Annotated in this window: 52 protein-coding genes (1 of these 52 only partly in view); 24 read left to right on the top strand and 28 right to left on the bottom strand. The window is 71.0% G+C overall.

Annotated elements, in window-relative coordinates; all coding sequences use genetic code 11:
- The 8 genes from MMSR116_RS22115 to MMSR116_RS22080 form a co-directional block, all read left to right on the top strand.
- On the top strand, positions 1 to 740 hold the 3' portion of the coding sequence (locus tag MMSR116_RS22115) for a branched-chain amino acid ABC transporter permease (RefSeq protein ID WP_010686327.1). 136 nt of this gene lie to the left of the window's left edge; only the last 740 of its 876 coding nucleotides appear in the window; the start codon falls outside the window, past its left edge; it ends in the stop codon at positions 738 to 740.
- 205 nt (positions 741 to 945) lie between these two features.
- Positions 946 to 1,866, top strand: a complete 921-nt coding sequence (locus MMSR116_RS22110) for a branched-chain amino acid ABC transporter permease (protein WP_010686328.1) — start codon at positions 946 to 948, stop codon at positions 1,864 to 1,866.
- Positions 1,863 to 3,368: an ATP-binding cassette domain-containing protein gene (locus MMSR116_RS22105; protein WP_010686329.1), complete on the top strand. Its 1,506-nt coding sequence runs from the start codon at positions 1,863 to 1,865 to the stop codon at positions 3,366 to 3,368. Before MMSR116_RS22110 ends, MMSR116_RS22105 begins: the two co-directional genes overlap by 4 nt.
- Positions 3,369 to 3,556: 188 nt before the next feature.
- On the top strand, positions 3,557 to 4,792 hold the full coding sequence (locus MMSR116_RS22100; RefSeq protein WP_010686330.1) for an acyl-CoA dehydrogenase family protein: 1,236 nt from the start codon (positions 3,557 to 3,559) through the stop codon (positions 4,790 to 4,792).
- Entirely contained in the window at positions 4,789 to 5,847 is a 1,059-nt protein-coding gene (locus tag MMSR116_RS22095) for a phosphotransferase family protein (protein ID WP_010686331.1), read from the top strand. Before MMSR116_RS22100 ends, MMSR116_RS22095 begins: the two co-directional genes overlap by 4 nt.
- A gap of 2 nt (positions 5,848 to 5,849) precedes the next feature.
- Entirely contained in the window at positions 5,850 to 6,644 is a 795-nt protein-coding gene (locus tag MMSR116_RS22090) for an SDR family NAD(P)-dependent oxidoreductase (RefSeq protein ID WP_010686332.1), read from the top strand.
- A 100-nt stretch (positions 6,645 to 6,744) separates the two neighbouring features.
- Positions 6,745 to 7,515, top strand: a complete 771-nt coding sequence (locus tag MMSR116_RS22085) for an SDR family NAD(P)-dependent oxidoreductase (RefSeq protein WP_010686333.1) — start codon at positions 6,745 to 6,747, stop codon at positions 7,513 to 7,515.
- Complete coding sequence (locus MMSR116_RS22080) at positions 7,512 to 9,284, top strand: class I adenylate-forming enzyme family protein (RefSeq protein WP_010686334.1); 1,773 nt, start codon at positions 7,512 to 7,514, stop codon at positions 9,282 to 9,284. Before MMSR116_RS22085 ends, MMSR116_RS22080 begins: the two co-directional genes overlap by 4 nt.
- Here MMSR116_RS22080 and MMSR116_RS22075 read toward each other — a convergent pair.
- Entirely contained in the window at positions 9,251 to 9,838 is a 588-nt protein-coding gene (locus MMSR116_RS22075) for a hypothetical protein (RefSeq protein ID WP_010686335.1), read from the bottom strand. The genes MMSR116_RS22080 and MMSR116_RS22075 overlap by 34 nt on opposite strands.
- Positions 9,839 to 10,132: 294 nt before the next feature.
- Here MMSR116_RS22075 and MMSR116_RS22070 point away from each other — a divergent pair, with 294 nt between their 5' ends.
- The 3 genes from MMSR116_RS22070 to MMSR116_RS22060 all read left to right on the top strand — a co-directional run bounded on the left by MMSR116_RS22070 (position 10,133) and on the right by MMSR116_RS22060 (position 12,993).
- Positions 10,133 to 10,378 carry a ferredoxin gene (locus MMSR116_RS22070; protein WP_010686336.1) on the top strand — a complete coding sequence of 82 codons (246 nt, stop codon included), beginning with the start codon at positions 10,133 to 10,135 and terminating at the stop codon, positions 10,376 to 10,378.
- On the top strand, positions 10,378 to 11,649 hold the full coding sequence (locus MMSR116_RS22065; protein ID WP_010686337.1) for an NAD(P)/FAD-dependent oxidoreductase: 1,272 nt from the start codon (positions 10,378 to 10,380) through the stop codon (positions 11,647 to 11,649). The genes MMSR116_RS22070 and MMSR116_RS22065 overlap by 1 nt, the downstream gene beginning before the upstream one ends.
- A 90-nt stretch (positions 11,650 to 11,739) precedes the next feature.
- Positions 11,740 to 12,993 (top strand): cytochrome P450, encoded by a 1,254-nt coding sequence (locus MMSR116_RS22060; protein ID WP_010686338.1) that lies wholly within the window; start codon positions 11,740 to 11,742, stop codon positions 12,991 to 12,993.
- Positions 12,994 to 13,156: 163 nt separating this feature from the next.
- Here MMSR116_RS22060 and MMSR116_RS22055 read toward each other — a convergent pair whose 3' ends face one another.
- The 5 genes from MMSR116_RS22055 to bchO all read right to left on the bottom strand — a co-directional run bounded on the left by MMSR116_RS22055 (position 13,157) and on the right by bchO (position 18,639).
- Entirely contained in the window at positions 13,157 to 14,896 is a 1,740-nt protein-coding gene (locus MMSR116_RS22055) for a methyl-accepting chemotaxis protein (RefSeq protein ID WP_010686339.1), read from the bottom strand.
- Between the two features lie 269 nt (positions 14,897 to 15,165).
- Entirely contained in the window at positions 15,166 to 15,762 is a 597-nt protein-coding gene (locus tag MMSR116_RS22050) for a DUF1989 domain-containing protein (RefSeq protein WP_039894415.1), read from the bottom strand.
- Positions 15,763 to 15,782: 20 nt separating this feature from the next.
- Positions 15,783 to 16,535: a guanitoxin biosynthesis heme-dependent pre-guanitoxin N-hydroxylase GntA gene (gntA, locus tag MMSR116_RS22045; RefSeq protein WP_039894416.1), complete on the bottom strand. Its 753-nt coding sequence runs from the start codon at positions 16,533 to 16,535 to the stop codon at positions 15,783 to 15,785.
- 298 nt (positions 16,536 to 16,833) lie between these two features.
- Positions 16,834 to 17,619, bottom strand: coding sequence for a gamma-glutamyl-gamma-aminobutyrate hydrolase family protein (locus MMSR116_RS22040; protein WP_039894371.1), 786 nt, complete (start codon positions 17,617 to 17,619; stop codon positions 16,834 to 16,836).
- 120 nt (positions 17,620 to 17,739) lie between these two features.
- Positions 17,740 to 18,639: an alpha/beta fold hydrolase BchO gene (gene bchO, locus MMSR116_RS22035; RefSeq protein ID WP_010686343.1), complete on the bottom strand. Its 900-nt coding sequence runs from the start codon at positions 18,637 to 18,639 to the stop codon at positions 17,740 to 17,742.
- Positions 18,640 to 18,849: 210 nt separating this feature from the next.
- Between bchO and MMSR116_RS31440 the strand changes: the two genes are divergently transcribed.
- Entirely contained in the window at positions 18,850 to 18,996 is a 147-nt protein-coding gene (locus tag MMSR116_RS31440; protein WP_010686344.1) for a hypothetical protein, read from the top strand.
- 19 nt (positions 18,997 to 19,015) lie between these two features.
- On the opposite strand, the gene MMSR116_RS22030 is transcribed toward MMSR116_RS31440, so the two are convergent.
- The 16 genes from MMSR116_RS22030 to bchF form a co-directional block, all read right to left on the bottom strand.
- Positions 19,016 to 20,719, bottom strand: a complete 1,704-nt coding sequence (locus tag MMSR116_RS22030) for a magnesium chelatase subunit D (RefSeq protein WP_010686345.1) — start codon at positions 20,717 to 20,719, stop codon at positions 19,016 to 19,018.
- Positions 20,716 to 21,726: a magnesium chelatase ATPase subunit I gene (gene bchI, locus MMSR116_RS22025; protein ID WP_039894372.1), complete on the bottom strand. Its 1,011-nt coding sequence runs from the start codon at positions 21,724 to 21,726 to the stop codon at positions 20,716 to 20,718. The genes MMSR116_RS22030 and bchI overlap by 4 nt, the downstream gene beginning before the upstream one ends.
- Before the next feature lie 183 nt (positions 21,727 to 21,909).
- A complete protein-coding gene (gene hemA / locus MMSR116_RS22020) occupies positions 21,910 to 23,127 on the bottom strand; it encodes a 5-aminolevulinate synthase (RefSeq protein ID WP_010686347.1) in 1,218 nt (405 codons plus the stop codon).
- A 112-nt stretch (positions 23,128 to 23,239) separates the two neighbouring features.
- Positions 23,240 to 24,034, bottom strand: a complete 795-nt coding sequence (gene puhE / locus MMSR116_RS22015) for a putative photosynthetic complex assembly protein PuhE (RefSeq protein WP_010686348.1) — start codon at positions 24,032 to 24,034, stop codon at positions 23,240 to 23,242.
- Between the two features lies 1 nt (position 24,035).
- Entirely contained in the window at positions 24,036 to 25,124 is a 1,089-nt protein-coding gene (gene acsF, locus MMSR116_RS22010) for a magnesium-protoporphyrin IX monomethyl ester (oxidative) cyclase (protein WP_010686349.1), read from the bottom strand.
- Positions 25,121 to 25,417 carry a hypothetical protein gene (locus MMSR116_RS22005; protein ID WP_010686350.1) on the bottom strand — a complete coding sequence of 99 codons (297 nt, stop codon included), beginning with the start codon at positions 25,415 to 25,417 and terminating at the stop codon, positions 25,121 to 25,123. The genes acsF and MMSR116_RS22005 overlap by 4 nt, the downstream gene beginning before the upstream one ends.
- Complete coding sequence (gene puhC, locus MMSR116_RS22000; protein WP_010686351.1) at positions 25,417 to 25,902, bottom strand: photosynthetic complex assembly protein PuhC; 486 nt, start codon at positions 25,900 to 25,902, stop codon at positions 25,417 to 25,419. The genes MMSR116_RS22005 and puhC overlap by 1 nt, the downstream gene beginning before the upstream one ends.
- Positions 25,903 to 25,913: 11 nt before the next feature.
- Entirely contained in the window at positions 25,914 to 26,564 is a 651-nt protein-coding gene (gene puhB / locus MMSR116_RS21995; protein ID WP_010686352.1) for a photosynthetic complex putative assembly protein PuhB, read from the bottom strand.
- A complete protein-coding gene (puhA, locus tag MMSR116_RS21990) occupies positions 26,561 to 27,340 on the bottom strand; it encodes a photosynthetic reaction center subunit H (protein ID WP_010686353.1) in 780 nt (259 codons plus the stop codon). Before puhA ends, puhB begins: the two co-directional genes overlap by 4 nt.
- Before the next feature lie 18 nt (positions 27,341 to 27,358).
- On the bottom strand, positions 27,359 to 28,786 hold the full coding sequence (locus MMSR116_RS21985; RefSeq protein ID WP_010686354.1) for a BCD family MFS transporter: 1,428 nt from the start codon (positions 28,784 to 28,786) through the stop codon (positions 27,359 to 27,361).
- Positions 28,783 to 29,655: a magnesium protoporphyrin IX methyltransferase gene (bchM, locus tag MMSR116_RS21980; protein ID WP_010686355.1), complete on the bottom strand. Its 873-nt coding sequence runs from the start codon at positions 29,653 to 29,655 to the stop codon at positions 28,783 to 28,785. The genes MMSR116_RS21985 and bchM overlap by 4 nt, the downstream gene beginning before the upstream one ends.
- The gene (gene bchL / locus MMSR116_RS21975; RefSeq protein ID WP_010686356.1) at positions 29,655 to 30,548 is read right to left on the bottom strand and encodes a ferredoxin:protochlorophyllide reductase (ATP-dependent) iron-sulfur ATP-binding protein; all 894 of its coding nucleotides are present in this window, start codon (positions 30,546 to 30,548) and stop codon (positions 29,655 to 29,657) included. Before bchL ends, bchM begins: the two co-directional genes overlap by 1 nt.
- A complete protein-coding gene (locus MMSR116_RS21970; protein WP_010686357.1) occupies positions 30,545 to 34,249 on the bottom strand; it encodes a magnesium chelatase subunit H in 3,705 nt (1,234 codons plus the stop codon). Before MMSR116_RS21970 ends, bchL begins: the two co-directional genes overlap by 4 nt.
- Positions 34,224 to 35,816, bottom strand: a complete 1,593-nt coding sequence (bchB, locus tag MMSR116_RS21965; protein WP_010686358.1) for a ferredoxin:protochlorophyllide reductase (ATP-dependent) subunit B — start codon at positions 35,814 to 35,816, stop codon at positions 34,224 to 34,226. The genes MMSR116_RS21970 and bchB overlap by 26 nt, the downstream gene beginning before the upstream one ends.
- Positions 35,817 to 35,820: 4 nt before the next feature.
- Positions 35,821 to 37,095, bottom strand: coding sequence for a ferredoxin:protochlorophyllide reductase (ATP-dependent) subunit N (locus MMSR116_RS21960; RefSeq protein WP_010686359.1), 1,275 nt, complete (start codon positions 37,093 to 37,095; stop codon positions 35,821 to 35,823).
- Positions 37,092 to 37,598: a 2-vinyl bacteriochlorophyllide hydratase gene (bchF, locus tag MMSR116_RS21955; RefSeq protein ID WP_010686360.1), complete on the bottom strand. Its 507-nt coding sequence runs from the start codon at positions 37,596 to 37,598 to the stop codon at positions 37,092 to 37,094. The genes MMSR116_RS21960 and bchF overlap by 4 nt, the downstream gene beginning before the upstream one ends.
- 316 nt (positions 37,599 to 37,914) lie before the next feature.
- On the opposite strand from bchF, the gene MMSR116_RS21950 reads away from it, so the two are divergent.
- The 11 genes from MMSR116_RS21950 (at position 37,915) to MMSR116_RS21900 (ending at position 49,057) form a co-directional block, all read left to right on the top strand.
- A complete protein-coding gene (locus tag MMSR116_RS21950; RefSeq protein WP_010686361.1) occupies positions 37,915 to 38,808 on the top strand; it encodes a cobalamin B12-binding domain-containing protein in 894 nt (297 codons plus the stop codon).
- A gap of 29 nt (positions 38,809 to 38,837) precedes the next feature.
- Positions 38,838 to 40,283, top strand: coding sequence for a transcriptional regulator PpsR (gene ppsR / locus MMSR116_RS21945; protein WP_010686362.1), 1,446 nt, complete (start codon positions 38,838 to 38,840; stop codon positions 40,281 to 40,283).
- 491 nt (positions 40,284 to 40,774) lie between these two features.
- On the top strand, positions 40,775 to 41,659 hold the full coding sequence (gene chlG / locus MMSR116_RS21940) for a chlorophyll synthase ChlG (RefSeq protein ID WP_010686363.1): 885 nt from the start codon (positions 40,775 to 40,777) through the stop codon (positions 41,657 to 41,659).
- The gene (locus tag MMSR116_RS21935; RefSeq protein ID WP_010686364.1) at positions 41,659 to 42,990 is read left to right on the top strand and encodes a BCD family MFS transporter; all 1,332 of its coding nucleotides are present in this window, start codon (positions 41,659 to 41,661) and stop codon (positions 42,988 to 42,990) included. The genes chlG and MMSR116_RS21935 overlap by 1 nt, the downstream gene beginning before the upstream one ends.
- Positions 42,991 to 42,994: 4 nt before the next feature.
- Entirely contained in the window at positions 42,995 to 44,221 is a 1,227-nt protein-coding gene (locus tag MMSR116_RS21930; RefSeq protein WP_010686365.1) for a geranylgeranyl diphosphate reductase, read from the top strand.
- Positions 44,218 to 44,715 (top strand): TspO/MBR family protein, encoded by a 498-nt coding sequence (locus MMSR116_RS21925; RefSeq protein WP_010686366.1) that lies wholly within the window; start codon positions 44,218 to 44,220, stop codon positions 44,713 to 44,715. The genes MMSR116_RS21930 and MMSR116_RS21925 overlap by 4 nt, the downstream gene beginning before the upstream one ends.
- Positions 44,715 to 45,047 (top strand): hypothetical protein, encoded by a 333-nt coding sequence (locus tag MMSR116_RS21920; protein WP_010686367.1) that lies wholly within the window; start codon positions 44,715 to 44,717, stop codon positions 45,045 to 45,047. The genes MMSR116_RS21925 and MMSR116_RS21920 overlap by 1 nt, the downstream gene beginning before the upstream one ends.
- A gap of 34 nt (positions 45,048 to 45,081) precedes the next feature.
- Positions 45,082 to 46,686, top strand: coding sequence for a cytochrome c (locus MMSR116_RS21915; RefSeq protein WP_010686368.1), 1,605 nt, complete (start codon positions 45,082 to 45,084; stop codon positions 46,684 to 46,686).
- Positions 46,687 to 46,815: 129 nt separating this feature from the next.
- On the top strand, positions 46,816 to 46,989 hold the full coding sequence (locus MMSR116_RS21910) for a YqaE/Pmp3 family membrane protein (protein WP_010686369.1): 174 nt from the start codon (positions 46,816 to 46,818) through the stop codon (positions 46,987 to 46,989).
- A gap of 142 nt (positions 46,990 to 47,131) precedes the next feature.
- Positions 47,132 to 48,262, top strand: coding sequence for an L-talarate/galactarate dehydratase (locus MMSR116_RS21905; RefSeq protein WP_010686370.1), 1,131 nt, complete (start codon positions 47,132 to 47,134; stop codon positions 48,260 to 48,262).
- A gap of 321 nt (positions 48,263 to 48,583) precedes the next feature.
- A complete protein-coding gene (locus MMSR116_RS21900; protein WP_158169099.1) occupies positions 48,584 to 49,057 on the top strand; it encodes a hypothetical protein in 474 nt (157 codons plus the stop codon).
- A 172-nt stretch (positions 49,058 to 49,229) separates the two neighbouring features.
- Here the strand turns inward: MMSR116_RS21900 and MMSR116_RS21895 are convergent, their stop codons facing one another.
- The 5 genes from MMSR116_RS21895 to MMSR116_RS21875 form a co-directional block, all read right to left on the bottom strand.
- Complete coding sequence (locus MMSR116_RS21895) at positions 49,230 to 50,714, bottom strand: L,D-transpeptidase family protein (RefSeq protein WP_010686372.1); 1,485 nt, start codon at positions 50,712 to 50,714, stop codon at positions 49,230 to 49,232.
- Between the two features lie 153 nt (positions 50,715 to 50,867).
- Positions 50,868 to 51,044, bottom strand: coding sequence for a hypothetical protein (locus MMSR116_RS21890; protein WP_010686373.1), 177 nt, complete (start codon positions 51,042 to 51,044; stop codon positions 50,868 to 50,870).
- A 17-nt stretch (positions 51,045 to 51,061) separates the two neighbouring features.
- The gene (locus MMSR116_RS21885; RefSeq protein WP_010686374.1) at positions 51,062 to 51,526 is read right to left on the bottom strand and encodes a GNAT family N-acetyltransferase; all 465 of its coding nucleotides are present in this window, start codon (positions 51,524 to 51,526) and stop codon (positions 51,062 to 51,064) included.
- Between the two features lie 260 nt (positions 51,527 to 51,786).
- The gene (locus tag MMSR116_RS21880; RefSeq protein WP_010686375.1) at positions 51,787 to 52,518 is read right to left on the bottom strand and encodes a DUF1796 family putative cysteine peptidase; all 732 of its coding nucleotides are present in this window, start codon (positions 52,516 to 52,518) and stop codon (positions 51,787 to 51,789) included.
- Positions 52,515 to 53,477 carry an acetyl-CoA carboxylase carboxyltransferase subunit alpha gene (locus tag MMSR116_RS21875; RefSeq protein ID WP_010686376.1) on the bottom strand — a complete coding sequence of 321 codons (963 nt, stop codon included), beginning with the start codon at positions 53,475 to 53,477 and terminating at the stop codon, positions 52,515 to 52,517. Before MMSR116_RS21875 ends, MMSR116_RS21880 begins: the two co-directional genes overlap by 4 nt.
- 603 nt (positions 53,478 to 54,080) lie before the next feature.
- Here MMSR116_RS21875 and MMSR116_RS32290 point away from each other — a divergent pair.
- On the top strand, positions 54,081 to 54,341 hold the full coding sequence (locus MMSR116_RS32290; protein WP_010686377.1) for an autotransporter domain-containing protein: 261 nt from the start codon (positions 54,081 to 54,083) through the stop codon (positions 54,339 to 54,341).
- 136 nt (positions 54,342 to 54,477) lie between these two features.
- Here MMSR116_RS32290 and MMSR116_RS21865 read toward each other — a convergent pair whose 3' ends face one another.
- Positions 54,478 to 55,851, bottom strand: a complete 1,374-nt coding sequence (locus MMSR116_RS21865; protein WP_010686378.1) for a PleD family two-component system response regulator — start codon at positions 55,849 to 55,851, stop codon at positions 54,478 to 54,480.
- Between the last annotated feature and the right edge of the window lie 124 nt (positions 55,852 to 55,975).

The raw sequence follows: 55,975 nt of genomic DNA, 5'->3' as shown, positions 1-55,975 counted from the left end.
CGGTGGCCGCCTGGGCGGCCTCGGCGCTGTTCGGGCTCGGCTCCTACGCGGGCGCGGCGATCGGCGTCCTGTGCGGGCTCGCCGGCGCCCTCGTCACCTACTTCGCGGTGGTCGCGCCGATCGAGCGCAGCCGCGCCATTCCGCGGGAAGAGAAAGAGATCTTCGTGCTCACCGGGACGCTGCTCTGGGGGATCATGATCCAGGAGCTGGTGGCCTACTTCTTCACCGACAACCCGAAGACCGTGCTGCCGATCGTGGAGGGCGTGGTCGAGATCGCCGGCGTGCGCACGCCGAAGAACGAGTGGTTCACCGCGGTGATCTGCTGGGTGGTGATCGGCCTGCTCTGGCTGTTCGTGAACCGGGCGCGGGCCGGCAAGGTCCTGCTCGCCGCCTCCATGAACCCGCGCGGCGTGACGCTCCTCGGCCACGACATGGGCAAGATCTACGTGGCGGTCTGGGCGATCTACGGCCTGCTCGCCGGCATCGCCGGGGTGCTGCTCGGGATGTTTCTGGGGGTATCCTCGTATTCGGTGGGGCCCCTCACCGCGAGCGCCTTCTCGATCGTGGTGCTGGGCGGCTTGGGCAGCGTCACCGGCTCGCTGATCGCCGCCTACGTGGTGGGGTATCTGGAGACCGCCACCGCCTACCTGATCTCCCCGGCCTACCGGGTGATCCCGGCGCTGCTGCTGCTGGTCGCCGTCATGTACCTGCGCCCGCAGGGCCTGCTGGGGCGGCGGTGATGGTTGTCTTTACACTTCGGGTCTCCAACCCACGCCCTCATCCTGAGGTGCGGCGAAGCCGCCTCGAAGGAGACCTCCAGCCGGCCGCGCGATCCCTGGAGGCCTCCTTCGAGGCCGCTGGCGCGGTACCTCAGGATGAGGGGGGTGGACGGGAGGGAACTCCTCGCGGAACGACTCGGATCGCTGCCGTGTGCGAGGCAACCCCATGAAGCTCCTCACAACCCCCGGCTTCTGGATCGCGATCCTCGCCGTCCTGGCCGCCGCGACACTCCCCTGGTGGGTCTCCGGCTACATCCTCGGCCTCATGACCATCGCCTATTATTTCGGCGTGTTCTCCATGGCCTGGGACCTGCTCTTCGGCTTCGCCGGCGAGGTGAATTTCGGACCGACCTTCCTGATCGGGCTCGGGGCCTACGGTGCCGGCATCCTCAACAACCGCTACGAGTTGCCGATCCCCTACTGCCTCGCAATCGGGACCGTGCTCGCCGTGGTCGGCGGCCTCGCCCTGGCGCTGCCGGCGCTGAAGGTGCGCGGGCCCTATTTCGGACTGATCACCCTGGTGGCGGTGCTGCTCCTGCAGAACATGATCGTGGTCTTCTCCGGCCTCACCGGCGGCGAGATCGGCCTGACCGTGCCCGACGTCATCTCCATCGACGCCGACACCAATTACTGGCTGGCGCTGGGCTTCATGGCTGTCTCCGGCCTGATCCTCACGGCCATCGCGCGCTCGCCCGCCGGGCTGATCCTCCAGGCCGCCGGCCAGGATCCGGTGGTGACCGGGGCGCTCGGCTTCAACGTCGCCAAGCACAAGCTCGCGGCCTTCGCGATCAGCGCCGCCTTCTCGGGCCTCGCGGGCGGGCTGGTGGTCTTCTACATGGGCACCGCCTCGGTCGGCACGCTGATCAACACGTCGGTGGGAGTGCAGGTGATCATCGCGGCGGTGCTCGGCGGAAGGCGCACCATCGTGGGCGCGGCGCTGGGCGCCGTGTTCCTGATCGCGGCGGGGGAGCTGCTGCGTCCCCTCGGCGGCCTCTCGACCTTCGTGGTCTCGGCGGTGGCGCTCCTCGTGATCCTGTTCGTGCCGTCGGGGCTGCTCGGCCTCGGATCGCTCCGGAGAGCCCGATGACCGTCGCCGTCGCGCCCCCGCCGACCGTGTCGCCCGTCCTGGCCGAGCCCTGCCTCACAGTGCGCGGCCTGACCAAGCGCTACGGCGGCCTCGTCGCCGTCAAGGAGATCGACCTCGACCTCCGCCCCGGCGAGATCCTCGGCCTGATCGGCCCGAACGGCTCGGGCAAGTCGACCGTGATGAAGCTGATCATGGGCCTGGAGCGGCCGAGCGCCGGCTCGATCCGCCTCGACGGCACGGAGATCGGCGGGATGCCGGCCCACCGGGTGGCGCGCTCCGGGATCGGCCTCGTGTTCCAGCATGCGCGGCCGCTCCAGCGGCAGACCGTGCTGGAGAATATCAGCCTCGCGCTCCTGCCCGACAGCCTGATCCGGCTGGCGGCCGACCCGCACGTGGCGCGCCGCGCGAGGGAGATCGCCGAGCGCGTCGGCCTCGGGGCCGTCGTCGACCGGCGGCCCGGCACCCTGCCCTTCGCGGATCTGCGCCGGCTGGAGCTCGCCAAGGCCATCGCCCGCGACCCCCGGGTCGTGCTGGTCGACGAGCCCTTCGCGGGCCTGACCGGGGGCGAGGTCGCGGCCTTCTCGGAGCTGATCCGCGGCTTCCGCGACGAGGGCAAGGCCGTGCTCCTCGTCGACCACAACGTGAAGAGCGTCTCGGCCCTCGTGGACCGGGTGTTCGCCATGTATCTCGGCGAGCGCATCGCGGAGGGCTCGGCCGAGTCCGTGATGGCCGACCCGACCGTGCGCCGGGTCTATCTCGGCGGCAGTATCGAGACGACGGCCCGGCCCGAGGCGGCGTTCAAGCCCGACTCGCTGCTCACCGTCGAGGGCGTCGACGTGCTCTACGGCAAGGCGCAGGCCCTGCGCTCCGCCTCGATCCACGTCCACGAGGGCGAGTTCGTCTCGGTGGTGGGCCTGAACGGCGCCGGCAAGACCACCCTGTTCAACGCCATCTCGGGCCTCGTTCCGCATGCCGGCACGATCCGGTTCGACGGCCAGGATCTCGCGCGGATGAAGCCCGCCGCCATCGCGCGCGCCGGCATCGTGCAGGTGCCAGAGACCCGCGAGCTGTTCGGCGATCTCAGCGTGCGCGAGAACCTCGATCTCGGCGGCCAGCACTTCCCGAAGGCCGAGAGCGCCAAGCAGCGCGACTGGCTCTACGAGCTGTTCCCGATCCTCAAGGACCGCGAGGGCCAGAGCGCCCGCACCCTCTCGGGCGGCGAGCAGCAGATGCTGACCATCGCCCGGGCGCTGATGATGCGCCCGCGCCTGCTGATCCTTGACGAGCCGACGCTCGGCCTCGCGCCGGTGATCCTGGAGCTGCTGTCGAAGGCGCTGGAGAAGCTGCGGCAGACCACGCCGATCACGGTCCTGCTCGGCGAGCAGAACGTCACCTTCGCGCTGCCGCACGCCGACCGGGTCTACGTGCTGGAACAGGCCCGGATCGTCTGGGAAGGGCCGCCGCAGCGCTTCGCCAGCGAGATGGGATCGGCCTATCTGTGAGGGGCGCTTCCCCTCCCCTGGCGATCCCGGGCTTGCCCGGGATCGCTCGAGCTTGCGGGGAGGGCCAGGGGTGGGGGTGGTCCAGAAAGCACCGCAACGCCTCATTCTGCGCCACCCCAACCTCCAACTCCTCCCCGCATGGGGGAGGAGAGAAGCCCGCAGCGACGGATGTGAGCGGAGCGGACAAAGTGGACTTCACCCTCTCCCAGTCCCAGACGCACTGGCTGACCCGCGTCCGCGGCTTCATCGCCGACGCGATCCTGCCGGCCGCCGCCGCGGTCGCGGCCGAGCGCGCGGCGAGCCGTGAAGCCTCCCCCACCATGGAGCGCCTGAAGGAGAAGGCCCGGGCCGAGGGCCTGTGGAACCTGTTCCTGCCGCCCTCCCCCGAGCACGACACCGACGATTTTCACGGCGCCGGCCTGACCAACCTCGATTACGCGCTGTGCGCCGAGGAGATGGGCCGGGTCGGGATCGCCTCGGAGGCGTTCAACTGCGCGGCGCCCGACACCGGCAACATGGAGGTGCTGCACCGCTACGGGACCGCGGCCCAGAAGGACGCGTGGCTGAGGCCCCTGATGGCGGGTGAGATCCGCTCGGCCTTCCTGATGACCGAGCCGGAGGTCGCCTCCTCGGACGCCACCAACATCAGCACGTCGATCCGCCGCGACGGCGACCACTACGTCGTCGACGGCCGCAAATGGTGGTCGACCGGCGTCGGCGACCCGCGCTGCAAGATCGCGATCCTGATGGGCAAGACCGACCCGGAGGCCCCGCGTCACCGCCAGCAATCGCAGATCCTCGTTCCCATGGACACGCCCGGGGTTCGCGTCGAGCGGCTGCTCCCGGTCTTCGGCTACGAGGACGCGCCCAAGGGCCACGGCGAGGTCGTGCTGGAGAACGTCCGCGTCCCGGCCGGGAACCTGATCCTCGGCGAGGGGCGCGGCTTCGAGATCGCGCAGGGGCGTCTGGGACCGGGCCGCATCCACCATTGCATGCGCACCATCGGTGCGGCCGAGGTGGCGCTGGAGGCCATGGCGCGCCGCCTCGTGTCCCGGGTCGCTTTCGGCAAACGGATCAGCGACCAGTCGGTCTGGGAGCAGAGGGTCGCCGAGGCGCGGATCGACATCGAGATGACCCGCCTTCTCTGCCTGAAGGCCGCCGACATGATGGACAAGGTCGGCAACAAGGGCGCCAAGCTCGAGATCGCCATGATCAAGGTCGCGGCGCCCCGGGTCGCCCTCAAGGTGATCGACGACGCCATCCAGGCCCATGGCGGGGCCGGCGTCTCGGAGGATTTCGGGCTGGCGAAAATGTACGCCCATATCCGCACCCTGCGGCTCGCCGACGGGCCCGACGAGGTCCACAACCGCTCGATCGCCCGGCTGGAATTCGGGCGCTACACCAATGCCCGCGAGGGCGCATGAGCGACGCCGATGTCTTTTCCGGCGTGAAGCCGGTCGAGCCGCGCCACCGGATCGACGAGACGAAGCTCGCCGCCTGGATGGAAGGCCACGTCCGCGGCTTTGCCGGCCCGCTCACCGTGCAGCAGTTCCGCGGCGGCCAGTCGAACCCGACCTACCGGCTCGACACGCCCGCCCAGGCCTATGTGCTGCGGCGAAAGCCCTTCGGCCAGCTCCTGCCCTCCGCGCACGCGGTGGAGCGCGAATTCCGGGTGATCGGCGCCCTCTACGGCGAGGGTTTCCCGGTGCCGCGGCCCTTCGCGCTGTGCGAGGACTCCGAGATCATCGGCGCGGCCTTCTACGTGATGGAGGCGGTCGACGGCGCCGTGCACTGGGACGGCGCCCTGCCGGGTCTCGATCCCCACGCCCGCCACCGGCATTATGCCGGCATGATCGCCACGCTGGCGCGCCTCCACGCGATCGACCCGGAGGCGGCGGGGCTCTCCGATTATGGCCGGCCCGGCAACTATTTCGCCCGGCAGGTCGACCGCTGGACCCGCCAGTACCGCGCCGCCGAGGACGGGCGGCTGGAGGATGTGGAGCGCCTGATCGCGTGGCTGCCCCGGACGGTGCCGGAGCAGCAGGGCGCCTGCGTGGTCCACGGTGATTACCGCCTCGACAACCTGATCTTCTCCCGCGACGGCGGCGTCAGCGCCGTCCTCGACTGGGAGTTGTCGACCCTCGGAGACCCGCTGGCCGATTTCAGCTACCTGCTGATGCAGTGGGAACTGCCCGCCGACGGGCGCAGCGGGCTCGGTGGCCTCGACCTGTCGGCTCTGGGCATCCCCACGAGGGACGAGGCGGTGGCGCTGTATTGCCGGGCGGCCGATCGGAAAAACCTGCCCGCTCTCGACTGGTACTTCGCCTACAACCTGTTCCGGCTGGTCGGCATCCTCCAAGGCGTGGCCGCCCGCGCCAAGGCCGGCAATGCCGCGAGCGAGCACGCCGCCGCCATGGCGGCGCGCGTGCCGAAGCTCGCCGCCGCGGCCTGGGGCTTCGCCGAGCGGGCGGGGGCCTGAGCATGGAGTGCGTCGGCCGCGTCGTCGCCGTCACGGGGGCCGCCCGGGGCATCGGCCGGGCGCTCGCGGTCGCGGCCAAGGCAAGGGGCGCGACGGTCGTGGCCCTCGACCGCGACGGCGCCGGGGCGGAGGCCGTGGCGGCGGAACTCGGCGGGCGGGCCTTCGCGCTCGACGTGGGCGACGCGGCGGCAGTCGCCGCGATCCTGGCGCGCATCGAGGCTGAGATCGGCCCGATCGCGCTCTATTGCTCCAACGCCGGCATCCTGGAGCGCGACCCCGATCCGGATCTCGCCACCTCCGCCGACCCGGAGAGCTGGGCGCGCGCCTGGGCGGTGAACGTGATGGGCCACGTCCATGCGGCGCGGGTGCTGGTCCCGCTCTGGTGCGCCCGGGGCGGGGGCGCGTTTCTCGGCACGGTCTCGGCGGCGGGGCTGCTCAGCCAGATCGGCAGCGCCACCTACTCGGCGACCAAGCACGCGGCGCTCGCCTTCCTGGAGCATCTCGCCATCGCCCATGAGGCGGACGGGATCCGGGTCGCGGCCCTGTGCCCGCAGGGCGTCGACACCGCCATGCTGGGGGCCGCCAGCGCCGCGTCGCGCGACGGTGTGCTGGCGCCGGACGTCGTGGCCGAGGTCGCCTTCGACGGACTGGCGGGGGGGCGCTTCCTGATCCTGCCGCATCCGCAGGTGGCGGAATACGCCCGCCGCCGGGCCGAGGATCCCGAGCGCTGGCTCGCCGGCATGGCGCGGCTGCGCCGGTCGATGCGGGCGGAGCAGGGGGCGGCCGATGATCTGTGACCCGCCCCCTCCCAGCCCGTCTTATCGGCCTCGCCTGCCGCGCCCCGGGACGGCGGGGCTGGTGCGGGATCCGCGCTTCTCCGGTGAGAAGGTCTAGCCCATGTCCCTGTTCGACCTGACCGGCAAGGTCGCCCTCATCACCGGCTCCTCCCGGGGCATCGGGCGGGCGATCGCCGTGCGAATGGCCGAGCATGGCGCCCGGGTGGTGATCTCCTCGCGCAAGCGCGAGGCCTGCGACGCGGTCGTCGCCGAGATCGAGGCCGCGCACGGCGCGGGTCGGGCGGTGGCGATTCCCGCCAGCATCTCGGTCAAGGAGGAGCTGGAACACCTCGTCGCCGAGACCGAGAGCCGGCTCGGCCCGGTCGACGTGCTGGTCTGCAACGCCGCCAGCAACCCCTATTACGGGCCGCTGGCCGGCATCTCCGACGCGCAATTCCGAAAGATCCTCGAGAACAACGTCCTGTCGAACCACTGGCTGATCCAGATGGTCGCCCCCGGCATGGTGGCGCGGCGGGACGGCGCGATCGTCATTGTCTCCTCCATCGGGGCGCTGAAGGGTTCGCCGGTGATCGGCGCCTACAACGTCTCGAAGGCCGCCGACCTCCAACTCGCCCGCAACTACGCGGTGGAGTACGGCCCCGCCAACGTGCGGGTGAACTGCCTCTGCCCGGGGCTGATCCGCACCGACTTCGCCCGGGCTCTGTGGGAGGATCCCGCGATGCTGGCCGCCACCACGGACGCTGCGCCCCTGCGCCGGATCGGCGAGCCCGACGAAATCGCCGGCGCGGCGGTGTTCCTGGCCTCGGCGGCGGGCCAATTCGTGACCGGGCAGGCGCTCGTCGTCGACGGCGGCGTGACCATCGCCCGATGAGCCCCGATCCCCGCATTCCCGCCGGCTGGCCGGCCCTCCCCTTCCGCGAGGCCGAGGCGCGGCTCACCGCCTCAGGGGCGCCCTTCGCCGTCGGCACGGTGCCGATCCGGGGCGTGCCGACCCGGATCTGGGAGAAGGCCCCGCCGACGCTCGGCGACCTGTTCCGGATCGCCCGGGGCCATGGGAACAAGACCTTCGTGGTCTACCAGGACGAGCGCGTGACCTTCACGGGCTTCGCCCGCGCCGCCACCGCCGTGGCGCGGGCTCTTGTCGAGGCCGGCATACGCAAGGGCGACCGGGTCGCCATCGCACAGCGCAACCTGCCCGAATGGCCGGTGAGCTATTTCGGCGCGCTGCTCGCCGGGGCGATCGCGACGCCGCTCAACGCGTGGTGGACCGGGCCCGAACTGGCCTACGGCCTTCAGCATTCGGGGGCGCGGGTGCTGATCGCCGACGGCGAGCGCTTTGCCCGGCTCGCCCCTCACCTGCCCGAATGCTTGGCCCTGGAGCGGGTCCTCACCACCCGGATGGCGCCGGATTCGCGGGCGACGCCGCTGGCCGACATCATCGGGCCGGTCCGGGACTGGGGCGGCCTGTCCGACCTGCCCCTGCCGGATGTCGCCCTCGACCCGGAGGACGACGCGACCCTGTTCTACACCTCGGGCACGACCGGCAAGCCCAAGGGAGCGGTCGGCACGCACCGGGCGGCCGCCACTACGGTGATGGCCTACCCCTACTCGGCGGCGCGCAGCGCCCTGCGCCGGGGCGAGGCGCCGCCGAAGCCCGACCCGACCGCGCCGCAGCGGGCCGCGCTGCTCGTGATCCCGCTGTTCCACGTCACCGGCTGCCACGCGAGCTTGGGGGCCGCCCTCTACGGCGGCCACCGGCTGGTGATGATGCACCGCTGGGACGCGGGCGCGGCCCTCGATCTGATCGAGCGGGAGGGCTGCACCAGCGCGGGTGGCGTCCCGACCATCGCGTGGCAGCTCGCCACCGCGGCCCGGGAGGCCGGCCGCCCCCTGCCCACCCTCGAGGGCGTCACCTACGGCGGCGCGCCGGCCGCCGGCGACCTCGTCCGGGCGCTGGGCGAGGCCCTGCCGCGGGTCGTCCCGGGCACCGGCTGGGGGATGACCGAGACCTCGGCGACCTTCACCCATCACCAGGGCGAAGATTACCTCGCCCACCCGGACTCCTGCGGACCGCCCCTGCCGGTCTGCGAGGTGCGGATCGTCGACTCCCTCGGGGACGCGCTGCCGCCGGGCCAGGTCGGCGAGCTCTGCGTGAAGGGTCCGAACGTGGTCCGCGGCTATTGGGACGACCCCAAGGCCACCGCGGAGGTTCTCTCCGAGGGCTGGCTGCGCACCGGCGACCTCGCCCGCGCCGACGAGGAGGGCTTCTTGACCATCGTCGACCGGATCAAGGACATGCTGATCCGCGGCGGCGAGAACATCTACTGTTGCGAGGTCGAGAACGCCCTCTTCGCGCACCCGGACGTGGTCGACGCTGTGGTTCTGCCGGTGCCCCATCCGACGCTGGGCGAGGAGCCCGGCGCGATCGTGACCCTGGCGGAGGGCGCGGGCACCAGCGCGGCCGAGATCCGCGCCTTCGCGGCGGAGCGGCTCGCGGCGTTCAAGGTGCCGGTGCGGATCGTGATCTGGGACGGACTCCTGCCGCGTAATCCGGCCGGGAAGATCCTGCGCACGCCCCTGCGCGCGGTGTTCGCGGAGACGTCAGATCAGAACGGCTCGCCCTCGTCGTCCGGGCGGTAGACCCGTAGCGTCCGCCCGTCGGGGAACTGGACCGTCCGGCGGCGCACCACGAGGTAGCCGGCCGCCTGCGCGCTGCTCAGGCGATCCAGGCGCTCGTCGCCGTAGCCCGGTGCATAGCCGTAGCCCGGCCCGTAGCCGTAGGCCCGGTACCGCGCGTAACCCTCCACGGGTGCGACCGGGGACGGCGCGTCGGCGACGATCTGCGGGCTGTTGCGGAGCGGCCGAGCCGGCGCCGCCGCGAGGCGGGCGCGGCGTGGCGCGCTGGCGAGTCGCTTGGCGGCCGGTGACGGGCGGCGCGCCGCGCTCCGCTCCGGCGCGCGGCGCGCGGCAACGGCCTTCCGAACCGCGGGCGCCGGACGGGTATCGGAGGCGGCGGGAGTCGACGCAGTCGGCGTTGATGCGGCCTTCCGATCCGCGGCCGGAGCCTTCTCGGCAGCCGGCTTGTGCGCGGGAGGATCCGTCCAGGTGGTACCGGGTGCCGGTTCGGCGGATGCGCCGCCGAGCCCGAGGGCCAGGATGAGGGCGACGAGGCTCGTTCGCACACCGTACGGCATGGCGCCCTCCTGGGATCGCGGCGTTTCGGACAGGTCCGCGGGGCGAAGGGACAATAGATCGAACCGCCCCGGAGGGGAATTCCGCCGCTTCTTTTCCCCGCGAAAGAGCGAGACACGTTTAATACCGGTGTCGCCCCGCCCCTCTTCATCAGCGCGCCAACCCGCGGCGCGCGGAAGCCCCGACGAATCCTGGCCAAAAGGTCAGACCGAAGCCTGCGCCCTTCGGATGCCTCCCCGCCGGCCGGGCGGATCCGCCGCCCCGGAACTCGCGGCCCCCCGGACGGTTGCCTCGCCATGTCCATCCCTGCCGATGCGTCCTCCGGCTCCCCGCCCGGCCTGCGGGTGAGCGTCGATCTCAACCTGTGCCAAGCCTACGCCCAGTGCTGCTACGCGGCGCCGCGGCACTTCCGCATCGAGGGACACGAGGCCCTCTTCTACGACCCCGCGCCTGCCGCACAGGATCGCGACGACATCGAGCGGGCGCGCGTGGCCTGCCCGGTTCAGGCGATCCGGGTCGAGGATCCGGGGCGGGGCGCCTGATGGCGCAGACGTCCGGGCGCGTCCTGATCGTGGGCGCCGGCCTCGCAGCGCTCCGCGGCGCGGAGGCGCTGCGGGAGACGGGCTTCTCCGGCACGCTGACGATCGTCGGCGACGAGCCCTACCACCCGTACGACCGGCCGCCGCTCTCGAAGCACGTCCTCACCGGCGCGACACCTGCGGACGCCACCACCCTGCCGGGCAGCCACGGGCTCGATGCCGACTGGCAACTCGGCAGCGCAGCCGTACGCCTCGACCGGGCAGCCCACGCCGTTCACCTCGCGGACGGGCGCAGCCTTCCCTACGATCGCCTGCTCATCGCCACCGGCACCCGCGCCCGTCCGTGGCCAAATCCACATGAAGGACGCCTCGCCGGCGTCTTCACCCTGCGCGGGCGCGACGACGCCAGGGCCCTGCGGCAAGCCCTGGCGGCGGGCCCGCGGCGCGTGCTGGTGATCGGCGGCGGCTTCATCGGCTGCGAGGTCGCAAGCCTGTGCCGGCAACTCGGTCTGCCGGTTACCCTGGTCGAGCCCGGCCCCACGCCCCTGGCCCGCGTCCTCGGCCGCACCGTCGGAGGGTTCATCGGGGCGATCCACGAGGGACACGGGGTGGAGCTGCGCTGCGGCAGCGAGGTCGAGTGGCTGGAGGACGAGGGCGGCCGGCTGGTGCGCGCCCACCTCGTCGATGGCGGACGGATCGACGCCGATCTCGCCGTCATCGCGCTCGGCGCCGTGCGCAACACCGAGTGGCTCGACGGGTCCGGCCTGTCGGCGGATCCGGGCGGCGTCGATTGCGACGCGGACGGCCGCGTCCTCGACACGGAGGGACGGCCCGACCCGCACATCACCGCGGCAGGGGATGTCGCCCGGTTCCCCCATCCGCTCTACGAGGGCCGGCGCGTGGCGCTGGAGCACTGGAGCCACGCGGTGGCGCAGGGCGTCCATGCGGGCCGTCTGCTCGCCGGGACGCCTTCCAATGGGCCCTACGGGGCCCTGCCGACGTTCTGGTCGACGCAGGGCGATCTGGTCGTGAAATCCGCCGGCCTCACCGAGGGCGCCGATACGGTGGCGATCACTCAGGGCGATCCGGCCGCCGGCCGCTTCGTCGCCCTCTACGGCCGGGCCGGGCGGTGCATCGCGGCGGTGTCGGTGGATTCTGCCCGCTGGCTGCCGGCCTATGCCGAACTGGTCGCCGCCGGCGCGCCGTTCCCGCCCCGCGGCACCGCCACGGACCGGCCGAAGGGCATCGAGATCTTCGAACCCGGTTTCCCTTAGCGCCGGGCCCGGCTCTCAGTTCTTGTTGCGATGCGCCCTCTTGCACCGAACCGACATCTACATCGGCGGAGAGCGCTTTAAGGAGACCGCATGCCCGACGCCACGCTCCTCGACCAGGTCAAGGATTTCGCCAATCGGGCGAACCCCTACCCGGTCTATGCCAAGCTGCGGGAAGACCCGGTCTCACGCCAGGACGACGGCACCGACGAAGGAACCTGGGTGGCTGCAACCCACGGCACCATCGCGAGCCTGCTGCAGGATCCGCGGGTCAGCTCCGACACCCTACCTCCGGCCGACCGTCCGCGCACCGGCAACCCGCTCACCGACCTGATCGTCAAGCCGCTCAAGGACTGGATGATGGACCGTCATCGGGTCTTCATCTTCCGCGACCCGCCGGACCACGACGCCCTGCGTTCGGCCGTGATGCACCAGTTCAGCCGCGAGCGCGTCCAGGCGATGCGGACCCGCTCCGACCGGCTCGTCGCCGATCTGCTCAACGAGAAATGCGGCGCCCGGGAGATCGACGCCGTCGACGACCTCGCCTACCCGCTTCCCGTCACCGTGATCTGCGAGCTGTTCGGCGTCCCGCGGGAGGACGAGCCGAAATTCCACGGCTGGGCGACGCAACTCGCCACGGCCCTCGAGCCCGACAGCCTCTCCGATCCCGAGACCCGCGCGAAGAACAGCCGGACCTTCGACGCGATCGGTGGCTACATGGGCGACCTGATCCGGGAGAAGCGCAAGCACCCGCAGGACGACATGCTCTCGGGGCTCGCCAACCACGCCACCCCGGCGGGGGTGAAGATGGGCGATTACGACCTGATCGCCACCTCGATCCTCATGCTGGTGGCCGGTCACGAGACCACCGTGAACCTGATCACCAACGGCCTTCTCACCCTGCTGCGGCACCCGGGCGAACTGGAGCGCCTGCGCGGGGACCCGCTCCGCGCGCCGCGGCTGATCGAGGAATTGCTGCGTTACGAGCCGCCGGTGCAGTTCCGGACCCGCCGGACGCTGTCGCCCATCGACATCGCGGGGGTCACGATCCCCGAGGGCGCCGACCTCGTGCTGCTGCTGGCAGCCGGCAACCGCGACGAGGCGGTCTTTCCGGACCCGGACCGGTTCGATCCGGACCGCACGGGGATCCGCCATCTCGGCTTCGGCGGCAGCCTGCACTATTGCGTCGGGGCGCCGCTCGCCCGGTTCGAGGCCGAGGCGGCGCTCACCGCCCTGGCCGCGCGACTGAAGGCGCCGCGCCTCATCGAGGATCCGCCGCCCTACCGGCAGGGCGCAGCCTTGCGCGGGCCGGAGCACCTTCGGGTGGCGATCGACGGAATCGCCTAACGAAACGTCGCCCTGGCTTCTGACGCGTGGAAGCCGCCGCCCGGCCGGCCCGGTGGTGCCAGGGGACGGCCTTCGGCCGCCGCCGCGTTTCGGTTTCGGTGGCGCGGATCGTCGATCCCGCAATTCGGGCCGTCCGCCACTCCGGATTGGGCGTCGCTTCGGCTCAGGCGGCCTTCACCGCCGCCAGGAAGGTCGTCACCTCCTGGCCGAGGCTCGTGGAGCACCGCGCCAATTCCTGGGCCGCGCTCAGGACCTGGCCCGAGGCCGCACCGGTCTCGCCGGCGGCCGCCCGCACGTCGGCGATGTCGGTGCTGACCGCCCGCGTCCCCTCGGCCGCCTGCGTGACGTTCCGGACGATCTCGCTCGTCGCCGCGCCCTGCTCCTCCATGGCGGCGGCCACGCCCAGCGCGACCGTGCGCATCTCGTCGATCGTGCCCCCGATCGCCCGCATGGACTCGACGGCGTTGCGTGTCTCGCTCTGGATCGCCGCGATCTGGCCGGCGATCGTCTCCGTGGCCTTGGCGGTCTGCGCCGCCAGCGCCTTCACCTCGCCCGCCACCACGGCAAAACCCTTGCCGGCCTCGCCCGCCCGGGCGGCCTCGATGGTCGCGTTGAGGGCGAGCAGGTTGGTCTGGCCGGCGATCCCGGCGATCAGGCCCATCACCTCGCTGATCTGATCCGTCCCCCTGGACAGGACCTGCATGAGTTCGTTCGTCCGGGCGACATCCGTGCTCGCCCGGTCGGCCATCATGGAGGATTGTGCCACGCGGGCCGCGATCTCGTGGATCGAGGCCGCCATCTCCTCGCTCGCCGCCGCGACGGTCTGGACGTTGCCCGAGGTCTGCTGCGAGACGGCGGCCACGCGCCCGGACTGCTCGGTGGTGCGCGCGGCCGTGCGGGTCATCTCCCGGGCGGTGGCCTCCATCTCGACGGAGGCCGACGACAGACCCTGCGTGAGCGTGCTCACCTGCGCGTCGAAGCGGGCGGTGATCTCGTCGAGCACCCGGGCGCGGCGCATCTTCGCGGCGTTCTCCGCGACCGCGGCCGCCTCGGCGTCGCGCTTGGCGATCAGCGCCTCCTTGAAGACCTGGACCGCGCGGGCCATGGCGCCGACCTCGTCGCCGCGCGCCCGGTCCGGGACGGCGGCCGACAGGTCGCCGCCGACGAGGCCGCGCATGGCCGCGGTGAGGCGCACGATCGGGCGCGACAGGCTGTTGCCGATGAGCGCGAGCAGGGCCAGGACCGGGAGCGCGAGGCCCGCGGCCCAGAGGGCGTTGGTCAGCGCGCGGGCGCGCACCGCCGCGTGCACGTCGTCGAGGTAGAGGCCCGTGGCCACGATCCAGCCCCACGGCTTGAAGAGCTGGACGCTGGCGATCTTCTCCACCGGCACCGTCCCGCCCGGGCGCGGCTTCAGGTACTCGACGAAGCCGGACCCGTCGCGCTTGGCGGTCTCGACCATCTCGGCGAAGTAGCGCTTGCCGCCCGGGACGTCGGTCTGGTCCTGCACCTGCTTGCCGACATTCTTGGCGTTGAAGGCGTTGGCGACGAGCCGGCCCTCGGTATCGAGGACGAAGAAGTAATCCTCCTGGCCGAACCGGAGGGCGGTGATCGCCGACAGGGCGGCCTTCTGCGCCTCGGGCAGCGGCATCTGGCCCGCGGTCGCGAGCGCCTCGTAGTGCGCCAGCAGGCTGTGGGTGACCTCCGTCAGGCGCTTCGTCATCAGTGCGCGGTCCTCGAGCGCCGACTCGCGGGTGTCGAAGAAGCTCAGGGCGCTCAGGGCGCCCACGGCCAGCACCACCAGGGCCATCACGGCGGCGAGCTTGTGGGACAGCTTCACGTGCGCGAGTTCGCGCCACGGCGCGCGGAGTCCGGCGGGCGGGCGGTGGTCTGATGTGGGGGTCATCCGGGTACCGAATGCGAGATGGCGTGGGCTGCCGACAGGGCGGCAGCGGATCGGGCATCGGTCGGTCTGCGTGTACGTCCCGCGCCGACCGCGCTGTGCCGTGCCAGTGTCCCGTTATAAGGTTAGTAAATGACAAACATTCGTCGATTGATCGCGTCGCGAGCCGAGTGATCTACTCTCGGCGTCCGATCGATCGGGCGATGGCAGGCCTTATTCTCCTAAGCTGACTATGCGAGATGGGCGATGTAGCGGAGAAGTATCTGTGCCAGTTAGTCGTCGACCCGGAAGTCGATCGGCTTGAAGCTGCCGTTGTTGGATTGCAACGCCGAGCACGCGGTCAGACCGATGATCAGGTCGGCCTCGGCCACGAACACGATCCGGTCGCCGGCCCGGCTGAGGGGCGGCTCGACCGTGAGTGCCCCGGTTCTGCCATCAATCGGCACGTTCATGAAGCAGTTGAACGCCACCGGGATCGCGTCCGGCGCGATGCCGTAGGGAGCGAGGGCCGCAGCGAGGTTGCCGAAGCAGCCACGATGCGGGTCGGTGTCGCCGTAGATGATCCGGAACGTGTCGGCCGAGCAGGGCGTCAGCAGGAAGTCGTGCCGCCCGACCGTGTCCTCGACGATGCGCAGGAGCACGTTCGACCGGTTCGAGTAGAGCGGGTCGCCGGTGGTGAGATAGATCTTGCTCGCGTAGTCGAGGGTCCGCCCGGAGGAGATCACCTCGCCGGTGTCGTGGCGATTATAGGCCACGAGGTCGGCGACCTGCTCGCCGCGCGGATCGATCACCGTCAGGCGCTGCCCCCTGTCGAGAGTGAAGGCGACGCCGGAGCGCGGTTCGATGCGCTGCACGTCCGCTCGGTTCATGGCGGGCTTCATCGATCGTCTCAGGCTCCGTGTCCCGGCAGGGTGTGATCAAGGAGAGAGGCCGGCGGATGCCACGTGTCGGCTTCGGGTACGGGCGCCGGGCGGCCCTGCATGGGGCAGCGCCAGTCAGCGCCGACCACGCGGCCGCTGTACTGCCGCGCCTCCGAAGCCTCGCCGTGACGCGCCAGCATCGGGTTCACGCTGCCCGCGAGGGCCTGGTCGCGCTCCAGGATCGAGGCGCGCAGCTTCTCGTAGCGGCCCTCCGCGCGCAACCGCTCGAACTGCGCGTGCAGGTTGAAGACCAGGACCGGCGAGGAGAAGCGCCGCGCCGGCCGGCTCGCGTTCGGGTGCAGCCCGACCACGAAGAAGGCTTCACCGCCGAAGCTTAAGGAGAAGTGCGGGTTGTCGGGATCGTCCGCCACGCGCGCGTCGTGCGGCTGGCCGAGCCAGGCATCCTTGTCGGTCAGGGATTGCGCCCGCGCCCAGAGATTTTCCTCGAAGGCCTCTTCCGAGAGGTCGCCGGGCCCCTCGAAGACGACCGCGAAGCTCTGGAACAGGTCGGGCTGCGCCCGGTACTGCGCCACGAAGGCGAGCAGCGCCGGGTAGATGCGCATGTCGTCCCAGCCCGAGGTGATGTCCCTCGCGACGACGATCCGCATACGGCCGCGTGACAGTGCGGACTTGGCGCCCACGCAGGGAAACGGCGGGTTCCGGATGAAGTCGCGGAAGGCCTCGGCACGGGGGTGCTCTCGGTCGTCGCGGGGAAACTGCATGCGGTCGGTGCCCGTGTTCTGCGCAGGGGTGCCCGGGAAGAGGGCAGCCGCCATGCGGGACTCCGGGAACCTCATGGGGCAGATGCCGTTCCGACCTGCGACAGGTCGTCCGGGGAGAACGTGGCTCCACCGGCGCGCACGCAAGATATCCGGCCATTCCGGAAGCGCTTTATCTGTCGATAAGTCGACAAAAAACATATGTTAAGCCACAAAAAACTGGATCCGGCTGGCGGAAAGTCGCGTCTGTGCTGTCGCATCAGGAGCCTGAAGTTCAGCCTTGACCCGCCAAGAGCGCGGATCAGCCGCGGCTGGCGGACCGCGCCCCGTGGTGCGCTGCCGCGGCGCTCCCGAATGCCTCGAACAGGGCACGGTTGATCGGGTTCGTGGCCGGATCGTGCTCCGCGTGCCACTGCACGCCCAGCGCGAAGCCCGCGGCATCGCGGACGCGGATCGCCTCGATCGTCTCGTCCTCGGCGACCCCCTCGATCACGATCCGCGCGCCCGGCTCCAGGATGCCCTGGCCGTGCAGGGAGTTCACCCGGATCGTCTCGCGTCCCAGCAGGCGGGCGAAGGCGCCGCCGGGCGTCAGGCGGACCGCGTGGCGGTCGGCGAAGATCACCTCAAGGTCCGGATGGATCTCGCCGTTCTCCAGGCGCGGCATGCGGTGGTTGAGTCGCCCGGGCAGGGTGCGGATCTCCGGGTGCAAGCTGCCGCCGAAGGCGACGTTCATCTCCTGGAAGCCCCGGCAGATGCCGAACAGCGGCACGCCCCGCGCCACGCACGCCTCGACCAGCGGCAGCGCCACCGCGTCGCGATCCTCGTCGTAGGGCTCGTGCGCCGCGCAGGGCTCGGCGTTGAACCGGGTCGGGTGAACGTTGGCGCGGCCGCCGGTGAGCAGGATGCCGTCCACGGTGTCGAGAAGATCGCCGAGATCGGTCGCTGCCGGGGTGGCGGCGAACATCAGCGGCAGGGCACCGGCCACGTGCGCCACGGCGCGCATGTTGTTCTCGCCGACAATCTGCGCCGGAAACCGGTTGTCGATCAGACGCGCGTTCCCGATGACGCCGATTACGGGTCTCGTCATCGTCTCGACTGCTCCCAGGTCCGGTTCCGCCGCAGGCTCTAAAGCCCAGGCAAACCGGGCGCCAGTCCCGATGGGACATGCGACGCCCTCTGACATGCGCTGGCTCCGGCCGGCCCGGGATCACAGGATGCCGACCGCCCGCGCCTCCTTGAGCAGCTCGTCCGCCACGCGCTCCGGCGCCTCCTCGTGCGCGAGGTGGCCGAGACCGCGGATCAGCGCGACCCGGGCGTCGGGCAGGCGGTCGCGCACCGTGAAGGCAGTGTCCGGCAGGATCGCCCGATCGTCGCCGCCGACGATCAGCAGGGTGCGGGTCGCGAGCCCCGGCAAGGCACCGTAGAGCCCGGCGAGGTCCCAGTTCGCCATCATGCCGAGCGTCCCGCGGACGTGGCCCGCCCGGGCGAAGAGCCGCCGGTAGAGCTCGACCCCCTGCGGGTCGAGGCGGGAGCCGGTCCCCTCGATGAGCCGCTTCGCGGCCGACCGGTCCGCCGTCCAAGCGAAGACCTTCGGGGTGAAGGGATTGAGGAACAGGAGCCGCGCCATGCTGGGGAACAGCAGGTTGGCCGCACCCGGCAGCGGCGCGAGCGCTCCGTTGAAGGCCGCCAGCAGCTGGGGCGCGATGGCTCCGTCGAGGCACATGCGCGCCAGCACGGCCGCGCCCGCCGAGTGACCGGCCGCCAAGACCGGCGGGCGGCCCAGCGCTTCCACGAGACCCGCCACGGCGCGGGCCATGCCGGGCAGCGACAGGTCACGGTCGGGGAGCGGGTCTGTGAAGCCGTGGCCGGGAAGATCCGGGGCGATAACGAAAAAGTCCCGGGCCAGCAGCGGCGCCAGGGCGCGCCAGGAATGGGTCGCCGCCCCGGTGCCGTGGAGCAGCAGCAGCGTTGGCGCCTCCGGGCGGCCGAATTCCTGGACGTGCCATTGCAGGCCCGACGCCTCGACGAAGCGGCTCGCGTCCCGATGCGGCCAGTCCCGGCCCTCACGCGCCCAATCGGGCCGGTCGGGGTCGAACGGATTCAACACGCCAGTGTCTCCCGCAGTGCATCATAATGGACCCGTCCGGGCCATGAGACGGTGCTATCGTGCAGCCACGGAAGTATTTCGTAACTCTCAACAATCCCATGCGGAGACCGCATGCCACCGCTGAGCGCGGACCGATTGCTGCGATGCGGCAGAATGAGCATATCTCGACCGCACAAGAACAAGACGCATCGCCCAACTTTGGAGCAGGCCATGATCCTCTTCACCTCCTCGACCCAGAACATCGCCGCCCCGGCTGACGGCAACTGGAGCTTCGGTTCCGTCCTCCGCGACATGCTGAACGCTTGGCTCTCGCACCACCAGCGCCTCGCCGATCTGGGGATCAGCGGCGACCTCTGAGGTCGTTCCGTCGCGGCCCTCAGAGCGCCGCCCGGACCGCCGCGCTGAGCTGACCCGCATCGGCGCGCGGTAATCTCAGGTAGCGGGCCCCCATCGCGTCCGCCACCGTCCGGGCCTCTTCGCCCCGGTTTCCGGTGTCGATCACCAGGGACGAAAGTCCGGCTGCGCGCAACGTGCGGGCTGCCTGCAGCGCTTCCGTTCCAGCCTGGCCGCGCCCGCCCTCGCCCGACCGCCCGACATTGGCGCGGCCGTCCGTGAGCAGCACGATCGCCGGCCGGCTGCCGCCCCGGCGCACGCCGAGCGCCACCGCCACCGCAGCATCGATCCCCGCCGCGAGGGGCGTCCCACCGCCGCCGGGCAGCCCCGCGAGGCCGCGCTTGGCCCGGGTCAGCGAGCGCGTCGGTGGCAGGATCAGCTCCGCGCCGACTCCGCGGAACGCCACCAGAGCCACCCGATCGCGCCTGACATAGGCCTCGGCGAGCAGCAACTCGACGGCGCCCTTCGCTTCGGCCAGCCGCTCCAGGGCCGCCGAACCCGACGCATCGACGCAGAACACCGTCGTGGTCTCGGTCCGCTGCCGCAGGATCCGGACGCGCAGGTCGTCCCGCCGCACCACGATGCGGCGCGCCTCCTCCTCGCGCCGTCGCACGGCCTGCCAGGGCGCCGCCGCCCGCAAGGTCGCGAGCAGGTCCAGGCGCTCCCGCCGCGGATCGCCCCGCCGGCTGCCGACCGGGCGCCCGGTGCGGGCCGCCGCCATCTGGCCAACCCGGCCGGCCTTCGCCCCCGCGAGGCGCGCCTGGCCGGACAGCAACTGGTCGAGGAGGTCCGGCGGGATCGCCGCGCGTACTGCCTCCAGAACCACCTCGTCGGGCACTTGGGCGGCAGCCGGATCCGTCAACTCGGCGGGAGGCTCCTCGGGTGGCTCGGCGGGCGGTCCGTCCCCGGTATCGGGCACGCCGTCCTCCGGGGCGGGCAGGCGTGTAGCCCGGGGCGCCAGGACGAGGCGTCCGGCCGCGACGATCTCGGCCCGCCCGATCGATCTCTCGCCCGCGAGGAGCCGTGCCACGCGGGCCGCCAGGATCGGCCCGCGCAGCGACGCGATGCCGAAGGCCTCGGCCAGGGCGCAGAGGCGGCCGGCCGGATCGGGCTCAGCAGGACCGTCAGCGCGTTCCGGCTCCGGGGATCGGGCCGACATCCCCGCGCGGCCGAGCCCGCCCAGGTCGAGCCGGAAGGCGAGACGGTCGGCCAGGGCCTCGGCAATCGCCTCGTCGGCCTCGCCCTCGTCGAGCAGGATCAGGCCGAAGCGGGCCGGGCGGTCCGAGACGACGCCGGTGTCCAGGGCAGCCGCGAGGCGGGAGGCGGTGCCGGCGGGCAGGCGCTCCGCCATCGGTACCACGACGATCCCGCCATTGGCTTCCGAAAGAAGACCGGCCCGCGGGACCGGACGACCGGCCGCCAGGGTCGCGGCGAGGTCGAGGCCCCCGAGAAGGGCGTCGTCGCCGATGCCGGGGGGCAGCCGCCGCCAGGGCGTTCCGGGCGGCATGGCCGCCCGCAGGATGTCGAGCCAGCCCTCGCGGACCGGCCCGGGGGCGGCGCGCAGCACCGCGCCGCCGCAGGCGGGCGGGTCGGCGGCGATCAGGCGGGCCGCGAGACAGGCATCCTCCCACCGGCCGGGCGCGCTGCCTCCCTCTCCTGCGAGAGGGAGGCGCGGTGTGCCCGTCACGCAAACACCTCGGCAAGTGCCCGTTCGACCCGCGCCGTGGAGCCGGATTCGTCCAGCGGGTTCCGGCGCAGCCTGTGCCGCAGGGAGGCCGGCGCGATGCGGCGGAGCTGGTCGTCGGTAACCGCCTCCGCGCCGTCGAGGGCCGCCAGGGCGCGGGCGGTTCGCATCAGGGTCAGCTCGCCGCGCAGGCCGTCCGTGCCGAGGGCGAGACAGAGCCGCGCCGCGCGTTCCAGGGCCGCGTCCGGCACGCGCACGGACGACAGGCGTTCCCGGGCCAGCAGGATCCGCTTCTGGACCTTCCGATCCTCCGAGGCCTGGGCGGCGCAGAAGGCCGCAGGGTCCCGCTCGTAGGCGTCGCGGGCGCGCACCACCGCGATCCGGGTGGGGATGTCCTTCGGGGTCGTGACCTCGCAGGCGAGGCCGAACCGGTCGAGGAGCTGCGGGCGCAACTCCCCCTCCTCCGGATTGCCCGACCCGACCAGCACGAATCGCGCCGGATGACGGAGGGACAGTCCCTCACGCTCCACCGTGTTGACGCCGGAAGCTGCCACGTCGAGCAGGAGATCCACGAGGTGGTCCTCGAGGAGGTTCACCTCGTCGATATACAGGAAACCGCGGTTGGCCCGGGCCAGCAGCCCGGGCTCGAAGGCCTTCACGCCGGCGCCGAGCGCCCGCTCCAGGTCCAGGGTGCCGACCACCCGGTCCTCGGTGGCGCCCAGCGGCAGGTCGACGACCGGCACGGGCCTTTTATGACTCTTGCGCGGGGCGCCCGCCGCGCAGTGCGGGCAGGATTCGGCGGGGCTGTCGGGATCGCAGTTGTAGGGGCAGCCGATGACAGCCCGCATCGGCGGCAGCAGGGCGGCGAGCGCCCGGATCGCCGTTGACTTGCCGGTGCCGCGGTCGCCGAAGACCAGCACGCCGCCGACGGCCGGATCCACCGCCGCGATCAGCAGCGCCTGGCGCATCTCGTCCTGGCCGACAATGGCCGAGAAGGGGAAGGTGGGCACGCAATGACTCGATGCTGCGGGGGCATCCAACCCACCCCCTCATCCTGAGGTGCCGCAGCGCAGCGGAGGCCCCGAAGGAGTCCTCCAGAAGACGTGCGATGGCTGGAGGCCTCCTTCGAGGCCCGCTGACGCGGGCACCTCAGGATGAGGGCGCGGGTGGAAGAAGGGAACCCCCGCGTGCGCTTACTCCGCCGCCTTCTGCCGCAGCCCGATCCGTCCCCAGATCGTCGAGAGTGCCTCGACCAGGTGGGCGATGTCGGCATCCGTGTGCAGCGGTGACGGGGTGATCCGCAGGCGCTCGGTGCCGCGGGCGACCGTCGGGTAGTTGATCGGCTGCACGTAGATGCCGAACTCGTCGAGCAGGGTGTCGGAGATCGCCTTGCACAGCACCGGGTCGCAGACCATCACCGGCACGATGTGGCTGTCGTTCGGCATGGTCGGGATGTCGGCGGCCTCCAGGGCCTCGCGGACCTTCGCGACGCGCTCCTGATGCCGGGCACGCTCGGCGCCGCTCGCCTTCAGGTGGCGGATCGACGCCGCCGCGCCGGCCGCCACCGCGGGGGGCAGCGAGGTGGTGAAGATGAAGCCCGAGGCGAAGCTGCGCACGAAGTCGCAGAGCTTTTCGGACGCCGTGATGTAGCCGCCGTGCACGGCGAAGGCCTTGCCGAGCGTGCCCTCGATCACGTCGAGCCGGTGGGCGACGCCGTCCCGCTCCGAGATGCCGCCGCCGCGGGCGCCGTAGAGGCCGACCGCGTGAACCTCGTCGAGGTAGGTGAGCGCCCCGTGGGCCTCGGCCACGTCGCAGATCTCGGCGATCGGCGCGATGTCGCCGTCCATCGAGTAGACCGACTCGAAGGCCACCAGCTTCGGCCGCGACGGATCGATCAGGCCGAGCTTCCGGTTCAGATCCTCGGGATCGTTGTGGCGGAAGATGTGGCGCTCGGCGCGGGAGAACCGGATGCCCTCGATCATCGAGGCGTGGTTCTCGGAATCGGAGAAGACCGCGCAGTTCGGCAGGCGCGACGCCAGAGTCCCCAGTGCCGCCCAGTTCGACACGTAGCCGGAGGTGAATAGCAGCGCCGCTTCCTTGCCGTGGAGGTCGGCGAGCTCCTGCTCCAGCAGCACGTGGTAGTGGTTGGTGCCCGAGATGTTGCGGGTGCCGCCGGCGCCGGCACCGCAGCGGTCGATGGCCTCGTGCATCGCCCCGGTGACCGTGGGGTGCTGGCCCATGCCGAGATAGTCGTTGGAGCACCAGACCGTCACGGGCCGCGTCCCGCCCGCATGGTGGTGCGTGGCGTGCGGGAATTTGCCCGCGTGGCGCTCGAGGTCGGTGAAGACCCGGTAGCGGCCCTCCCGGTGAAGTCCGGCGATCTCAGCCCCGAAGAACTTTTCGTAGTCCATGTCGCCTCTCCCCGAATTCCCGCTGCGGGTTGATCCCGCCTGTGACACCGGACTTCGCACAAGACCAGTTCCAAACTGGTGGACGTGCATCGCCCGGCTGTGATCCCTCGCCCTACACCCGATCCGGCTTTCTGGCCGCCTCCCCGGGCGCCCGCGCCGGCAGGCTCCAGCGCCACAGCTCCGCCGAGGGCAGCGGAAGCATCAGGAACCAGTGCTCCAGGGTGGCGAGCGCCGTGAGGGTCGCCAGCACCGTGAAGCCGATCAGCTCGTGCTCCAGCAGGTCGGCGCCGAGCGCCGCGCGCCCGAGCAGCGCCGCCGCGATGGTCCCGAGGCTCACCGAAACCGGGAACAACAGGTTCATCGGCTTGCGCGACAGGTAGCAGGCCAGATAGCCGAGATGGTCCGGCAGGAACTCGGCGTGGAGATTGCGCACCCCCAGGAACAGGTTGAGCCGGGCCGAGAGGTTCATCACCACCAGAGTGCCGTAGGTCCACAGGGCGAAGCGGTTGGGGCTGCCCCAGACGAGCGCGAGGATGGCCAAGCCGCCGACCACGATGGCGAATTCGTGCCACAGGCTGGTGGCGAGCGCCGCGAGAAACCGGTCGACCCCCCGCACCCCCGGCGCGCAGGCGACCGGCCGGGGCCCCGACAGGAAGCCCATGTAGTAGCTCATCTCCTGCCAGCCCCAGACGATCAGCGCCGCCGTGAAGGCCGTGTAGGCCCCCGTCGCGCTCGTGTCGGCGGCGCTGGAGCGGATCGCCACCAGGGCGACGGCGAGCAGCAGCGTCGCCCCGGCCATGCTCCACGGATGCGTCCGCCGCGGGGCGTGGTCGAGCAGCAGGATCAGCCCGGTGGAGAACCACCAGAGCAGCACCGCGTAGAGCACCGGGGCGGCGTAGGTCCCCATGCTACCAGACCGGCTGGAGGCGGATGTCGGCCGGCAGGGCGTTGGCCTTGACGGGCAGCAGGTACAGCCGCGCGAAGGTCACGGCCGCCCGGGCGGCGTGGACACCCTGCAGGACCTTGCCGATGAGCCCACCCTTCGCCTTCGCGTCGGCGATCGCCCGCGAGCAGGCGAGCAGCCGGTCGAGCCCCGCCTTGAACTTCGGGTTGTCGATATCGAGCTCCAGCGGGAAGGTCTGGCGGGAGATCTCCGAGGTGATCCGGAAGACCTTGAAGTCGTAGTCGCTGGGGTCGACCCCGAGCGCGGCGTGGAAGGCCGGGCGGTGATGGTCGCGCACGTACATCGTCGCGAAGACCGCCAGCAGGAAGAACCGGATCCAGTAGCGGTTCACGCCGCTCGTCAGCTTCGGGTTCGCCCGCATCAGCAGCGCGAAGGCCTCGCCGTGGCGGAACTCGTCGTTGCACCACAGCTCGAACCACTTGAAGATCGGGTGGATGCGCCGCTCCGGGTGCCGCTCCAGCTCGCGGAAGATCGTGATGTAGCGGGCGTAGCCGATCTTTTCAGACAGATAGGTGGCGTAGAAGATGAACTTCGGCCGGAAGAACGTGTATTTCTTGGACTTGGTGAGGAAGCCCAGGTCCACGCCGATGCCGAAATCCTTGAGCGTGTCGTTGATGAAGCCGGCGTGACGCGCCTCGTCGCGGCTCATGAAGCCGAACAGCTCTTTGATATCTTTGTTCTTAGCCCGCTTCCTCATCTCCGCGTAGAGGACGCAGCCGGAAAATTCCGCCGTGATGGACGAGACTAGGAAATCCAAAAACTCCTTCCGCAGCTCGGGCTCCATCCGCGACAGGTCGCAGTCGAACTCCTCGTTGCGGGTGAAGTGGCGCTTGTTCGGGTCGGCGCGCAGCTCGGCGATCAGGATATCCCAGTCGCGCCGCACCGGCTCGACATTCGTGCGGTCGAGCTCGTCGAAGTCGGTCGTGTAGAAGCGCGGGCTGAGGAAGGTCGTCTCCTGGGCGGCCCGTGTCGATTCGTTGACCGGAGTCTTCGGGATGGGCTGGCCGGAGGGTGGCGGGACGGGTGCGTTCACAGCTTCCTCCTCTCGGAAAAGCTGACCTCGTAGAGTTCGGTCAGCTCAAGATGGGCGATGAGCTTGGTCCAGGCCCGCTCCAGCGCGCCGGCCCGGGTGACGGTGGCGGTACGGCGCACGGTGAGCCGCTCGCCGTAGGGCACCGAGGTCGGTGCGTCGTGCACCTGCACCGCGTCGCCGGGCTCGATCTCGAAGCCGGCATCCAGGGTGACGTGCGCGTGCAGGCTCTCGGGAGTCTGCTCGATCTCCACCGTGCAGGGAACGGTGACGGTGCGGCTGCCGAACAGGCCCATCACCGCGTCTCCGTGGCGGGCACGCCCGGGGCGGGCATCAGGCGGGCGAAGGCGCCCGCATTGGTCGGCCCGAAGGCCTCCAGCGGCACCCGGCGGCCGGTGGCCTCGTCGGCCAGCGCAAGGCGGCCGTCATCATAGCGGGTCAGGCTGAAGGGCTTCTCCGGCCCGAGGCCTTCGCGCTGGCGGGCCTGGGCGAGGCCCCGCAGGGTCCCCCTCAGAAAGCCGTCCTCGCCGGGCCGGACCCAGGCGACGATGTGCCGGTCGGCGACGTCACGCAGGGCGATCGAGCCGTCGACCTGATCCTCGGCGCGGAATTCCAGCCGGGCCACGGGCTTCGCGGGCGGCAGGGCGACGAGGCCGATCTTCTCGCTCCGGCCGACCAGGACCGCCAGCATGGTGAAGCCCATCATCGCCCCGACGCCGATCATCAGCAGCGCCGGCGCCGGTCCCGTCGTTCGGCCGGTGGTGTCCGCCCGATCGCCCATCGCCCCCTCCCTTATTCGGCCGCGACGAGGCGGCCGGGATTCTCGTTTGCCGGGCCCAGCCGGGCGACCCGGACCGGCGGCGCCGCACCGTCGGCATGGGCCGCGAGCGCGCGCGCCAGCAGCGCCGCCGCCGCGTCGGCCTCCGGCACGGACCGGAGCATGGGCTCAGTCCGTGCGAGACGCCAGGGCCGGGCATGCGGCCAGAGCTGAAGGTAGGCGATGCGCAGGCCCGGCCGCAACTGCAGCGGTACGTCGCCGCTCCCGTCGGTGAAGGCGCGCAGGGACGCGGTCTCGATCTGCGCGAAGGGCAGGTTGTGGGTCACCGGCAGGGCGATGCCGGCCTGCAGCACGATTCGACGATTGGTGATCGTGTAGATCGTGGTGCGGTGGGTGAGCCACGCCAACAGCCACAGCAGTGCGAGCCCGACCGCGCCGACCATCAGCGTCGGTCCGACAACCTTGAGCGCTGCCCCTGGCCCGCCAGCGGCCAATCCGAAGGCCAGGGCGCAGATCGCGAACCACGCGATCACCAAGCGTGCGTGGAACACCCGCACGAGCAGGCCCGATGTGGTCGGCGCTCCCTGCCACAGGATGCGCTCGCCCGCCGGCAGCGGGCCGGGCAGCCCCCGCAGGGTGCCCTCGGGGAGGAAGTCGCCGCTCATATCAGGGGCTCCGCGCGGGCCGGCGTGGCGTAGAGCGTGCCGGCGCCGAAGTAGGACATGATCCGCTCCTCCTCCAGGAAGGTCACGCTGTCGGGGTCGCGGGTGGCCGGGATGTCGGCGAACTGGCTGGCGAGCAACGCCTCGGACTTCACCGTCTTGGTGAAGCCGCCCGCCCGGCAGAAGGTGGCCGGCATCAGGCGGCGGCCGCCGGTGGAAAGCTCCACCTCGTAGTAGCGGATCAGCGACTCGCCGCGGTCGACCCAGACGTCGCTGACGACGCCCGCCACGGCGTTGTCGGTGCCGAACACCGTCATGCCGATCGGGTTCGGTCCGTCCTCGTGGATGACGAAGTTCTTCGCCACCCGGAGGGGCACGATGCGGATCTCCTCGTCCCAGGTCCGGTCATGGACGTCGTGCCGCAGCACCCAGGAGCCGGGGCCGACGCCGGCCTGAAGCGACGCATCCGTCCGCTCGTAGGGCGCGCCCGGCCAGGGCTCGACCTTGCGGGCCGGGATGCCGGTCTCGATGTCGTCGCGGCCATGGACCGCCTGCGGCGCATAGGTCGTCTCCCCGCCGGGCAGGTGGAAGGCCTTCGACCGCGGGATCAGGAAGGGATCGACCGCCTTGCGGCGCCCGACGGCCTCGTTCTCGAGGGGATAACCCTCCCGTCGGTCCTCGCGGCGCAGCCAGAACACCAGCCCCGCGAAGAAGAAGAAGAACGCGTAGAGCACGACCTGGGCGACGTCGACATAACCCGTAAGTGCGCCGGTTGGCATGGCTGTCCTCCCCGTGTCTCAGGCTGCCCGGCCGGCAAGATCGCCGCCGAGCCGGTGTTGCGTCTCCGCGCGCGCGTCCTCCCGCACCAGCGGCCCGAGGGCCAGGAGCGCGGCGAACAGCAGGGCGATCTCGATGTGGTAGACGATCAGGTAGCCGATCGCCGGTTCGTTCATGCCCTCGCCGAGGACCCCCGACTGGGCAATGGCGCCGCCCACGTCGCGCACGAGGCCGCTCGCGGCGATCGACAATCCGGCGGCCGTCGCCTGCACGGCGCCCCAGGCGCCCAGCGCGAGACCCGTATCCTCCGGACCGGCGCGGTTCATCGAGGCGGTGAGCGTGCCGTGGGCGAACAGGCCGCCGCCGAGGCCGATCAGGCTCACGCCCGCGGCGAACAGGTCAGCCGAGGCCAGCGGCGCGGCGAACACCACCGCCGAGAAGGCCAGGATGCCGATCCCGGCCCCGACCGCCGACACCCGGAACGGATCGCCGCCGCGGTTGAGCCAGCGGGCCGCGATCAGGAGGCCCAGGCCGCCGCCGGCCGCGAGCAGCGCGGTCAGGGCCGTGGTGGCGGCGACCGACAGATGCAGGATCTGGCCGCCATAGGGTTCGAGCAGGATGTCCTGCATCGAGAAGCCCGCGGTGCCGAGGCCGATCGCCATAAGGCGCCGCCGGGCGGTGCCCTCGCCGGCGTAAGCCTTCCAGGAGGCGCGGAAGTCGCGCTGCGGCGCCGCGCGGGTCCGGTTGGGATCGCGCGGCTCCTGCTTCCACAGGGCGATCCCGTTGAGGATGATGGTGACCAAAGCCGCGCCCTGGATCACCTGGATCAGCCGCACCGGCGAGAAATGGGCCAGGAACAGGCCGAACAGCACGGCGCTCGCCATCATGCCGAACAGGAGCGCCGCGCAGAGCAGTGCCACCACCTTCGGACGCGCATGGGCGGGGGCGAGGTCGGTGGCGAGCGCCAGCCCGACTGTCTGGGTGGTGTGGAGCCCTGCGCCGACCAGCAGGAAGGCCAGAGCCGCCGCGAGGTCGCCGACCCAGAGCGGCCCGGTCGTGTCGCCCGACAGGATCAGGAGGGCGAACGGCATGATCGCCAGCCCGCCGAACTGGAGCAGCGTGCCGAACCAGATGTAGGGCACCCGCCGCCAGCCCAGCACCGAGCGGTGCGTGTCCGATCGGAAGCCGACGATCGCCCGCAGCGGTGCGAAGATGAGTGGCAGGGCCAGCATCACCGCGACGATCCAGGCCGGGACGCCCAGTTCGACGATCATCACCCGGTTGAGGGTCCCGATCAGCAGCACCGCGGCCATGCCGACCGTGACCTGGAACAGAGCGAGGCGCAGGAGGCGGCCCAGAGGCAGCTCGACGGTGGCGGCATCCGCGAAGGGCAGGATCGCCGGGCCGAGGCGCATGAGGGCGGCGGTGAGGGCGCGGCTGGACTTCATCGGACGGATCCCTCCGTCCCATTCATCCCCCTCATCCCCCTCATCCTGAGGTGCTGCGGAGCAGCCTCGAAGGAGCCCTCCAGGGATCGCGGGGCTGGCTGGAGGGCTCCTTCGAGGCCTCCGCTGCGCTCCGGCACCTCAGGATGAGGGTGAGGTTGGGAGACACGTTGGGTGCGCGTCAGCGCGATGGCGTTCGAGAGATAGAACCCGCTGTTGGTCCGATGGCTCTGCACCCAGGCGAAGCCGTCGAGGGCCTGTTCCGAAGACATCCGCCGCCGCAGCCCGCGCTCGGTCACTGGCACGATGGAAGGCGAGCGGTCGCTGCGCGGAAAGAACTGTCCGGCTGCGTGCATCAGCGTCAGCAGCGCGGTGCGGGGCGCCACCGTGAACAGCACCGACCCGTCCGTGCGCGCGCCCAGCACGGCCAGCGCCCGGGCGATGTCGCCGGCGCGGTAGTGGATCAGCGAATCCATTGCCACGACGTGGTCGAAGCGGCCGAGCGCCGGATCGAGCATGTCGCCGACCCGGAAATCGATCCGTCCGGCTCCGGCGATCGCCGGAAGCCGCTCCTGCGCCAGCCCGATCAGCGTCGGCGAGACGTCGATCGCCACCACCTCGGCCCCGCGCCGCGCCGCCTCGACGCTCAGCGCGCCGGTGCCGCACCCGGCATCGAGCAGGCGCAGGCCGGTCATGTCGGCCGGCAGCCAGGACAGCAGCGTCGCCCGCATGGCGTCGCGCCCGGCCCGCACGGTGGCGCGAATCCGGCTCACCGGGGCGTCCGAGGTCAGGCGCGACCACGCCTCGACCGCGGTGCGGTCGAAATAGGTGGTCAGCTCGCCTCGGCGGGCGTCGTAGCTGGCGCTGGCCATCAGTCGAATCCCAGAAACTCGAACAGGTCGCGATCCTTCATGGGCTGTGCCTCGCAGGGCTCGGCGCCGGCCCAGAGGGTCTCGGCGAGCCGCATGTACTCGGCGGTCACGGCATCGAGTTCCGGCGAGGAATCCATCTCGAACAGGGTCGATTTCTTGAGCCGCGAGCGGCGGACAACGTCGAGATCGGGGAAGTGGGCGAGCCGCTTCAGCCCGACCGCGTCGTTGAACCGGTCGATTTCGTCGGTCTTGGCCGAGCGGTTGGCGATGACGCCGCCCAGCCGCACGCCGTAATTCTTGGACTTGGCGTGGATCGCCGCGACGATCCGGTTCATGGCGAAGATCGAGTCGAAGTCGTTGGCGGTGACGATCAGCGCCCGGTCGGCATGCTGGAGCGGCGAGGCGAAGCCGCCGCAGACCACGTCGCCCAGCACGTCGAAGACGACGACGTCGGTGTCTTCGAGGAGGTGGTGCTCCTTGAGAAGCTTCACGGTCTGGCCGACCACGTAGCCGCCGCAGCCGGTCCCGGCGGGCGGGCCGCCGGCCTCGACGCACATGACGCCGTTGTAGCCCTCGACCACGAAATCCTCGACGCGCAGCTCCTCCGAGTGGAAGTTCACCGCCTCCAGGGCGTCGATCACCGTGGGGGCGAGGCGCTTGGTCAGCGTGAAGGTCGAGTCGTGCTTCGGGTCGCAGCCGATCTGCAGGACCCGCTTGCCGAGCTTCGAGAAGGCTACCGACAGGTTCGACGAGGTGGTCGACTTGCCGATCCCGCCCTTGCCGTAGACCGCGAAGACCTTGGCGGTCTCGATGCGGATGTCCGGATCGAGGGCGACCTGGACGCTCCCCTCCTCCTTCCGGGCGACGACGGGATTGCGGATCGCGATGTTCATGCGGCCACTCCTGCGGTGACGCCTTCCAGGCGGTCCTCCAGCTCCTCCTCGGCCCGGTCGAGGGCGTCGCGCATCTCTGCGTCAGGAGTCCAGAAGCCGCGGCGGTGCGCCTCGATCAGCCTTTGGGCGACCTTGGCGGAGGCGGTGGGGTTCAAGGCGGCCATGCGCTCGCGCATGTCCTTGTCGAGGACGTAGGTCTCGGTGATCCGCTCGTAGATCCAGGGCTGGACCGCGTTGGCCGTGGCCGACCAGCCGACCGTGTTGGTCAGGTGGGTCTCGATCTGGCGGACGCCCTCGTAGCCGTGGCCGAGCAGGCCCTCGTACCATTTCGGGTTGAGCATCCGGGTGCGCGTCTCCAGCGCCACCTGCTCCTCCAGGGAGCGGACGCGCCCCTCCCCGCGGGTCTGGTCGCTGATGTAGATCGGCACCGACTCGCCCTTGGCCCGGGCGACCGCCCGGCCCATGCCGCCGAGCCCGTCGAAGTAGTGGTCGACGGAGGTGACGCCGACCTCGACCGAGTCGAGGTTCTGGTAGGCCATATCGACGGAGGCCAGCACCGCCTGCATCAGGGCGCGCTGCGGCGCCGGGCGGCCGGTTCGGCCGTAGGCGAAGCTCTTGCGGCGCGAGAAGGTCTCGCAGAGTTCCGCGTCGTCGTCCCAGTTCCCGGAATCGACGAGGTGGTTGACGTTGGCCCCGTAGGCGCCTTCGGCGTTGGAGAAGACGCGCAACGCCGCCGTCTCCAGGTCGCAGCCCTGCTCGGCCTGGATGGCGAGTGCGTGCTTGCGGACGTAGTTCTGCTCGAGCGGCTCGTCGGCGGTCGCCGCGAGGAAGGACGCTTCGGCCAGGAGCTTCGTCTGCAGCGGCAGCAGATCCCGGAAGATCCCGGACAGCGTCACCACCGCGTCGATGCGCGGGCGGCCGAGGGTTTCCAGCGGGATCAACTCGGCGCCACTCAGGCGGCCGTAGCCGTCGAAGCGGGGCGCGGCGCCGATCAGCGCCAGCGCCTGGGCGATTGGGCCGCCCTCGCTCTTGAGGTTGTCGGTGCCCCACAGGACGAGGGCGACGCTCTCCGGGCAGGGCTTCCCGTCCGCCGCGAAGCGCTCGAGGATGCGGGCGACCTGCCGGGCGCCGTCGGCCACCGCGAAGGCCGAGGGCAGGCGGTAGGGATCGAAACCGTGCAGGTTGCGGCCGGTCGGCAGGACGGCCGGGTTGCGCAGCAGGTCGCCGCCCGCCACCGGCGGCACGAAGCGGCCGTCGAGCGCCCGCAGCAGGGCCGGAACCTCGTGATCCCGGGCGAGCAGGCTTTCGGACTTGGCGAGGGCCGTGAAGGCGGCGCGGGTCTCGGGGTCCGCGGGCAGGCCGGAGGCCGCGAGCGCCGACTCGATCCCGGCCCCGGCGACCAATGCGGCGATGCCGGCTTGGTCCGGCCTCAGTCCGTGCGAAGCCTCGGCCAGGGCGAGCAGGAGGTCGACCCGCTCTTCCGGCGACACGCCCTCCCCGACCACGTGCAGGCCGTGCGGGATCAGAGTCTGCTCCAGTTCCTGCAAAGCGGTCCAGAGGCCGGAGACCCGCGCCTCCAGATCGCCGCTCCATGGGGGCTCCGCGGCCACGAGATCGACCGCCGCGCCCTGTTGCTGAATCAGCTCGGCAAGGCTGCCGCGCTCGGGGCCCGCCTCGGGGCCGAGTCCGCGCCAGCGCTCGATCGAGCTCTTGAGGTCGATGAGACCGCGGTAGAGTCCGGCCGCCGCGAGGCTCGGGGTCAGGTAGCTGACCAGCGTCGCCGCCGAGCGGCGCTTGGCGAGCGTCCCCTCGGACGGGTTATTGGCCGCGTAGAGATAGACGTTGGGCAGCGCCCCGATCAGCCGCTCCGGCCAGCAGGCCTCGGACAGGCCGGTCTGCTTGCCGGGCATGAATTCCAGCGCCCCGTGGGTGCCGAAATGCAGCACGGCGTCGGCGGCAAAATCCTCGCGCAGGTAGCGGTAGAAGGCCGAGAACGCGTGGGTCGGCGCGAAGCCGCGCTCGAACAGCAGCCGCATCGGGTCGCCCTCATAGCCGAAGGCCGGCTGGACCCCGACGAAGATATTTCCGAATCGTGCGCCCAGCACGAAGAGTTCGGCGCCGTTGGTCTGGTGACGGCCGGGTGCCGGGCCCCACTGGGCCTCGATCTCGGCGAGGTGGGGCTCGCGGCGCAGATGGTCCTCGGCCGGGATGCGGGCGTGGACGTTGGCCTGGGTGCCGTAGCGCTTGGCATTGCCGTCGAGGATCGCCGCGCGCAGGGCGTCGACGCTCTCCGGCACTTCGACCATGTAGCCGTCCGCCGCCAGCCCCTTCAAAGTGTTGAGGAGCGAGGCGTAGACCGACAGGAACGCCGCCGTGCCGGTGGCGCCGGCATTCGGCGGGAAGTTGAACAGCACCACGGCGAGCTTCCGCTCGGCCTTCGCGGTCCGGCGGAGCGACACTAGCCGCGCCACCCGCTCGGCGAGCCGGGCGGCGCGCTCGGGGTGAACCCGCATGTCCCGGGCGTTGTCGGCGCCGGAATTCGCGGAGCGGCCGCCGAACACCATCGGGGCGGTGGCGCCGTCGAGTTCGGGGATCGCGACCATCATGGTCGCCTCGACCGGCGACAGGCCGCGGTCGCCCGCCTCCCACTGCTCGAGCGTCTGGAATTCCAGCGCCTGGGCGGCGAGATAGGGCACGTCGAGCCGGGCCAGCATCGCCTCGGCGGCGGCGGCGTCGTTGTAGGCGGGTCCGCCAACCAGCGAGAAGCCGGTGAGCGAGACCATCGCGTCGATCGCGGCGCGCCCGTCCTTCATGAAGAAGGCGTCCACCGCAGGGCGGTTGTCGAGGCCGCTGGCGAAGGCCGGCACCACGTCGAGGCCCTGCGCCTCCAAGGCCGCGATGACGCCGTCGTAATGGGCGGTGTTGCCGGCGAGCACGTAGCTGCGCATCACCAGCAGGCCGACGCGGCCCCTCGCGCCGGGGAGCCGCGGCAGCCGCGACGGGTCGGCGCCGATCCGGCCGGGCAGGCGCGGGTGGTAGAGGCCTGTCTCAGGGTAGTCGAGGGGGGGCGGGGCGGCCGGGCCCTCGCGCCAGGCGGCCCGCTCGCCGGCCGCGTAGCGGTGCACGAGGAAGCGGACCAGGGCGGCGACGTTCTCGTCCGAGCCCGCGAGCCAGTATTGCAGGGTCAGGAAATAGGCGCGCACGTCCTGGGCCGAGCCCGGGATGAAGCGCAGAATCTTCGGGAGCTTGCGCACGAGCGCCATCTGGCGGCCGGCATTGCCCTGCTGGCCGGGCTTGCCGCGCAGCTTCTTCAGGAAGTCGAGGGCGCTGCGCTTGGTGCCGCTCATGTCGAAGCGGCCGAGCTTCGTGGTCTTCACCACCTCGCCGGCCGAGAGGCAGCCGACCATCGCGTCGCAGCCGTCCCGTCTCGCAGCGAGCGCCGGCAGGATCGTCCGGACATGCTCGTCCATGAACAGCATGGCCGAGAGCACGATGTCGGCCTGCGCGATGTCGGCCCGGCAGGCCTCCAGGGTCGCGGGATCGTTGTCCCACTCGGCGGCGGCGTGGAAGCCCAGGATCAGCCCGGGCATCTCGGTCCGGAGACGCAGGCGCGCCCGTTCCACCGCGCTCGCCAAGTGATTGTCGAGCGTGACGATGACGACGCGGATCGGCGGCCTAGCGGCCGTAATGCGCTTTGGCATCGTAGAGGGTCTCGACGGTGATGAGCGGCAGGTGCCGCTCCCGGGCGAAGGTCTCAGTGTTGGTGCGCGCCTTGCCCCGCACGAAGAACGGGATTTTTTTCAATTCCTTCTCGGCTTCCGGCGACCAAGAGGCCGCGCGGTCCAGCAGAATCGGAACGGGCGTCGGCGTCGGAGGGGTGTCGGCCGGCGCCCGTTCCGCGGCCTCAAGCGCCCCGTCCGCCGGAGTCCCGAAGGACTTGCCGCCGAGATGCGAGGGGCCGACGCCGTCGTGGAACTCGGGATCCTCCCGGAACATGCCGAGGAGGTGCTCTTCGAGGCCCATCATCAACGGATGGACCAGGGTGTCGAATAGGACGTTGGCGCCCTCGAAACCCATCTGCGGCGCGTAGCGCGCCGGGAAATCCTGGACGTGGACCGGCGCGGAGATCACCGCGCAGGGGATGCCGAGCCGCTTGGCGACATGGCGCTCCATCTGGGTGCCGAGGACCAGTTCCGGCGCGGCCGCGCGGATCGCCGCCTCGACATCGAGGTAGTCGTCGGTGATCAGCGCCTCGAGGCCGTGCTCGGCCGCCTCGGCGCGAACCTCGCGGGCGAATTCGCGGCCGTACGTCCCGAGCCCGACGACGGTGAAGCCCAGCTCCTTGGCGGCGACCCGGGCGATGCCGATCGCGTGGCTGGCGTCTCCGAACACGAAGACACGCTTGGCCGTGAGATAGGTCGAGTCGACCGAGCGGGAGTACCAGGGCAGCCGCGAGCCGGGGCCGTCGAGCACCGGTGCCGGGTCGATCCCGGCAAGCGCCGCCACCTCCTCAACGAAGCGGCGCGTGCCGCCGACGCCGATCGGAACGGTTTGCGTAAACGGCTGCCCGAAACTCTTCTTCAGGTACTCCGCGGCCGAGCGGGCGGTCTCGGGATAGAGCACGACGTTGAAGTCGGCCGCCCGGAGCCGGCCGAGATCGCCGGGCGTGGCACCCAGCGGCGCGACGACATTTACCGCGATGCCCAGCGAATCGAGCAGCCGGCGGATCTCGATCAGGTCGTCCCGATGGCGGAATCCCAGCGCCGTTGGACCCAGAATATTGCAGAGCGGTTGCTGTCCAGGCTCACGGGCGGAGCGCGATCCGGGGGCTCCGGCGAGCGCCCGGACGAGGCGGTAGAAGGTCTCCGACGCGCCCCAGTTCTCTTTCTTCTGGTAAGCGGGCAGCTCCAGCGGAATCACGGGGATCGGCAGGTCGAGGGCCTTGGCGAGCCCGCCGGGATCATCCTGGATCAGCTCGGCGGTGCAGGAGGCGCCGACGATCATCGCCTGCGGCTGGAAGCGCGCGTACGCGGCCGAGACCGCCTCCTTGAAGATCTGCGCGGTGTCGCGGCCGAGATCCTGCGCCCGGAAGGTCGTGTAGGTCACGGGCGGGCGCGCGTCCCGCCGCTCGATCATGGTGAACAGCAGGTCGGCGTAGGTGTCGCCTTGGGGCGCGTGCAGCACGTAGTGCAGCCCGGACATCGCCGTCGCGACGCGCATCGCGCCGATGTGGGGAGGTCCCTCGTAGGTCCAGAGGGTGAGCTGCATGGCGCTACACCTCCAGCAAGGCACGGCGCCGGAGCGGGCGCACGAACAGCTCGGCGAGGTCGCCGACCTGATCGTAGCCCTGCACGGGCGTGAACAGCAGCTCGATCGACCACTTGGTCGACAACCCCTCCGCCTCGAGCGGGTTGGCGAGGCCGAGCCCGCAGACCGTCAGGTCCGGCCGGGTCGCGCGGCAGCGGTCCATCTGGTCGTCGAGGCTCTGGCCTTCCGTCACCCGCGTGCCCGCGGGCAGAAGCTCGATCTCGGCGGCGAGATGGGCGCGGTGCAGGTACGGCGTCCCGACTTCCACGAGCTCCGCGCCGAGCTCCCGGGCGAGGAACCGGGCGAGCGGCACCTCGAGCTGCGAATCGGGGAAGAAGAAGATGCGCTTGCCGCCGAGTCTGTCCCGGTGCGGCGCGAGGGCGGTCTCGGCGCGGGCGCGACCCGGAGCCGTGGCCCGGTCGAATGCCTCTTCGGAGACGCCGAACGCCTCGGCCGCCGCCCGCAGCCAGCCGGTGGTGCCCTCGGCCCCGAGCGGGAACGGCGCGGCGAGCCGCCGGGCACCGCGCTCGTCGAGGGCGCGGGCCGTGTCGGTCAGGAACGGCTGGGCGAGCAGATAGCGGGTCCCGCGCCCCACGGCCGGCATCGCGCCGGCCCGGCGGGCGGGCAGGAACCGGACATCCCCGATGCCCATCGCGGCGAACATCCGGGAGAACTGATCCTCCACCACGTCGGCCAGAGCGCCGACGACCAAGAGCGACGGCGCGGCGGTCTCGGTCTCGCGGGGCAGATCCGGCACGAGGGCCGCGAGGCAGGCATCCTCCCCTTGCGTGAAGGTCGTCTCGATGCCGGAGCCCGAATAGTTCAGCACCCGCACGGGAGCGAGCCGGCCCGACAGGCGCTGCGCCGCTCGGGACAGGTCGAGCTTGATCACCTCCGATGGGCATGAGCCCACGAGGAACAGGAGCTTGATGTCCGGTCGGCGCTCGATCAGCCGGGTCACCACTCGGTCGAGTTCCTCGTTCGCGTCGGCGAGGCCGGCGAGGTCGCGCTCGTCGATGATGGCGGTCGCGAAGCGCGGCTCAGCGAAGATCATGACGCCGGCGGCGGACTGGATCAGATGCGCGCAGGTGCGCGAACCGACCACGAGAAAGAACGCGTCCTGGATCTTCCGGTGCAGCCAGACGATGCCGGTGAGCCCGCAGAACACGGCCCGCTGCCCGTGCTCCTGATGCAGGTCGATGCCGCCGCAGCCGGTCTGGTGGATCAGGGGAGCGTTCACGGCAGCGCCTCCACCAGGCGCGGCGCGGGGCGTCCGGCGCCTTCGAGACGGGCGGCGCGCAGCTTCAGCAGGAACTGCCCGGCATTGATGACGTAGGTCGCGTAGGCGGCCAGCGCGAGGAGGAGCAGGGCCTGGCCATCCAGGGCGCCCGCGGCGAGGGCGGCGAGGTAGGCCGTATGCAGGGCCAGCACCAGCATGCTGACCACGTCCTCCCAGAAGAAGGCCGGGGCGAACAGCCACCGGCCGAACACCGCCTTCTCCCAGATCGAGCCGGTGACCATGATCGCGTAAAGCGCCAGGGTCTTCACGACCACCGAGAATTCGGCGACCCCCTGCCCCTGTCCGGAGACGAGGGCGCGCAGCACCAGAACGACGCTCACCAGAAAGATCGCGAACTGCACGGGGGCCAGCACACCCTGCACGAATGTCCAGGGTGACGCGTCGCGCCGCTGCCGCTCGGCGGGCGTGTAGAGCGGTCGTGCCGGCCGGTCCTCGGGACCCATCCTTCCGCCCCCCTTCGCTCGGCGCCAGTGGCACCGTCGTTGACAGAGGCTAGGTCCGGGGTCCCAGAAGTGTCAAGTGCGCTTGACGCTTTTGCGCGCTGACAGGAGCACCGATATTTTTTCTTTCTCTAAGATCATTGCCAAGTTCGTCAGGAAGCGTATCGTCACCGGCGCTGTCGGACATTGTGGCGACTTGGCTGTTTGAATCCAGGGGCCGACGAAGACAAAGAATAGACAGGCGAGCAACGCCGCACCCGATTCGCAAGCGCAGCCGCCGGCTCTTTCCGGGCCGGGGCCAGTGCAGGGAGGGATGCCGATGGGAGACTGGAGGCATTTCGGCGAGCGCCTGGAATACGGTCCGCCGTCGGCAGGCTGCGGGCCCGCGGGCGAGGCCGCCCCCGTTTTCAGAGACGCGGCGCTGGTCTGGTCCGAGCCGCAGCGGGCGCTCCCGGACGCCCTGGCGCGGGTGGTCGAGGCCGAGATCCTGCCCCGTCTTATGCTGGCCCATCGTCCCGCAACTGGCCGGCGCGGGCATCGCGAGCGCGGCCCGAGCCCGCAGGAGATCGCCGCGTTCAGCGCTCTGCTCCTCGCCCCCGGACCTGTGGATCTCGACGCCCAGGTCGAGGCCCTTCGCGACGGCGGCCTGCCCCTCGCCCGCCTCCTCCTCGACCTGCTCGCCCCGGCGGCGCGGCACCTCGGCGCGCTCTGGGAGGAGGATGCCTGCGACTTCCTCGCCGTCACGGAAGCGCTCGGGCGGCTCCAGGCGGTGAGTCGCCGGCTCTGCACGGAGTTGGAAAGCGAATCGGTGCCTGCCAACGGGCGCAGTGTCCTGCTCCTTCCCTGCCCCGGCGAGACCCACAGGTTCGGCCTGTCGATCGTGGCGAGCTTCTTCCGGGAAGCCGGCTGGGACGTGACCACGGCGGTGCCTGGTCCCGGCCTCGACCCGCTGGATCTCCTCGGAGCCGACTGGTTCGACGTGGTCGGCCTGTCGCTCTCCTGCGACGTGCTGCTGCCGGCCCTCTCGGAAACGGTTACGGATGTGCGGCGAGCCTCCCGCAATCCGGACATCCGCGTGCTTGTCGGGGGCCCGTATTTCGCGCGCCACGGCGGCGAGGCGGGGATCGTCGGGGCGGATGCCTGCGCGTCGGACGCGTGCCTGGCACCCGCCGCGGCGGAAGCTTTGCTGGACAGACGGGCATTGGCCTGCTGAAAGGGTGATACCTCAAAGATCACATTGCGGTGACCGTGACGCCCCAGCCTCGCCCCTCCCCGCAGCAGCCGCCCGCGGCCCTGCAGCAGGTGGCCGGCCACCTCGACGGAGAGGCGGTCGGGCGGATCGTTGCGGCCTCCGCCGACCTGTCGCTGGTGATCGACGCCGACGGGGTGATCCGGGACGCGACGATCGGTACCGATCTCGAGGCCGAGAACATTCCCGGCTGGCTGGGCCGGCGCTGGGTCGACACCGTGACGGTGGAGAGCCGGCCGAAGGTTGATGCCTTGCTGCGCGACGCCGGGCCCGAGGGCATCACGCGCTGGCGCCAGATCAACCATCCTTCGCCCAGCGGCATCGACCTGCCGATTCGCTACGCCTCGATACGCCCGGCCGAGGGCGGCCCGATCCTGGTGCTCGGGCGCGACATGCGGGCCGTGGCGGCGCTACAGCGCCGGCTCATGGAAACCCAGCAGGCGCTCGAACGGGACTATGACCGCCTGCGCGCCGCCGAGACCCGCTACCGGCTGCTGTTTCAGATCGCCGGCGAGCCGGTCCTCGTGGTGGATGCCGGGACGCGCCGGGTCTCTGAGGCCAACCCGGCTGCGGCGCGCCTGCTCGGGCGTCCCGCCAAGCGCATTGCCGGCCAGGACGCGGTGGACCTGTTCGACCCTGCCAGCGCCCGCGCCCTGGAGGCGCAGTTCGCCGCGCTGCGGGCGACCGGCCAGGCCGGAGAAGTTCGCGCGGTCCTGCCCCACGGGCGCGGCGAGGTAACGGTCTCGGCATCGCTGTTCCGTGGCGAGGGCGGCGCCAGCGCGTTGATGCGACTCGTGACCGATCCGGCGGTGGCGGAGGGGGGCGCGGACCAGGAGGCGCCGACCCGCGCGGTGATCGAGGCGATGCCAGAAGGCTTCGTCCTCACCGATCCGGCCCGGCGGGTGCTGACCGCCAACGCCGCCTTCCTGGAGCTTGCCCAACTCGCCACCGAGGGGCAGGCGCGAGGACGCAGCCTCGACCAGTGGCTCGGCCGCGACGAGACCGAGGCGCAGGCCCTGTTCGCGACGCTCGTCGATCACGGCGCCGTGCGCCGCTTCGCCACCGTCATCCGCGGGACCTTCGGCGGGATCGAGGATGTCGAGGTCGCCGCCGTCTCGGTGGCGGGATCCCGCCCGTGCCTCGGCTTCGCCGTCCGCCCCGCCCCGCGGCGGATCCCGGACGGGCGCTTCGGCCTCGGGCGAGAGGTGCCGCGCTCGGTGGAACAGATGGCGGAGCTGGTCGGCCGGGTCTCGATGAAGACCCTGGTCCGCGAGACCACCGATCTGATCGAGAAGCTCTGCATCGAGGCGGCTCTGCGGATCACCCGGGACAACCGCGCTTCGGCGGCGGAGATGCTGGGCCTGAGCCGGCAGGGCCTCTACGCGAAGATGCGTCGCTACGGCGTCGGCGATCTGGACGGACAGGCCGAGGAGGTCTGATCCAGCCGGGTCGGGTGACGGCGGGGACCTGATTTACGGCCATGGGTCTGTGAGCAGCATGGCCCGCGGGCAGCGCGTCGCGCGCATCACATCCAGCTGTGCCCACTGCGGAATCGCCGTCGATGAAACGACCCGTCGGTCCGAGGCGCGCCTCGAATCCGGAGCGGCGGCCGGTGTCAGGTTCTGGCCGATCGGCGGATCCGGATCTCGGGCTCTGCTCCGCGACGCCGGGATGACTGGGTGGATTGGCGACGGTGCGTCGATACGAAGGGGAGGCCGGAGTCGACCTGCCGTCGCCGACGATGCCGGTCGCACGGCGCGCCAACCGCGAAGAACCGTCGCGCTGCCGGTCCCTGCATGCGCGGCGGGCACGCCAGCGGGATAATGTATTTTTATCTCGCCGCTGTATTCATCCGACAAAGCCTGCGCGCTATCCGCCACGTCGTGTAAATCTGTCTTGACACTTCTGCCGGCCCCGGTAGCCTCCCGGTATGGCCGCCACGCCCGCCCCGAGCGCAGTCATCGAGCTGCTGAAGCCGATCACGTGGTTTGCGCCGATGTGGGCTTTCGCCTGCGGCGTGATCTCATCGGGGCAACCTGCGCACGGCCAGTGGCCGGTGATCGCCGCCGGGGTGCTGCTGGCCGGGCCGCTGGTCTGCGCCACCAGCCAGGCCGCGAACGACTGGTTCGACCGACACGTCGACGCCATCAACGAGCCGAACCGGCCGATTCCCTCGGGACGCATCCCCGGTCGCTGGGGCCTCTATCTCGCCCTGGGCTGGACGGGCCTGTCGCTGACGGTCGCAGCGGCGCTCGGGCCCTGGATCCTCGGAGCCGCCCTGTTCGGGCTGATCCTGGCCTGGATCTACTCGGCCCCGCCGGTGCGGCTGAAGCGGAACGGCTGGTGGGGCAACGCCGCGGTGGCGCTCTGCTACGAGGGGCTGCCCTGGTTCACCGGCGCCGCCGTGATGGCCGCGGCCCTGCCGGACCGGCGGGTGCTCGTCGTCGCGCTTCTCTACGCGGCCGGCGCCCACGGCATCATGACCCTCAACGATTTCAAGTCCGTCGAGGGCGACCGGCGGATGGGCCTGCTGTCGCTGCCGGTACAGATGGGCACGGAACGCGCGGCGCGTTTCGCCTGCCTGGTGATGGCGCTGCCGCAGGTCGCGGTGATCGCGCTCCTCGTCGGCTGGGAGCGGTACTGGCATGCCGGCCTCGTGGCGGCGCTGCTGGCGGGCCAGTTCGCCCTGATGGTGCGGTTCCTCGACAGCCCCCGGGAGCGGGCGGCTTGGTACAACGGCACCGGCACCACCCTCTACGTGCTCGGCATGCTGGTCGCGGCCTTCGCCCTGCGGCCGCTGGTGGGAGGGGTTTGATGGCATCGGACCCGAACGCAGGCCTCGGCTGGCCCCAGATCATCCGTCTCGGCCTCGTCCAGACCGCGCTCGGCAGCGTCGTCGTGCTAATGACCGCCACCCTCAACCGGGTGATGGTGGTGGAACTGGCGCTCCCCGCTTTCGTGCCGGGCCTGCTGGTCGCCCTGCACTATGCCGTGCAGGTGCTGCGCCCGCGCTGGGGCTACGGCTCCGATCGGAGCGGGCGGCGCACCCCCTGGATCGTCGGCGGCATGGCGGCCCTCTGCCTCGGCGGGTTCGGGGCCGCCTGCGGCACCGCGCTGGCGGCCGAGAACCTCGCCCTGGGTCTGGCGGTCGCCGCCGTCTCCTTCCTGTGCGTCGGCATGGGTGTCGGGGCGGCCGGCACCTCCCTCCTCGTCCTGCTGTCGGGGGGCGTGGCGCCGGCTCGGCGGGGCGCGGCCGCTACCATCGTCTGGGTGATGATGATCGTCGGCTTCGCGATCACAGCGCCGTTGGCCGGGCATTTCCTCGACCCGTTCTCGGGCCTGCGGCTCGTGGCGGTCTCCGGCACGGTCTCGCTCGTCGCCTTCTGCGTGGCGGCGCTCGCGGTCACGGGCGTCGAGCGCCGCCTGCCGGCCCGCGCCCCGGAGGCCCCGGAGGCGCGCCGGCCGTTCTTCACCGTGCTGACCCAGGTGCTGGCCGATCCCGTGGCCCGGACCTTCACGGTCTTCGTCTTCGTCTCGATGCTGGCTTACAGCGCCCAGGAACTGATCCTGGAGCCCTATGCCGGCCTCGTCTTCGCGATGAGTCCCGGCGCCACCACCAAGCTCGCCGGCCTCCAGCACGGCGGCGTGCTCGCCGGCATGCTGCTGGTGGCCGCGGTGACCCTCGCGGCCCGCGGGACCCCCCTGGCCTCCCTGCGGCTCTGGATCGGGATCGGCTGCGCCGGCTCGGCGGCTGCCCTCTTCGCCCTGGCGAGCGGCGCTGCCGCCGGATCGGACTTCCCCCTGCGCGAGACGGTCTTCGCCCTGGGGGTGGCCAACGGCGCCTACGCGGTCGCCGCCATCGGCTCGATGATGGCGCTCGCCGGCCGCGGCGACGCACGGGAGCGCGGCACCCGCATGGGCGTGTGGGGCGCCGCGCAGGGCGTCGCCTTCGGGGCCGGCGGCTTCCTCGGGGCGGTGGCGGTGGATGCGGTCCGGCTCGTCACCGCCGAACCCGTTCACGCCTACGCGGCGGTCTTCGCCGCTGAGGGCGTGCTGTTCCTCGTCGCGGTGGTCCTGGCGGCGCGGCTCGATTCCACCCCGGCACCGGTCCCGGTGTCGCTCGAACCTGCCTTCAGCGTGAGGTGAGGCCATGGCTCGGTTGGACGACGGCGGCCCCGGTCGCGACACCTATGACGTCGTCGTGGTCGGCGGCGGGCCGGCGGGCGCCACGGCGGCGACCGACCTCGCCCAGGCCGGCCACGCGGTGCTGCTCCTCGACAAGCCCGGCCGGATCAAGCCGTGCGGCGGCGCGATCCCACCGCGGCTGATCCGCGACTTCGCGATCCCCGACGCACTCCTGGTGGCGAAGATCCGGTCCGCCCGGATGGTGGCGCCGAGCGGCAAGGCCGTGGACATGCCGGTCGGCGAGGGCTTCGTCGGCATGGTCGACCGTGAGCATTTCGACCCATGGCTGCGCGCCCGGGCCGAGGCGGCCGGCGCCGACCTGCGCGAAGCCGCCTACGACCGGATCACCCGGCCCGATGACGGGCCGCCGCTCGTCCATTTCACCACCGGCGCGGGGGGCAGTCTCGCCCGCCACGCCGTGCGGGCGCGCCTCGTCATCGGTGCCGATGGGGCCTGCTCGCCGGTGGGCCGCGCTGAGGTACCGGGCCATGACAAGATGCGGCAGGTCTTCGCCTATCACGAGATCCTGCGGGTGCCGCAGGCCGGAGCGCCGGGGGCCGAGTCGGTCGAGCCGAGCCGCTGCGACGTCTACTACCAGGGCCGCCACTCGCCGGATTTCTACAGCTGGATCTTCCCCCACGGGGACACGCTCAGCATCGGCACCGGCAGCGCCAGGAAGGGCTTCTCGCTGCGCTCCTCGATCCGGGCCCTCCGCGCCGCCACCGGCCTAGACGGAGCCGAGACCGTGCGCCGCGAGGGCGCCCCGCTGCCGCTGAAGCCGCTGAAGCGTTGGGACAACGGTCGGGACGTGCTGCTCGCGGGCGACGCTGCCGGCGTGGTCGCGCCGGCCTCCGGCGAGGGGATCTACTACGCGATGCTCGGCGGGCGGCTGTCGGCCGAGGCCGGCGCCGCTTTCCTGCGGACCGGGGACGCGCGCGCCCTCGCGGGCGCGCGCAGGCAGTTCATGAAGCTGCACGGGCGCGTGTTCTGGATCCTCGGGATGATGCAGTGGGTCTGGTACCGCAGCGACGGGCTGCGCGAGCGCTTCGTCTCGATCTGCCGGGACAAGGATGTCCAGCAGCTCACCTGGGACAGCTACATGAACAAGGAGCTGGTCCGCGCGAAGCCCGCCGCCCACGCGCGGATCTTCTTCAAGGACCTCGCCCACCTGTTCCGCTGGGTCTCGCCGTGAGCCTCGGCCTCGCCGATCTGGGGCCGCCCGCGGTTGCGTCGGTCGCCGCCGCGCTGGTGGCCGCGGCCGGCGGCCTCGCGACCACCACCGGTCCGTGGTACCGGCGCCTGCGGGTCCCGGCCTGGAAGCCGCCGGACTGGGCGTTCGGGCCGGTCTGGGCGGTGATCTTCGCCCTCACCGCCACCGCGGCGGTCCTCGCCTGGGCCGGCGATACCGATCCGGCTGCGCGGGGTGTGCTGCTCGCCGCCTACGCGGCGAACGGTCTCCTCAACATCGCCTGGAGCATGCTGTTCTTCCGGTTCCGCCGGCCGGACTGGGCCCTCGCCGAGATCGCGGCCCTGTGGCTGTCCATCGCCGTGCTGGTCCTGGTCACGGGCCGCGTCTCCACCGGGGCGGGTCTCCTCAACCTTCCCTATCTCGCCTGGGTCAGCGTGGCGGCCTGCCTCAACCTGCGGATCGTGCGCCTCAACGCGCCCTTCGGGGAGCCGGCATGATGGAGGCGCTGTTCGCCTCCGGGCGGATCGTCGACGTCATCCTCCTGCTCGTGGCCGGGGAGGCGCTTGTCCTCGCTTGGCTCGGCCGCCGGGGCGGGCCGCCGCTGCCGTCCCTGCTGGCGAATCTGGCCTCCGGCGCCGCGCTGATGCTGGCCCTGCGGGCGGCGCTGGTAGGAGCCGGCTGGACGGCGGTCGCCGGGTGGATGCTCGCCGGCCTCGTCGCCCATCTGGTCGACCTCGTGCTGCGCTTCCGGGCGGCCACGGCACAACGCCGCAGCCGGGCGCAAACCGGAACAACGCCGCGAACGGCCGCGTTCACGCGCGTCACCTGATTGAAAGAACTCTAAAGACTCGCGGGAGGTTGCCATGACGCGCACGACCGAGCGCCCGAACACCCTCCCCCGCGGCTGGGCCTCCGGCCCGCTCCTTGCGGGTTTGCTCCTGGCCGGGCCGGCCCTCGCGCAGGACGGGTCGTCCGACCAGATCGAGCGCGGCAAGTATCTCGTGACCATGGGCGACTGCGCGGCCTGCCACACGGCGCCGGGCGGCAAGTACCTCGCCGGGAACTACGCGCTCAACATGCCCTTCGGCGTGATCATGACCCCCAACCTGACCCCCGATAAGGAGACCGGGCTCGGCGATTACGCCTACGCCGACTTCGAGAAGTCGTTCCGGCAGGGTTACAGCAAGCATGTTGGCTACCTGTACCCGGCCTTCCCGTTCGCTTGGTACACCAAGGTCAGCGACGAGGACACGAAGGCGATCTGGGCCTATCTGCAATCGATTCCGGCGGTCAGCGAGAAGCGCAAGGAAAGCCAGATCCCGTTCCCGTTCAACGTCCGCACCGCGCTGGTCACGTGGCGGACGGCGTTCTTCACTGAGGAGCGCTTCAAGCCGGATCCGGGCGCCAGCGCCGAGGTGAACCGCGGGGGCTACCTCGTGGAGGGGCTCGGCCACTGCGCCATGTGTCACAACGAGAATAAGATCGTCGGTAATTCAAGCTTTGCCGGCCGTTTCGGCGGCGGCGTGATCGACGGCTGGTATGCTCCCAACATCACGCCGGACGGCCATCAGGGCATCGGCGCCTGGACCGACGAGCAGGTGGTCACCTACCTCAAGACCGGCACCGCCCCGGGCGACCGACCCGGCGTCGCGGCCGGCCCGATGCGCCAGACCATCATGGAATCCCTCTCCAAGGTGAAGGAGGAGGATCTCAAGGCGATGGTCGCCTACCTGCGCACGATCCCCGCCAAGCAGACCTACAAGGCCAAGGACCTCGCGGCCTTCGACGCCCCCGGGGCGCCAGGCGCCTCGACCTACCTGACCTACTGCTCCTCCTGCCACCAGCCCGACGGGAAGGGAATCGAGGGCGCGGTGCCGGCGCTCGCGGGCAACACCTCCGTCCAGTCCGAGGGGCCCGAGACGGTGTTGCGGGTGATCTACGGCGGCCTCGCGGCCCAGAGCGGCCTCGCTCCGATGGTGGCGATCGGCCAGCAGATGACGGACGTCGAGGTGAAGAACGTCACCGACTACATCCGCAACTCGTGGGGCAACAAGGCTCCGCCGGTGACCGGCGACAAGGCCTCGGATGCCCGCGCCGCCACCAAGACCATGCTGGCCGGCACCGCCCCCTGCGCGGAGATCGAGCAGGACAAGCTGAAGGCTGCGTTCGACCAGCTCAAGGTGCAGGACACCCTCAGGGGCGTGAAGCAGCAGGACTTCGTGCCGACGCTGGTCCGGCTGGTGCCGCAGATCAAGGGAGCCTCGACGGGCGCCACCGACGACGACGTCGTCAACGCGCTGACAACGGCCTTCTGCAAGGTGGGTCGCGACGACCCGCAATACGGCAAGCCGAGCTGGCCCGCGGTGATCGGCACCTTCGCCAACGTCGCCTACAGCCAGGTGAAGAACCCGGAGAAGCAGGCGGCAAACGTGCCGACCGCCACGACGCCGCCGGCCGGGAAGAACTGAGGCCTCTCTCCCAACATCCGTCCGGGGCTGCCTGCGTGGCCCCGGACCGAAGGGCCGGTGATCGCTGGGAACGGACACCGTTGCGCTTCGTTTGAGCGGGGACTGTCCAGCCCCAGCCCCGGAGTGTCCGTGTCCAGCCTCGTTCGCATTCTGCTCGCGATCTTTTTCCCGCCCATCGCCGTCCTCGTCACGACGGGCTTCGGCCTGCAGTTCCTGCTCAACATCGTGCTGTGGATCCTGGGTTGGCTGCCCGGCACTGTCCACGCCCTGTGGCTGATGAACCGCGATCGCCCCCTGGTCTGAGCGCCGTCGCCCGGCCGGACCCTCGGAGCGATGCCGGGCGCGCATCGATCGATGCATCACCAGTGTTGGACACCCGGATCGAACGGCGTCACCCATGGGGCGGCCGCGACGCGCGCGGCGCTCAAGCTCCCGGGACGACAGCATGATTCAGGACACCGTCACAGGCATCCGCCTGCGGTCCGTCGCCCTGCCGCTCCAGACGCCGATCAGCGACGCCAAGGTGCTCACCGGCCGCCAGAAGCCGATGACCGAGATCGCGATCCTGTTCTGCGAGGTCGAGAGCGGCGAAGGCCATCGCGGCCTTGGGATCAGCTACTCCAAGCGCGCCGGGGGCCCGGGGCAGTTCGCCCATGCCCGGGAGATCGCCCCGGCACTCCTCGGTGAGGATCCCAGCGACATCGCCAAGGCCTGGGACAAGCTCGCCTGGGCCGGCGCCTCCGCGGGCCGCAGCGGCCTCGCCGTCCAGGCGATCGGTGCCTTCGACGTGGCGCTGTGGGACGTGAAGGCGCGACGGGCCGGCCTGCCGCTGGCCAAGCTCCTCGGGGCGCAGCGCGACAGCGTCCGCTGCTACAACACATCCGGCGGCTTCCTGCACACGCCGCTGGAGGAACTCTTGGTCAACACCGACCGGTCCCGGAAGAAGGGCATCGGCGGCATCAAGCTGAAGGTCGGCCAGCCGGACTGGGCCGAGGACATCCGGCGCGTGTCCCGCGTACGCGAACACCTGGGCGACGTCTTCCCCCTCATGGTCGATGCCAACCAGCAATGGGACCGGCCGACCGCCATGCGGATGGGCCGGACCTTCGAGCGGTTCAACCTGATCTGGATCGAGGAGCCCCTCGACTGCACCGACGCGGCCGGCCACGCTGCGCTGGCCGCTGCCCTCGACACGCCGATCGCGACCGGCGAGATGCTGACCAGCGTGTCCGAGCACTGGGACTTCATCCGCCAGGGCGGCGCGGACTTCCTGATGCCCGACGCCCCGCGCGTCGGCGGCATCACGCCCTTCCTGAAGATCGCGACGCTCGCCGAGTTCGCCGGACTGACGATCGCGCCGCATTTCTCCATGGAACTTCACATCCATCTCGCCGCCGCGATGCAGCGGGAACCCTGGGTCGAGCATTTCGAGTGGCTGGAGCCGCTGTTCAACGAGCGCCTGGACCTGGAAGACGGACGCATGCTGGTGCCGACCCGGCCGGGGCTCGGCCTGTCCCTGAGCGAGCAGGCACTTGCCTGGACGCGCGAGACGGCGGGATTTGGCAGCCTGGGCTGAGCAGCGACATCCGATCAGCCGGACCCGGCCTCGGCGCGAAAGCGACTGACGATCGTTCGGTCGCTTTCGGGTCGCTGCCCTGCTCACGGCGCGGGGATGCTCGATGCGGTTCGGATCGCGGGACCCTCGCAGGCTGGAGGCTGGCGCCAAGCCGCGAGCCTCGCGCGCTTCATCAGACGCCCGTCCCATCCCGTCCCTGCTTGAATCGATGAACGTGCGGACGGCGACCGCGTTCAAGGTCAGCTACGCGGCACGCTCGATCCCTGGAGCCAAGCTCCCGGATCGCGTCGGAGGGAAGGAAGCAGGATCCGGATGAGACTCTTGGCACTCGCGGCCGTCTCGTGTTGGGCCGCAGCCGTCGCGGCTTCTGAGCAGGGCAGCCCGACACTTCTCAGTGAAGGCAACTGGGCTCTGAATCGCGTCGATGACAGGGCCGCGAACGGATCGGACTGCGTCGCGGTCCCGAAAGCGCCGTCCCGCATCCAGGTCGGCCTGGAGCGCCTGACCGTCACGGGCCTGCCGAAAAACTCGATATTTAACTATCAATACCGGATCGACGATGGGCCCGCTTCAACGCCAGTAATTCCGTCTGCCGACATGCAGAACGAGGGCAATCTATATTTTAAAGGCGACGTATTCGACGAGATTCTGCGCGGCCACAGGTTCAGGATCCGTATCCTCGACCGTTGGCACGAGGCGATCACCGAAGATGTCGATCTCGCTGGCCTCGGACATCTGCACGCCCGGATGTTGGACGCCTGCAAATCGGGCCGCCCCGCGCCCGATGTGAAATGAACGGGCGACGCATCTGGACCGAAGGTCGAGTGCGCGGTCGAGGCGATGAGGTCTGGCCCGGAGCGGTCCGTTCGTCCTGACGGGAAACACCCTCCCCGGCCCCCGTCCGGGCGCTTGCGCGTCTGGGACCGGCGGGATCGGGGAGCCCGGATGAGCCATCCGAGACGTCGCCTCAGGGCTTGGATTTCTCGGCTTCGCCCTTCCGCAGGGCGAGCTTCGCCTCGGCCTTGCCGTCCCCCTTGGCCTCGACCTTCGCGGTCTTCATCGGGTGGGCTGCGGTATGCGCCTTGGCGTTCGGCTTCGGCGGCGCCTCCACGGCGTGCGCGACCTTGACCGGTTCCGGCACCACGGCGGCGTCGACAGCCGGAGTCGGCGACGGCGCCGGATTGTCCTTCGCGAACAGCTTGCCGAACAGTTTCTGATAGCTGCTCGGATCGCCGTCCGCGTCCGCCACCGCGATCCGTGCGGGCTTCTCGGGGAGCGCGGCGGTGGTATCGACCCTGGCGTCGGGTTCGACACGGTTCGCCATGAGGGTCGCGGGCGCCGGCTTGACCGCGCCCTTGGCGCCGGCCTTCACCGCCTTCGCGGGTACCGGCTCCGCGCCCGCCAGCATTGTCGGCTGGCCCTTCGGGCCGACCTCGATCTCCTGCGGCCCTGCCGCCAGGGTCTCGGGGCGGCTCACGTCGCCGAGGTTGTGCCGGCCGTATTCCTTGGCGTCGTAGGGCAGCACCGTCTCGGTGCCGCCGAGGCTCGCGAAGGCGCTCGCGTTCTGCGGACGGAAGACCGGATTCTGGCCGCCATCCTGGTAAACAACTCGAACAGCCGGCGTGCCCTTGGCGACGAGGTCCGTGACGGCGCGCTCGTCGCGCTCGCTCTTCTCGGCCACCTGGGGATCGATTTTTGGCTTGCACGAGCCCGCCGCCGCGTCGGCGCCGCCGAACACGTACTTGGTGCCGCACTGGCCGACCTTCGGCTCCTCGCGCAGGGCTTCGAAATAGTCCGAGCCTTCCTTCAGGTTCCGCCAGAACCCGATATTCGGGTCGTTGCGGAACTTGGCCATGTTCTCGGCCGTCATCCGGAACGGGTAGGACTGGAACTGGAAGCTGCGCTGGCCGCCGATGAAGGCCTCGCGGGCCACCGCGTAGATCTCGGCAATGGTCGCATCGGTCATGGCGAAACAGCCCGCCGACGAGCAGGTGCCGTGGACCATCAGGTACCTGCCGCTGCGCCCGTTGGCCCGGTCGACCGCGTTGGGGAAGCCGGTATCGAACGAGAGATAATACGAAGAATTCGGGTTCATCAGGCCCGGCGTGATCGTGTAGAAACCCTCCGGCGCCTGCCGGTCGCCTTCGCGGGTCTTGGGGCCGAGCTGGCCGGACCAGCGGCAGATCGGGTAGGTCTTGAGGAGGGCGTAGCGGCCGTCGCTCCCCCGCTTCCAGACCTCCATCTCCGCTTCCTTCTTATAGGTGCGGATCAGGATCGGATCGGATTGCTGCATCCCCTTGGTCTGCATCAGGGCCAGCGTCTGCGGAGCGATCGGCGCCAGGCTGCGGGCGCTCGGTCCGTTGATCCCGGACCCGTCCTGGCAGGCGGCAAGGGAGAGGGCCAGCAGGGAAGCGGCCGCCAGAATCCGCGCAGTCGCGAGACGCGCCGTCATGGGGAACCTCAATCGTCCTACGCGCGCCCGCGGGCTTTGATTAGCCGACGTCGGGCGCCACTCCCCAACCCAATACGCTCGTTAAGCTTGCACCTTCCTTACCGCAAGGACGCAGGCGCAACACTGCACCGCTCTCTCCGGTGGACGACCGGCTCACCCGCAGACGACACCGATGGCCACGGACCTGCGCACCCCGCGGCGCAGCCCCGCGATCAGCAGCCGAGCGGCCGTGGCGAGCGGCACCGCCGTCCAGCCGAGGCCGGCAACGGTGACCCCGCCGCAGACGGCCGCCCCGATCCCGTTGCCGAGGTTGAAGGCGCCGATTGTCATCGCCAGCCTGACCACGCTCAAAGCTGCAGTTTATAGCCCTGGTGCGACGGCGCGAAGCCAAGCCGCTCGTAGAAGCGGTGCGCGTCCAGCCGCCTCTTGTCCGTGGTCAATTGCACCATTGCGCAGCCGCGCTCGCGACAGGCATCGATTGCCCAGGTCAACAGGGCTTCGCCGAGCCCTTCCCCCCGTCGTTCACGCGCGATGCGGACAGCCTCGATCAGGCCTCGCCTCGACCCCTTGCGGGAGAGGCCTGCGATGAACGTGAGCTGCAGAGTTCCAACGATGGACGCGCCGATTTCCGCGACGCAGAGAAACTGGTGTGGATCGGCGTCGATCTCGGCGAAGGCATCGCGGTACTGCTGCGAAGCGGACTCCCAGGGCTCTTCGCGGCTCGACCCAAACTCGTCGTCGGCCAGCAGCGCAACGATCGTCTGGACATCCGCAAGGACCGCACGGCGGACTCGCATCTCACGTCTGCTCATCGCTCATCGTCCCTTGGATGGCCGCTCGCGGCACTCTCCGGCCATCGGCGGACCAGGGCTTCGCAGCAGGCACCGGCCCCGACGCGGATATCGCTCCCTGCTTCGCGGCGCCGACATTTGGATCCGAGTCCGTCGCTCACAAATGCCCTCTCCCGCGACACTGGCTCGCCCGGACCTGCTCAAGGCCAGGGCTGGTCCGGCGAACGAGGCCGTGCTGTCCTGCTCTGCGCCGCATGGGCGGCTCCGGTCCTCAATCCCCTTCAGCCGAACAGAGCCGGTCGCCGCATCGCCTCGCCGCGGATGATTTCCACCAGAGCCGCGTCGTCGGTCGGATCGGCCAGCCGCAGGCCCACCGGCTCCGAGGGTGTCTGGACAGTGAGCCAGCGTAGCGACGGCCGAAGATCCACCGCCTCCGTCACCGCCATGCGCGGGTGCCCGGTCTCAAGCTGCAGGAAGGTCAGGTGGTTGCGGCTCGCCCGGGCCTGGAGCAGGTCGTCGATCGCCTCCACCACGTCCCGGGGCGTATGGAGATGGGTCATCATCCACACCCGGTTCTCGGTGCCGGGCGTGTCCAGAGCCGTGCGGATCCGGCGCACGCCCTCGGTGAGGAAGGCATAGTCCGCCGCGTTCGCCGCCGGGTCGTGGTGGTTGAACACGCATTCGAGCCCGTGCCGCTCGCGGTAGAGGCGGTGGCGTCCGCGCCAGATGTCGGGGCCGCGCCGCTCCATCTCCGGGATGCTCTCGAGCTGGTCGCGGTCGAGGAGCGCGGCGAAATCGTCGGCGAGGCAGTCCCGGGCCATGCCCGGCATGGAGAAGATCCAGTCCAGCGGGCCCGACCACTGGCGCAGGTCGAGGGTCTTGAGCACGTGCGCCATCTGGCAGTTGCAGCCCAGCGACACGTGGTTGTGTCGACCCGGCTCGCGGGCGTCCCGCCGGCCGAGAAGCCGCCCGAGGGCGCCGAGCAGGCCACCCGTCGCCCCGGCTCCGGTCACAGGGTCCGGCCGATGGCGAGGAATTTCTCCGCGCGCCGGTCGCGGATCTCGGCCGGCGAGAGCCCGTCGAACTGGGCCAGCGACTCGGCGATGGCCTGGCCGGCGGCGCGGATCGCCGCCTCGCGGTCGCGATGCGCGCCGCCGGTGGCCTCCGGGATGATCGCATCGATGACGCCGAGGCGCAGCAGATCCTGCGCGGTGATCTTCATGGCGGTGGCGGCGTCGGAGGCGCGGCCCTGGTCGCGCCACAGGATCGAGGCGGCACCCTCGGGGGAGATCACCCCGTAGATCGCGTGTTCCAGCATCAGGACCCGGTTGGCGGTGGCGAGCGCGATGGCGCCCCCCGAGCCGCCCTCCCCGATCACCACGGCGACGTTGGGCACGCCGAGGGCGAGGCAGGCCTCGGTGGAGCGGGCGATGGCCTCGGCCTGGCCGCGCTCCTCCGCCTCGATGCCCGGATAGGCGCCCGCCGTGTCCACGAAAGCGATGACCGGCAGGCCGAACCGGTCGGCGGTCTCCATCAGGCGGACCGCCTTGCGGTAGCCCTCGGGCCGGGCCATGCCGAAATTGTGCTTGAGCCGGGCCTCGGTGGTGGCGCCCTTCTCCTGGCCGAGCACAAGGACCGGGCGTCCGCGGAAGCGGCCGAGGCCGCCCAGGATCGCGGCGTCCTCGCCGAAGCTGCGGTCGCCGGCGAGGGGCGTGAACTCAGTGATGAGGCCGCCACAATAATCGACAAAGTGCGGCCGCTGCGGGTGGCGGGCCACCTGGGTCTTCTGCCAGGGGGTGAGGTTGGCGTAGATCTCAGCGAGCGCCTGGCCGGCCTTGGCTTCCAGCCGGCCGACCTCCTCGGCGATGGAGACCGCGCCGTCGCGCTCGCCGACCGCCCGCAGCTCCTCGAGCTTGGCCTCCAGCTCGGCAACCGGCTTCTCGAAGTCGAGGTAGGTGCGCGTCACCGCCATCGTATCACAGGTCTTCCCGGGGGCCGCCGCAGCGAGGCGGCGGGCGCGAGGTGTTGGCGATGCCGGGGGTGGTGTCAACCGGCCTGTTGACCGAGGCAGGGACACGAAGGTGGACCGGCACGGCCCCGCGATGCTCCGGGATGGCAGCGTGGCTCCCGCGACAGACGTCGGGCGAGATCCACGCCGCGGCGATGGGCGTCGCGGTGCAGAACGCCGTCCTCGTCCAGGAGACGCTCCTCGACCGCCTCCGTTTCGGCCCGGCGGGAGAGCTTGGGGCGGCGAGTCTCCCCGGCGGTCGCGCCGCGCCCGGTACGGCACTTCCGACGATTTACGATGCCCTATCGAGGATCCCGTCCGGGGGCTCCTCCCGATGGTGCCTACCAGGCGAACGTGGCACTCTGGGGCTAGGGGCTTGGCACGTCCGGCAGCACCCGCAGCGACCGCAACACCGCCCGCCTGACCCGGGAGACCGGCGGCTTCCTGATGGGCCTGGAGACCGGTTACGGCTCACTGATCATACCGGGCCTCGACGACCTGCGGGTGGGCGTGGCGGCGGGCTAGACCATCACCGCCTTCGACACCCTGGCTCGGCCGGCCGGCGGCGTGCCGGTCAGCCTCCACGGCCCCAACGGCTATCGGCGGGCCTTCGGGGACGTGGTGCCGTCGGCGCTGCTGGCGTTCCGGGGCGGGGGTATGGCCTTCCGGACGGCGGGCGCGCCGATCGACCGGGACGCCCAGGTGGCCTCGGCGGGCCTGGAGGCGCAGCTCTCGAAGGCCGTGACGCTGAGAGCGAGCTACGCCGGTCAGATCGGCGCCCTTGCCTGTGACCACGCCGTGCGGGGCTATCTCACGCTCCGCTGGTGAGACGCTGGAGCCGCGCCCGATCGCGTGGCGCTCGCGCGTGGCTCGAAGTCTTTGTCGATGAGACGCGCGCTCGTGCCGAACCTATGTCCACTTCGGCGGAGAGCGCTCCAGCCAGCGGGACTCGGCGGCGGAGGCCTCACGCCGCCTGCGGCTCGACCCGGTTCCGCCCTGCCGCCTTGGCCCGGTACAGGGCGAGGTCGGCGCGCTTGAGCATGGTGCCGGGATCGGAATCCTCGGCGTGCCGCACGGCGACGCCGATCGAGACCGTGACGGGGATCGACCGGGTCGCCCGGTGCACCGCGAACGGCACGGCCTCGATCCGCTCGCGGATGCGCTCGGCGATGGCCTGGGCTTCGGCGAGGCCGGCCTCCGGCAGGATGACCACCACCTCCTCGCCGCCGTAGCGGGCCACGACGTCGACGGGCCGCGTGTGCTGACGGACCCGCTCGGCGAAGCCGCGCAGCACTTCGTCCCCGGCCTCGTGGCCGTAGCCGTCGTTGATGCCCTTGAAGTGGTCGATGTCGAGGATCAGGGCAGCCAGCGCCGGGCGCTGGGCGACCGGGTCGGCGAAGAGCGAGCCCAGGTGATGGTCGAGGTAGCGCCGGTTGTGCAGGCCGGTGAGCCCATCGATCACGGCCATCTGCAGGGAAGCTTGCATCGCCCCCCGGAGGACGTCCGTGAACCGCTTGCGCTTCACCTGGGTGCGCGCGCGGGCCAGAAGTTCGTTGCGGTCGACCGGCCGCATCAGGAAGTCGTGCACGCCGAAATCAAGCCCGCGGACGACGCGGGCGCGGTCATGTTCCTCCGCCAGCATGATCAGCGGCATGGCGCGGGTCCGGTCCAGAGACCGGAGCTGACTGCACAGCCTCAAACCGTCGAAGCCCTCGAGATCCAGGCTCACCAGGGCGAGGTCGAACCCCGCTTCGGCGGCGAGGCGCAGGGCCTCCTGCGGATCCGACTCAATCGTCACGCTGTGGTGCTGGCGCAGCGCGCCGGCCAGCCGCTCGGCCGAGCCGGGCCTGTCCTCCACCAGCAGGATCCGGGCGTCGAGGCCGGTCTCCGCGGTGGCGAGCGCCAGAGGGTCACCGATGCCGAAGTCCCGCGAGGCCAGCGCCCGCTGGCGCAACTCGTCGGTCACCGCCTTCAGGCGCACGAGACTGCGCACCCGGGAGAACAGGGCGGTGTCGTCCACGGGCTTCGTCAGGAAATCGTCAGCGCCGGCATCGAGACCCCGCAGCCGGTCGGCGGGCTGGTCGAGGGCCGTGACCATCACCACCGGGATATGGGAGGTGACAGGATTGTTCTTGAGGTGTCGGCACACCTCGAAGCCGTCCATGCCGGGCATCATCACGTCGAGCAGCACGAGGTCGCACAAGCCCTTCTCGCAGATCGCGATGGCGTCCGGGCCGTTCATGGCGGCGAGCGTGTCGAAATATTCCAGCCCTAGCTTCGTCTCCAGAAGCTTCACGTTGGGGAACAGGTCGTCGACGATGAGGACGCGGGCCGACATGGTTCCTCGCTGATGCGCCGCTTCGCGGTCCGTATCGGGCGGAGCGACCCGGGGTGGCGCATCGGGACGAACGGTTGAGCAGGTGACCCGACCCGGCGCGGTCGGGTCACCTGCTCAACGGCTA

This window comes from Methylobacterium mesophilicum SR1.6/6, from assembly GCF_000364445.2.
GTDB classification, from domain to species: Bacteria; Pseudomonadota; Alphaproteobacteria; order Rhizobiales; family Beijerinckiaceae; genus Methylobacterium; species Methylobacterium mesophilicum_A.
The sequence above is the reverse complement of the archived record's forward strand: the minus strand, read 5'-3'. Positions and strand labels throughout refer to the sequence as shown.

Excerpts from the sequence above, each read along its gene's own strand:
- MMSR116_RS22110 (WP_010686328.1), top strand. The coding sequence starts at position 946 with ATGAAGCTCCTCACAACCCCCGGCTTCTGGATCGCGATCCTCGCCGTC.
- MMSR116_RS22105 (WP_010686329.1), top strand. The coding sequence starts at position 1,863 with ATGACCGTCGCCGTCGCGCCCCCGCCGACCGTGTCGCCCGTCCTGGCC.
- MMSR116_RS22095 (WP_010686331.1), top strand. The coding sequence starts at position 4,789 with ATGAGCGACGCCGATGTCTTTTCCGGCGTGAAGCCGGTCGAGCCGCGC.
- MMSR116_RS22090 (WP_010686332.1), top strand. The coding sequence starts at position 5,850 with ATGGAGTGCGTCGGCCGCGTCGTCGCCGTCACGGGGGCCGCCCGGGGC.
- MMSR116_RS22085 (WP_010686333.1), top strand. The coding sequence starts at position 6,745 with ATGTCCCTGTTCGACCTGACCGGCAAGGTCGCCCTCATCACCGGCTCC.
- MMSR116_RS22080 (WP_010686334.1), top strand. The coding sequence starts at position 7,512 with ATGAGCCCCGATCCCCGCATTCCCGCCGGCTGGCCGGCCCTCCCCTTC.
- MMSR116_RS22075 (WP_010686335.1), bottom strand. The coding sequence starts at position 9,838 with ATGCCGTACGGTGTGCGAACGAGCCTCGTCGCCCTCATCCTGGCCCTC.
- MMSR116_RS22070 (WP_010686336.1), top strand. The coding sequence starts at position 10,133 with ATGTCCATCCCTGCCGATGCGTCCTCCGGCTCCCCGCCCGGCCTGCGG.
- MMSR116_RS22065 (WP_010686337.1), top strand. The coding sequence starts at position 10,378 with ATGGCGCAGACGTCCGGGCGCGTCCTGATCGTGGGCGCCGGCCTCGCA.
- MMSR116_RS22060 (WP_010686338.1), top strand. The coding sequence starts at position 11,740 with ATGCCCGACGCCACGCTCCTCGACCAGGTCAAGGATTTCGCCAATCGG.
- MMSR116_RS22055 (WP_010686339.1), bottom strand. The coding sequence starts at position 14,896 with ATGACCCCCACATCAGACCACCGCCCGCCCGCCGGACTCCGCGCGCCG.
- MMSR116_RS22050 (WP_039894415.1), bottom strand. The coding sequence starts at position 15,762 with ATGAACCGAGCGGACGTGCAGCGCATCGAACCGCGCTCCGGCGTCGCC.
- gntA (WP_039894416.1), bottom strand. The coding sequence starts at position 16,535 with ATGCAGTTTCCCCGCGACGACCGAGAGCACCCCCGTGCCGAGGCCTTC.
- MMSR116_RS22040 (WP_039894371.1), bottom strand. The coding sequence starts at position 17,619 with ATGACGAGACCCGTAATCGGCGTCATCGGGAACGCGCGTCTGATCGAC.
- MMSR116_RS31440 (WP_010686344.1), top strand. The coding sequence starts at position 18,850 with ATGATCCTCTTCACCTCCTCGACCCAGAACATCGCCGCCCCGGCTGAC.
- hemA (WP_010686347.1), bottom strand. The coding sequence starts at position 23,127 with ATGGACTACGAAAAGTTCTTCGGGGCTGAGATCGCCGGACTTCACCGG.
- puhE (WP_010686348.1), bottom strand. The coding sequence starts at position 24,034 with ATGGGGACCTACGCCGCCCCGGTGCTCTACGCGGTGCTGCTCTGGTGG.
- MMSR116_RS22005 (WP_010686350.1), bottom strand. The coding sequence starts at position 25,417 with ATGGGCCTGTTCGGCAGCCGCACCGTCACCGTTCCCTGCACGGTGGAG.
- puhC (WP_010686351.1), bottom strand. The coding sequence starts at position 25,902 with ATGGGCGATCGGGCGGACACCACCGGCCGAACGACGGGACCGGCGCCG.
- puhB (WP_010686352.1), bottom strand. The coding sequence starts at position 26,564 with ATGAGCGGCGACTTCCTCCCCGAGGGCACCCTGCGGGGGCTGCCCGGC.
- puhA (WP_010686353.1), bottom strand. The coding sequence starts at position 27,340 with ATGCCAACCGGCGCACTTACGGGTTATGTCGACGTCGCCCAGGTCGTG.
- MMSR116_RS21985 (WP_010686354.1), bottom strand. The coding sequence starts at position 28,786 with ATGAAGTCCAGCCGCGCCCTCACCGCCGCCCTCATGCGCCTCGGCCCG.
- bchM (WP_010686355.1), bottom strand. The coding sequence starts at position 29,655 with ATGGCCAGCGCCAGCTACGACGCCCGCCGAGGCGAGCTGACCACCTAT.
- bchL (WP_010686356.1), bottom strand. The coding sequence starts at position 30,548 with ATGAACATCGCGATCCGCAATCCCGTCGTCGCCCGGAAGGAGGAGGGG.
- MMSR116_RS21970 (WP_010686357.1), bottom strand. The coding sequence starts at position 34,249 with ATGCCAAAGCGCATTACGGCCGCTAGGCCGCCGATCCGCGTCGTCATC.
- bchB (WP_010686358.1), bottom strand. The coding sequence starts at position 35,816 with ATGCAGCTCACCCTCTGGACCTACGAGGGACCTCCCCACATCGGCGCG.
- bchF (WP_010686360.1), bottom strand. The coding sequence starts at position 37,598 with ATGGGTCCCGAGGACCGGCCGGCACGACCGCTCTACACGCCCGCCGAG.
- MMSR116_RS21950 (WP_010686361.1), top strand. The coding sequence starts at position 37,915 with ATGGGAGACTGGAGGCATTTCGGCGAGCGCCTGGAATACGGTCCGCCG.
- chlG (WP_010686363.1), top strand. The coding sequence starts at position 40,775 with ATGGCCGCCACGCCCGCCCCGAGCGCAGTCATCGAGCTGCTGAAGCCG.
- MMSR116_RS21935 (WP_010686364.1), top strand. The coding sequence starts at position 41,659 with ATGGCATCGGACCCGAACGCAGGCCTCGGCTGGCCCCAGATCATCCGT.
- MMSR116_RS21930 (WP_010686365.1), top strand. The coding sequence starts at position 42,995 with ATGGCTCGGTTGGACGACGGCGGCCCCGGTCGCGACACCTATGACGTC.
- MMSR116_RS21920 (WP_010686367.1), top strand. The coding sequence starts at position 44,715 with ATGGAGGCGCTGTTCGCCTCCGGGCGGATCGTCGACGTCATCCTCCTG.
- MMSR116_RS21915 (WP_010686368.1), top strand. The coding sequence starts at position 45,082 with ATGACGCGCACGACCGAGCGCCCGAACACCCTCCCCCGCGGCTGGGCC.
- MMSR116_RS21905 (WP_010686370.1), top strand. The coding sequence starts at position 47,132 with ATGATTCAGGACACCGTCACAGGCATCCGCCTGCGGTCCGTCGCCCTG.
- MMSR116_RS21895 (WP_010686372.1), bottom strand. The coding sequence starts at position 50,714 with ATGACGGCGCGTCTCGCGACTGCGCGGATTCTGGCGGCCGCTTCCCTG.
- MMSR116_RS21890 (WP_010686373.1), bottom strand. The coding sequence starts at position 51,044 with ATGACAATCGGCGCCTTCAACCTCGGCAACGGGATCGGGGCGGCCGTC.
- MMSR116_RS21885 (WP_010686374.1), bottom strand. The coding sequence starts at position 51,526 with ATGAGCAGACGTGAGATGCGAGTCCGCCGTGCGGTCCTTGCGGATGTC.
- MMSR116_RS21875 (WP_010686376.1), bottom strand. The coding sequence starts at position 53,477 with ATGGCGGTGACGCGCACCTACCTCGACTTCGAGAAGCCGGTTGCCGAG.
- MMSR116_RS21865 (WP_010686378.1), bottom strand. The coding sequence starts at position 55,851 with ATGTCGGCCCGCGTCCTCATCGTCGACGACCTGTTCCCCAACGTGAAG.